Here is a 48421-nt window from a genome sequence, read left to right on the forward strand (position 1 = left end):
GCGGTTCTGCTTGCCGATGGTGGCTGCTTGCACCGCTTGCCCTCACCCCCAGCCCCTCTCCCACTTCATGGGAGAGGGGAGCAAAACCAAGAGAAGGGAAACGCATAACCAAGGGATAGCGGTTTCAATCAATCCCGATTGGCGATCTGATTCCCATCCTTCATTAACGCCCCCACCCTCTCAAGCGCCTTCATCGCCTGATCGAAGACCGCTTCCATCGACTGCGCCGCCACATAACGCGATCGCACCCGCTGCATCAGCGGCGTCCCGGCAAACCACGCAAACAGGTCTTCTCGCGAAATCGTCTGCGCTTCGAGCAGCTTGAATTTCACGAGCACGCGGATCGCATGCGTCGCGTTGCGCAGTGGATCGCTGCGCAGATACTCCAGCCGGCTGCGCGCACGAGTCACCGCCTGCGCCACATCATCGAATACCCGACCATGGCCGGGGATCACGATGCGGGCGTCGAGCGTATCGATGCAGTCGAGGATCGCTGCCTGTTCGGCAAAGCCGCTCTCGCCGTCCAACTCCGGGAAGATCACGCCGAAGCCGTTTTCCCACAACGCATCGCCGGAGATCAGGATGCGCGATTGCGGCGCGAACAGCATCACGGCGTGGGGATCGTGCCCCGGTGCGGCGATAACCTGCCAGTCGATGCCACCGAGACACAATGTATCCCCGTCGCGCAGCACATCATCGAACGTGAAGCGCGTGCACTGCTGCCCCGTAGCGACAAAGCTCAATGCATCGTCGTCCCATATCGATACCGCTGGCGCTTCCGCAGCCGGGATCGACGTCACCGGTTGCCAGCGCGCCTGCAGCGCCGCGTTGCCGCCGCAATGATCGGAATGGAGATGGGTGTTGATGACACGGCGCAGTGGTCGTCCATCGAGCGCGTTTTCCACCAACGCCACGGTCTGCGCGGCGTGTGTCACGTACCCCGTATCGACGAGGGTCGTGTCCTGCGTGGCATCGTCGATGAACAGCACGTTGTTCGCCGACAGCCAGCCGCGCTCGAACACGCGCAAGGTGTCGGGCAGCGCGATCATGCTTCGCTGCCTGCCTCGCACAACTGCGTCACGCGCGACGGCAGCAGCGCCCAGATGCGGCGGCGCTCCACGTCATCGGCTTTGGACCAGCCCGCAATTTCCTCGATGGTACGCAGGCAGCCTTCGCAATAGCCGCTCGTGCGATCCATCTTGCAGATGCTGCGGCATGGCGATGGCACGGGCGAGACGATATGCGCCGCCGCCGCGCCGCGCACCAGTTCCGACAGCAACCTGCGCCGTGCGGGTGTCATTGCGGCGCCTGTGCCACGTCCACCACCGGCGCGCCGGTCATGGCTTGCAACTGCTGGGGCGTGAGATTGAACACCGCGTGCGGATGTCCCGCCGCAGCCCAAACGCTCTGGTACTGGAACAGGTCCGCGTCGAGCAGCATCACGGGCGCCACCGCATGGCCGATCGGGCAGACACCGCCAATGGCATAGCCCGTCTTCTCGCGCACGAACTTCGCATCGGCCTTGCCCAGCGGACCTACGCGCGCAGCCACCTTGGCTTCATCCACGCGATTGCTGCCGCTGGCGATCACCAGCACCGGCACATCGTCCTTCACGCGACGGAAGATGATCGACTTCGCAATCTCGGCCACGCTGCAGCCGAGTCCGGCCGCGGCTTCGGCAGAGGTCTTGCCGGTGGCCGGCAGCATCACGACGGGACGGTCATGGCCGATGCCGGCGAGCAGATCGGCCACGCGCTGCGCGGATTCGGGCAGTGCGGGGGAGGGTGCGGGGGATGTCTGGCTCATGTCTTGTCTATCGTTCAAACGCAGGTAGCAGGCGCAGCAGCCGCCCACTTGGTCAGCAGCGCCTTGCCCACGCGCGAGCTGTTGGGGCGGCCAATGGACTGCGAGATAAAGTCGCCGGTGCGCACCACGGCTTCGAGATCGATGCCGGTGTGCAGGCCCATGCCGTGCAGCATGTACAGCACGTCTTCGGTGGCCACATTGCCCGTCGCACCCTTCGCGTACGGACATCCGCCAAGACCCGCCACCGATGCGTGGAAGATGGCGATGCCAACTTCCAGACTTGCCAGGATGTTCGACAGTGCCTGCCCGTACGTATCGTGGAAATGGCCCGACAGACGATCCATGGCGAATTCCGCCGACACCGCGCGCATCACCTCCTGCACCTTGGTCGGCGTGCCTACACCGATGGTGTCGGCGATATCGATCTCGTCGCAACCGAGTTCGCGCATGCGGCGCACCACATCGACCACGGCACTGACCGGCACGTCGCCCTGATACGGGCAGCCGAGCGAACAGGAGATACTGCCGCGCAGCCGCATGCCCGCTTCCTTCGCCGCCGCAGCCACGGGCTCGAAGCGCGCGATCGATTCGGCAATCGAGCAGTTGATGTTCTTCTGCGAAAACGCTTCGCTGGCCGCGCCGAAGATCACCACCTCATCGGCCCCGGCAGCCACCGCGCCTTCGAAGCCCTTCATGTTTGGCGTGAGCACCGAATACAGTGTGCCGGGCCGTCGCGCGATGCGTGCCATGACCTCGGCGCCATCGGCCATCTGCGGCACCCACTTCGGCGAGACGAACGATGCGGCTTCGATGTTGACGAAGCCGGCATCGGTCAATTGATTGATCAGCGCGACCTTGACGTCGGCGGGCACCATCGCCTTCTCGTTCTGCAGGCCATCGCGCGGCCCCACTTCGACGATCTTCACGTATTGGGGGATAGTCATCGTTATCTCCTCGTGCGCGGCATGGTGGCCGCGCCTTCGATCAGGGCTTTCAGTAGCCGCGCTGCAGGTCCACGACACCAGCGATTGGCTCGCCTTCGGACAGCAGCCGGATCTTGTCCGCAATCTGCGCGATGCTGTCTTCGCGCAGCGTCAGCGCGGAGATATGTGGCGTGATCGTGATGCGCGGTTCCTGCCAGAACGGATGCTCCGCCGGCAGCGGTTCGGTGCGGAACACGTCCAGCGTGGCGCCCGCGATCTGGCCATCCTGTACCGCCGCCAGCAGGTCTTCCTCCACCACATGCGGACCACGTGCCACGTTGATCACGTAGGCGCCCCGGGCCAGCTTGTACAGCAGATCCGTGCCGATGATGTCCTCGGTCTCGGGCGTCAGCGGCAGTACGTTGACGAGCACCTTGAGGCCATCGAGAAACGTCTTCTGTCCGTCATCGCCATGGAACGACTGCACGCCTTCCACGGCTTTTTCCGAACGGCTCCAGCCGCGCACGGGGAAGCCGAAGCTGGCGAGCGTACGCGCGATATGCGAGCCAAGCGTGCCGATGCCCATCACGCCAATCGTAAAATCGGCACGACGATGCGGCTTCAGGAATTTCCAGTTGCCAGCCTTGTGCTGTGCATCATAGGCATCGAGCTTGCGGAAGTAGCGCAGCACGGCAGCGGTCACGTACTCGCTCATCTGTGCAGCCATGCCGGCATCGTCGAGACGCACGATGGGCACGCCTGCAGGCAGCGCATCGGGATGCGTATCGCGCAGGCGCAGAATGCCATCGACGCCCGCGCCCAGGTTGAACACGCCCTTGAGGTCCGTTCTGCCGCGCAGCATTTCCAGCGGCGGACGCCACACCACGGCGTAGTCCACGGACTGCCCCTGGCTCTCCTCCCAGGTCAGGCATTGCGCTTCCGGCAACACCTCGGCAAATCCTTCGATCCACGGCGCGTAGCGTCCATCAGGCACGTACAACTGCAACTTCATCTCGACTCCATTGTTGTGTGGGGCTATCCGGCGATTATGCGCTTGTCTTCTGGTTGTTGGCGGGCGGTGGGCGGTTAGCGCACGACAACGCGTGGCTCGCCAAGTGCCCTCGCCCGTTGTTATGCGCTCCCCTCTCCCGCGTAAGTGGGAGAGGGGTGGGGGTGAGGGTGTGCGGTGCAAATGGCGACTTGTTGGTGATTGCACCGCGGGGCCTCACCCCCGGCCCCTCTCCCGCAAGGCGGGAGAGGGGAGCTAAAACAAGACGGGAGAGAGCGATCAGGCGCCAGCCGCTTCCTCAACCGCAAACGCCAGCAACTGCGCGCCTTCCGCAACCTGCTCGCCCACGCCGTACAGCACCTCGCTTACCACCCCGTCCGTCGGCGCCGCGATGGTGTGTTCCATCTTCATGGCTTCCATCACCAGCAGCGGGGTGCCGCGCGTCACCTTGCTGCCGGGCTGCACCATCACGGCGATGACCTTGCCGGGCATCGGCGCGGTCAGCTTGCCGCCCTCGCCTTCTGCCTCGCCGGCATGCAGCAGCGGATCGAGCCAGCCGAGTACAGTATGGCGGCCATCATGGAACACATGGAAGGTATCGCCTTCGCGATGCACCTGCCCGTGCGTGCGGCGCGTGCCAAGGTCAACACGGATGTCGTCGGCCTTGAACGTGTACGCGAACGGAGCAGCCTGATCTGCGTAAATCAGCGTGCTCTTGCGCGTATCGCGCACATCGCCCTTGAGCACGACCTCCAGCTTGTGTCCCGCGGCTTCGAAATACAGCGTGCGCGTATCGCGGCCATTGAGGCGCCAGTTGCCGGCGTGCGTCCACGGCGAATGCCGATCGGCCTCGTCGATGCGCCGCTCTTTCGACTCGCGCTCCAGCAACGCGGCCACAGCCAGCGCAATCGATTCGATGCCTGCCGATTTTTGCGGCGGGAACAGCGTGGCCTGATTGCGTTCGATGAGACCCGTATCGAGATCGGCCGTGCGGAAGGCGTCGGACTTGATCAGTCGCTGCAGGAACGCCACGTTCGTCGACAACCCCACCACGTGATAGTGCGCCAGCGCCTGGCTCATGCGATGCAGTGCTTCATCGCGATCGCGGCCCCAGACGATCAGCTTGGCGATCATCGGATCATAGAACGGGCTGATGGTGTCGCCCTCGCGCACACCGGCATCGATACGCACGCCCGCCGGGCCATGCGCATCGCCGCCGCGCATGAACTGCACCGCAGGCGGCGTGCGCATGAAGCGCAGCGTGCCGGTGGATGGCAGGAAACCCTTCTCCGGATTCTCGGCGTAGATGCGCGCTTCCAGCGCGTGGCCGTCGATGCGCAATTGCTCCTGCGTGAGCGGCAATGCTTCACCGCATGCCACGCGCAGTTGCCACTCCACAAGGTCCTGCCCCGTGATCATTTCGGTGACCGGATGCTCCACCTGCAGGCGCGTGTTCATCTCCATGAAGTAGAACGAACCGTCCTGATTGGCGATGAACTCGACCGTGCCCGCGCCCACATAACCCACGGCGCGCGCCGCGGCTACGGCTGCCTCACCCATTGCGCGGCGACGCTCTTCAGTCATGCCCGGCGCAGGCGCTTCTTCCAATACTTTCTGATGGCGACGCTGCACCGAGCAGTCGCGCTCGAACAGGTAGACGCAGTTGCCGAGCGTATCGGCAAACACCTGGATCTCGATATGGCGCGGACGCGTCAGGTATTTTTCGACGAGCACCTTGTCGTCGCCGAAGCTGGCCAGCGCCTCGCGCTTGACCGATGCCAGCGCAGCCTCGAAGCCCTCGCCCGCATCCACCACGCGCATGCCCTTGCCACCGCCACCGGCGCTGGCCTTGAGCAGCACCGGATAGCCGATGCCGTCGGCCTCGCGCCGCAGCAGCGCGGCGTCCTGATCTTCGCCGTGATAGCCAGGCACCAGCGGCACTGCAGCTTTTTCCATCAACTGCTTGGCCGCGCTCTTGCTGCCCATCGCGTGGATGGCTTCGGCAGGCGGGCCGATGAAGACGAGACCCGCTTCCGCGCAGGCGCGTGCGAAATCCTCGTTCTCCGAAAGAAAGCCGTAGCCCGGGTGGATGGCCTGGGCGCCGGTCTCCTTCGCCATCTCGATGATGTGGTCCGCGCGCAGATAGCTGTCGCGCGCGGCCGGGCCGCCGATATGCACGGCCTCGTCGCAAAACGCGACATGCCGTGCGTCGGCGTCTGCGTCCGAATACACGGCCACCGTGCGAATGCCAAGGCGGCGGCACGTGGCCGCTACCCGGCAGGCAATCTCGCCACGGTTGGCGATCAGGATCTTGTTGAACATGGCTCCTCCCTTGTTGTCTCCGGTCGGCGAGCCAGCGTCCTCAGATCGGCAAACCCTCTCCTGTTATCCCGCGTAACCTTCCGCGCGGATGTCCAGGCGTGCCAGCAGTGCGCGGTCGCGATCTGCCTGCGGGTTGCCGGTCGTCAGCAGCCTTTCGCCGTAGAAAATGGAATTGGCGCCGGCCATGAAGCACAGCGCCTGCAATGCTTCGTCCATGGCCTCGCGGCCAGCGGACAGGCGCACCATTGCGCGCGGCATCGTGATGCGTGCCACCGCAATCGTGCGTACGAACTCGAACGGGTCCAGCGCTTCGGTGCCCGCCAGCGGCGTGCCCTCGACCTGCACCAGGTTGTTGATGGGCACCGACTCCGGATACGGGTCCATGTTCGCCAGTTGCGCGATCAGGCCCGCCCGCGCCGCGCGCGATTCGCCCATGCCCACGATGCCACCGCAGCACACGTTGATGCCTGCCTCGCGCACATGGCCGATCGTGTCGAGACGATCCTGATACGTGCGCGTGGTGATGATCTTGCCGTAGAACTCCGGCGAGGTATCGAGGTTGTGGTTGTAGTAGTCGAGGCCCGCATCCTTCAGGCGCTGTGCCTGTTCGGCCTTCAGCATGCCCAGCGTGACGCAGGTCTCCAGGCCCATGGCCTTCACCTCGCGCACCATGTCGATCACGGGCTCCAGGTGACGCTCCTTCGGGCTGCGCCATGCGGCACCCATGCAGAAGCGCGTGGCACCGTTAGCCTTGGCGGCGCGCGCGGCGTCGAGCACGGCGTCCAGTTCCATCAGCTTCTCGGCCTTCACATCGGTATCGTGGTGCGCGCTCTGCGGGCAGTAGCCGCAATCCTCTTCGCAGCCGCCGGTCTTGATCGACAGCAGCGTGGACAGTTGCACGGTGTTGGCGTCGAAGTTCTCGCGATGCACTTGCTGCGCGCGGAACAACAGGTCGTTGAACGGCAGCGCAAACAGCGCGGCCACATCGTCCACGCGCCACGCATCGGTGTCCTTCGACGCAGCGGCAGCGATGTTGCGTGCCGACTGGCGCAGGGCATCGGCGGAGATGGAAGCGACGGTTTGTTCTTGAGCGATTTGAGTCATGATCGGTATTTCGTATTCTGTTCGTGGGGCGCGTCAGATCTGACGCTGCGCGGATGTGGTGGCGAATGCGGCGGCTTGCGGGCCGTCCAGCAATGGCCTGAGATCGAGATGCTGCGCGGCGACGGCCGGGGCCACCTGCCAGGGCAGTTCGCCAAGCAGCGGCGCGTCCAGCGCATCCTGCAGCGTGACGATGTTCTCGGTGGGTAGCAGCATGTCCGGATCGATGCGGTTGGCGATCCATCCCGCCAGCCGCAGGCCGCGCGAACGGATCGCCTCGGCGGTCAGCATCGCGTGGCTCAGGCAGCCCAGGCGCACGCCCACCACCATGATCACGGGCAGGTCCAGCATCACGGCCAGATCGGCCGTGTTCCAGCGCGCCGCGCCCACATCGAGCGGCACGATAAAGCCGCCAACACCTTCCACTACCACTGCTTCGGCCTGACGACGCAAGCCATCGAATGCCAGGCGGATCGGACCGCGCGTGATGCGTTCCCCTTCGAGCGCGGCAGCCAGGTGCGGCGACGCTGGCGTGCGGAAGAAGAACGGGCACATCTCGTCCTGCGGCACGATCACCGAACCCGCTGCGCGCAACTGGTCCACATCGTCGTTCTGCCACACATCGTCGAGCCACTCGCCACCTGCCGCGATAGGCTTCATGCCGACGGTGCTATAGCCCACGCCATGCAGCGCATGCAGCAACGTGGCCGTAGCGTGTGTCTTCCCCACGCCGGTATCGGTGCCGGTCACAAAACAGGCAAAGCGCTCGGGCCGGTTCTCAATGATTCGGCTCATGCGGCCTCCCTGTGTGGCGCGGATGTGGCATGCGCCGGCACCAGGTGTGCGATCGCATCGACCAGGCGCGCCACATCCTGTTCCGTATGCGAGGCCGACAACGTGATGCGTAGCCGCGCCGTTCCTGCCGGCACCGTCGGCGGACGAATCGCACCGACCCGGAGCCCTTCCGCTTCCAGCGCGGCGGACAGCGCCAGCGCGGCGGCGTTGTCACCGACGATCAACGGCTGGATGGCAGTCTCGCTTTCGCCCAGTGTCCATCCCGCTTGCGCGGCCAGTTCACCCAGACCGTTGCGCAATTGCGCGATCAGATCGGCCAGATGCGCGCGACGGCACTCGCCTTCCTCGCCCGCGATGATGTCGAGGCTGGTCAGCAACGCGTGCGCCACGGCAGGCGGCGCAGCCGTGGTGTAGATGTACGGACGCGCCGTGTTGACCAGATGCTCGATGATCGTCGCGTGCGCGGCCACGAACGCACCGGCCACGCCAGCGGCCTTGCCGAGCGTGCCGATGTAGATCAGCCGCTCCGAGCGCAGGTTCAGATGTTCGAACACGCCCCGGCCATGCGCGCCGAGCACGCCAAAACCGTGCGCATCGTCGACGATGATCCACGCGTCATGCTGTTCGGCCAGCGCCAGCAGTTCGGTGAGCGGTGCGATATCACCATCCATGCTGAACACGCTGTCGGTGACGATCAGCTTGAGCTTGCTCGCGCTGTTCCGCAGCAATGCATCGAGCGCGGCGGTGTCGTCATGCGGATAGCGTTGCACGTCGGCCTTCGCCAGCCGCGCGCCATCGATCAGCGATGCATGGTTCAGCGTCTCGCAGAACAGCGTGGCGCCTGCGGTGCCGAGCGACGTCAGCACGGCCAGGTTCGCCATGTATCCGGTGCAGAAGTACAGCGCCTGCGCCTGCGGGATATGTGGTGCCAGCCAGCGCGCGAGTTCGTGTTCGAGCTGCGCATGGGCCAGCGAATGACCGCTGACCAGATGCGAGGCGCCACTGCCCGCGCCATAGCGATGCGCGCCTTCGGCCAGTGCATGCGCGATGGAAGGATGATTCGCGAGGCCGAGGTAATCGTTGCTGCAGAACGTCAGCAGCGGCTGCGGTTCGGCATCGATGGCACCCACCGACTGATGCGGCGCGCAGGCGGTGTGCGCAATGCGGCGGCGGCGCGTCAGCGCCTGCGCCTCGCGCTCGGCGGCGGCCTGTTGCAGGAGATCAAGCAGCATGGCGAGTCTCCTGTTTTTGCGGACCAAGCACGGATTGCAGCGTCGCCAGCAGTTGTTCGCCGAGCCAGTTCGCCAGCGCGGCGTCGAAGACGTACGGCGGCATCACGTACAGCGTGTTGCCGATCGGACGCGCCAGCACGCCATGTGCACGTGCGGCGATGTGGAAGCGCGCGGCAAAGTCCGCACCGGCTGCATCGGCATCGACATCCGCCGCCCAGATCAGTCCACGCTGGCGTACGCTGCTGACGCGCGCATCGGCGGCAATACCGGCCATCGCATCGGCCAACCACTGTGCGCGGTCGCGGTTGTGTGCGAGCACATTGTCCTGCTCGAACAGGTCGAGCGTGGCGAGCGCGGCGCGGCACGCCAGCGGATTGCCCGTGTACGAGTGCGAATGCAGGAAGCTGCGTGCGATGTCATCGGCCACAAATGCACGCTGGATTTCCGGGCGCGACAGCACGAGCGACAGCGGCAGGTAGCCACCGGTAATGCCTTTCGACAGGCACAGGAAATCGGGCCATGCATGCGCGGGCACGGGCTCGCCATCGCGCGCCTGCTCCCACGCGAAGAAGGTGCCGGTGCGGCCGCAGCCTACCGCGATTTCATCGGCGATCAGGTGGATGCGATAGCGGTCGCACAGTGCACGTGCACCATCCAGATACGACGGGTCGTACATCGCCATGCCCGCCGCGCCCTGCACCAGCGGCTCGACGATCAACGCGGCGATCTGGCCCGCGCGCTCGCGCAGCAGGGTTTCCAGTTCGGCCAGCGCGCGTGCGGCCACATCGGCGGCGGTTTCGTCGCCCGCGGCCTGACGCGCATCGGGCGACATCACCACATGGGCGCGTCGCGTCAGCGGATCGTAGGCATCGCGGAAGATTTCCACGTCGGTGACGGCCAGTGCGCCGACCGTCTCGCCGTGATAGCCATGGCGCAGGCACACGAACTCTCGCTTGGTGGCGAGGCCGGTGTTGCGCCAGTAGTGGAAGCTCATCTTCAGCGCGATCTCGACTGCCGATGCGCCGTCCGAGGCATAGAACGCATTGCCGAGTGCATGGCCGGTGAGCGCGGACAACCGTTCGGCCAGTTCCACCGCCGGCGCATGCGTGCAGCCGGCCAGCATCACATGTTCAAGCGTTTGCAGTTGTGCGGTCAGCGCCGCGTTGATGCGCGGATTGGCATGGCCGAACAGATTGACCCACCAGGAACTGATGGCGTCGAAATAACGATGGCCGTCGGTATCGACCAGCCACGGGCCGTCACCACTGGCGATAGCCAGCGGCGGCTCATTGCTGGCCGCATCGGGCCGCAGGCGCGTACACGGATGCCACACGGCACGCTGACTGCGTGCGGCAAGCGTCTGTGTCTGGGGGACAGGATGTGTCAATGGACCCTCCTTGGAATAACCATGAGCCACGCCACCGGCAGTACGTGCCGGGCAGTCGCGGTCTGGGAAAGGCTCATGGTAGGGAGGGGCATTGGGGGTTGGCAAATATCGCGCGGCGCGTCGTTTATCAGTGGTTTAGGAGAGGAAGCGCGAAGTTGGTGGCGTTCGTGGTTTGCATGTCACTTGGGTGTGGCGTTTGGACGCTAACTTTCGGCATTTATTTGTTGTGCTGTCCCTTGCTCGCTGCTGGTTTGCTCCCCTCTCCCGCGAAGTGGGAGAGGGGCGGGGGAGAGGGCCAGCGGTTCTAAATGCGATATGTCAGCAAGCAGAGCCTCTTGCCCTCTCCCCCAACCCCTCTCCCGCCTTGCGGGAGAGGGAGCAAAAAACCGAGGGGAGATCAATACACACTCAAACCTTCCAGCTCGCCGCCCGTTTCTCCAGAAACGACCGCACCCCTTCCCGTCCTTCGTCCGATGCACGAATCGATGCAATGCGATTCGCCGTATCCGCCAGCAAATCCCCATCGATCTCGCGCCCGGACACTTCCTGCACCAGCCGCTTGCTTTCGCGCACCGCGTTCGGGCTATTGCCGATCAGCGTGGCGGCGATCTCGGCGACTTTCTCGTCCAGCGCCTGCGACGATGCCACCGCGTGAACAAAGCCGAGCCGCAGCGCTTCCGCTGCATCGAAACGTTCCGCCGTGATGAAGTAACGGCGCGATGCCTGTTCGCCCATCGCGCGAATCACGTATGGGCTGATCGTCGCAGGCAACAGGCCGAGTTTCGCTTCGGACAGACAGAAGTGCGCCGACTCCGCCGCCACTGCAATATCGCAGGCGGCCACCAGGCCCATGCCCCCGGCATAGGTGTCGCCCTGCACGCGTGCAATCACGGGCTTGGGGCAGGACCAGATCGTGTGCAGCATCTGCGCCAGCGTGAGTGCGTCGGCGCGGTTCTCGTCGTCCGAGTAACCGGCCATCTTCTTCATCCAGTTCAGGTCGGCGCCCGCACAGAACGCCGGACCATTGCCGGTCAGCACAATGGCGCGCACCTCGGGCGTATCGCCCAGCGCGCGGAAGGCGCCGGTCAGTTCGGCGATGACCGTTTCATTGAACGCGTTGCGCACATCGGGACGGTTCAGCGTGACCGTGGCGAGGTGGCGTTCGGCCGTGACCGTCAGCGTCGTGAATTGCATGTCTCTCTCCGTGTTCGGAATCGTTATGAAGCCTGCTCGACCGTGCCCGTCGTGGCGGAACTCTCGCGCTCGGGCAGGTCGTCGAACGGCAGTCCCAGTTGGCGGAAGAACGCGCCTACCTCGGGCAGCCACAGCGCCAGCCCCTTGCGGCTGCTGAACAGCTTGTGCGAATCGGTTTCAAACTCGCCGACATCGATAAAGCGCGCATCTGCCGCGCGGCCCGTCGCGTAGGACTTGTAGTTGTTGAACATGCGCTCCGGTAGCGGCCACGGCCAGAAGCTGTCGTTGTCGCCATAGATCCAGAGCGAGGGATAGCGCGCCGTGCGGCCATAGTCACCAAAGGCATCGATCAGGCCGTTCTCCCAGCCCGGGCACTTGTCGTTGCGCAGGCCGCCCGCAAAATTCACCACGCCGAGCACACCCGGATAGCCGATGGCCGACAGCGCCATGGTCGACAACCCGCCATACGATTGGCCGACCACGACAATGCGCAGCGGGTCCACGTAGGGGCGCTGCACGAGGTAGTCGAGCGCCGCCACCACATCCTCGGCCTGCTTTATGCCATTGGCATGGAAGTCGCACCCGCCGCCCACATAGACGCCGCCCGATTTCGAGAAGCCCTGGCGCATCGGCAACGCTACCGCGTAACCGCGCCGCAGGAACTCGGCGGTCTGCGCCTCGAAGCGCGCGCGGCCTTGAAACGCGGGCTTGCCCGGCGACTTGCCGTGATTGATCACCACCAGCGGGAACGGTCCCATCCCGGCCGGGCGGAAGATCGTCGTCTCCAGGTTGATCGTCTTGTCCTGCCCCGTCTTCGGCACCATCACCACCTGCTCCACCACATGCGGCGGCAACGTGGATTGCGCGATGCTCACACCGCACCACGCCATGCCCGCCGCAGCGGCCAGCAGGAGCGTGAAAGCGCGGACGGAGGCAACAGCTCGGGACATGACAACAACCAACCTTCAGGAGAAAACGCACTACATGCGGAAGACGCCGAACTTCATCTCGCCGATCGGCGCGTTGAGGCTGGCGGACAAACCAAGGCCGAGTACGGTGCGCGTCTGCGCGGGATCGATGACGCCATCGTCCCAGAGCCGCGCGCTCGCAAAATACGGATGGCCCTGGTGTTCATACTGCTCGCGGATCGGGGACTTGAACGCTTCCTCTTCGTCAGCGCTCCACTTGCCGCCCTTGGCCTCGATACCATCGCGGCGCACCGTCGCGAGCACACTCGCGGCCTGCTCGCCACCCATCACCGAAATCCGCGCGTTCGGCCACATCCACAGGAAACGCGGCGAATACGCGCGGCCACACATGCCGTAATTGCCCGCGCCGAACGAGCCGCCGATGATGACCGTGAACTTCGGCACCTGCGCCGTGGCCACTGCCGTGACCATCTTCGCGCCATTGCGCGCGATGCCTTCGTTCTCGTACTTGCGGCCCACCATGAAGCCCGTGATGTTCTGCAGGAACACCAGCGGAATCTTGCGCTGACAGCACAGTTCGATGAAGTGCGCTCCCTTGAGGGCCGACTCCGAGAACAGGATGCCGTTGTTGGCAATGATGCCCACCGGGTAGCCCCAGATCCGCGCGAAGCCGCAGACCAGCGTGGTGCCGTAGCGCGCCTTGAACTCGTCGAACTCGGAGCCATCGACGATGCGCGCGATGACTTCGCGCACGTCATACGGCTTGCGCGTATCGGTAGGAATCACACCGTACAGTTCCTCCACCGGATACAGCGGCTCCTGCGGTTCGTGCAATCGGATCTGGTCGGGCTTGCGACGGTTCAGGTGCTGCACGATATTGCGCGCGAGCGAGAGCGCGTGATGATCGTTCTGCGCGAAGTAGTCGGCCACGCCTGACAGCCGCGTATGCACGTCCGCGCCGCCGAGATCTTCCGCGCTGACTTCTTCACCGGTAGCCGCCTTCACCAGCGGCGGACCGCCCAAAAAGATCGTGCCCTGGTTCTTGATGATGATCGACTCGTCGCTCATCGCGGGTACATACGCACCGCCCGCCGTGCACGAACCCATCACCACGGCGATCTGCGGAATGCCCTGCGCGGACAGGTTCGCCTGGTTGAAGAAGATGCGGCCAAAGTGATCGCGATCGGGAAACACATCGTCCTGATTGGGCAGGTTCGCACCGCCCGAATCCACGAGGTAGATGCACGGCAGGTTGTTCTGCTCGGCGATCTCCTGCGCGCGGATATGTTTCTTGACCGTCATCGGGTAATACGTGCCACCCTTCACCGTGGCGTCGTTGCAGACGATCACGCACTCCTGCCCGGCCACGCGACCAATACCGGTGATGATGCCCGCGCCGGGCGCGGCATTGTCGTACATGTCGTACGCGGCCAGTTGCGACAGTTCGAGGAACGGCGTGCCCGGATCGAGCAGTTGCTGCACGCGGTCACGCGGCAGCAGCTTGCCGCGCCCGAGGTGCTTGTTGCGCGCGTCCTCGCCGCCGCCTTCGGCCAGCTTGGCGATCTTCTGGCGCAGGTCCGCCACCAGCGCCTGCATCGATTCGGCATTCGCCTTGAACGATTCGGCGCGTGCGTTCAGTTTGGTTTCCAGCGTGGGCATGTCTCTTCCTGTGGATGCTTTTTACGTTGCCTGCTTTTGCCGGGTACTACCTGTACTGCCTTGCTTCAATCCTGCTCTTTCAGCTCGCCGTCGATATAGAGCCAGCGCGCCGGAGTATTCGGCTCGCGCGGCTCGAAGACGAAGCGGCTCAGTTCCTCCATGCGATGCGCGCGCCCGCCCACCTTGTAGCGCGCCACAAACGCCACCGTGGCGTGCGTGTCGTCCTGCTGCACGTGCGATTTCACGGTGAGTCCGAGCCAGCGCGTGCCGTTGTCGAACGACAGGTCCTCGGGGCATGTCGAACCATGCCAGGTCTGCCGCAGCCATCCTGCATCGCCCAGCACATAGGCGCTGTAGCGCGAGCGCATCAGCGCCTCGGCGGTGGCTGGCACGGCCTCGCCACGATGAAACCGTCCGCAGCAACTGGCGTAAGGCCCATTGCCGCAGGGGCACGCTGCGGCTGCTGCATCGGCGGCGCGCTTTTTCGTCATCCGATCAGCTCCGGCAGATCGCGCATATCCGTAAAGATCGTCTTCGCACCCGCCGCGCGCAGTTCATCGGCCGAGTTCAGCGCCGCGTAACCGAACACGGTCATACCGGCCGCGACACCCGCCGTGGTGCCCGTGGGGCTGTCCTCGATCACCGCGCAGCGCGACGGGTCCACGCCCATCGTGCGCGCCGCCAACAAGTACACATCCGGCGCGGGCTTGGTGTGTTCCACCTCGGTCGACGAAAAGATGTGTTCGCGCTCGTCATCGACGAACAGGTCGATCAGTCCCGTATGGTTCAGTTGCAGCTTCACCTTGATGCGGTCCGCGCCCGACGCCACGCAAACCGGCAGCCCGCTTGCCTTGATCCCCTCGATGGCCTGCCGGATATACGGCACCGCCTCGAGTTCTGCCTGGAGCGTGGCGTTGCGGCGCACGAACCAGTCCGACAGAAAGTTCTCGGGCAACGGGCGGCCGAGACGGGCCTCGATGTTGCCGAGTTCGTCCTTGACGGCGCGCCCAAGGAACCATCGCTTCGAGTCTTCGAGCGAGATCTCGATGCCCAGTTCGTTGAGCACGCGATTCAGCAGGCGATGGACGATGGGCTCGCTGTCGACGAGCACGCCGTCGCAGTCGAAGATCACACAATCAAAACGGGCGGACTGGTTTGCTACGGTCATGCGGGTTTCTTTTCCTTCGTCATGTCATTGCCGCCAACGGCGCGGAGTTCGGTAGGCCGTTGGCCTTTCAAATGGGCTTCCACCTGCTGGAAGCGGTCAAAGCCCCAGAACGGTTCGCCGTCGATGATGACGAAAGGCGAGCCGAACACGCCCTTGGCCATCGCTACGTCGATCTCCGACTTGAGCTGGTCCTTGATCTGGTAGCTCGTGGCGCCTTCGTTCATGGCCACGGCATCGATGCCGAGCGCCTCGGCCAGTTTTGCCAGTTCCGCAGGCTCGGCGATATTGATGTCATCGACAAACAGCGCGCGGTACACGGCCTTGGCGAAAGCCGTAGCCACGTCGCCACCGCGATGGTTCTGCAGCCACAGCACGGCACGCGCGGCGTGCTGCGTCGGCAGCGGGAAATGCGTGGGGCGCTTGTATTCGATGTTGTGGAACGCAGCGGTGCGCTCGAAATCGCGCCAGCAGTACTCGCCCTTGAGCGGAATCGACGGCAGCGGCGACGACCCCGTGGTCTTGAACACCACACCCAGCAAGATGGGATGCCACAGCACGCCACGCCCATACTTCTGCGCGATCTCGTCGATGCGTGTGCTCGCGAAATAGCCGTAGGGCGAGGAGAAATCGAAATAGAAATCGATGGGGCTGGTCATCGCAAGGTGGCTCCGGTGAGGATGCGTTTCAGGGGCGTTTCAACTACGTTTCAGGTACGTCTCAACGTTGCAGCTTATCCAAACTTCTACGAGCTATCCAAGCGCGCGGGCGATCAAAATCTTCTGGATATCGCTGGTGCCTTCGTAGATCTGGCACACGCGCACATCACGATAGATCCGCTCCACCGGGAAATCGTTCACATAACCATACCCGCCGAACACCTGGATGGCATCCGAGCACACGCGCTCGGCCATCTCGCTGGCGAACAGTTTTGCCATCGCGGCTTCCTTCAGGCAGGGCCGGCCGGCATCCTTCAATGATGCCGCGTGCCACACCATCTGGCGCGCCACCTCGATCTGCGTCGCCATGTCCGACAGCCGGAACTGCACGGCCTGATGCTGGAACAGCGGCTGGCCGAAGCTCTCGCGTTCCTTCGCATACGCCAGCGCGGCGTCGAACGCGGCGCGCGCCATGCCGATGCTTTGCGAAGCAATGCCGATGCGTCCGCCTTCCAGACCGGACAGCGCCATCTTGTAGCCTGCGCCTTCCTCGCCCAGCAGGCAATCCGCCGGCACGCGGCAATCCTCGAATACGATCTGCGCGGTATCCGAGGAATGCTGGCCGAGCTTGTCTTCCAGACGCGCGACGATGTAGCCCGGCGTCGAAGTCGGCACCAGGAAGGCGCTGATGCCGCGCTTGCCTGCAGCCTTGTCGGTCACCGCCATGACGATCGCCACATCGGCATGCTTGCCGCTGGTGATGAACTGCTTCACGCCGTTGAGCACGTAGTGATCGCCATCGCGCGTGGCCGTGGTGCGCAGCGCCGATGCATCGGAACCCACGTGCGGCTCGGTCAGGCAGAACGCGCCAAGCATCTCGCCGCGCGCCAGCGGCACGAGCCACTTCTGCTTCTGTGCATCGTTGGCAAACGCCATCAGCATGCTGCACACCGGGCAGTTGTTGACGCTGATGACCGTCGATGTGCCGCCATCACCCGCTGCGATCTCTTCGAGGATCAGCGCCAGCGACAGATAGTCGAGCCCCGCGCCGCCCAGTTCCTCGGGTACGGCCACGCCATAGGCACCGAGCCGCGCGAGTTCGCGATGCACGTCCTTGGGGAACGTCTTGTCGCGGTCCCACTGCGCGGCCTGCGGCGCGATCACGTCCTGCGCAAACTGGCGCACGGCGTCGCGGATCATTTCCTGTTCGGGGGTCAGCAGCATGTACGTTGTCTCGCGTGATGCGGCACGGGCGCACCCTTACCAGGGGATCGGCGTGCCGTCGTAGTTGTGGAAACTGCCGTTATCGGTCTGCGTCAGGCCAGCCAGCGTGCGACGAATGCCGGCCACGCTCTGCTGCGGCGTGAGGTCGGCCTGCGGTCCACCCATGTCGGTCTGCACCCAGCCCGGATGCAAGGCCACGCAGATGGCATGGCGCGCGTCTAGCGATACGGACTTGAGCACCGCGTTGACCGCTGCCTTGCTGATGCGGTACATCCACGCGCGGTTGCTCTCCATCCCGCCGATGCTGCCCATCTTCGATGACAGCACGGCCAGCACGCCGCCGCGCCCGTGATTGCCGGTCTCGACGAACGGCAGCAGCAACGGCAATGCCATCATCGGCCCCAGCACGTTGCTGTGCATCACCGCATCGAAATCCTGTTTCGGAATCGGCTGCGCGCCCTCGGTACGCGGCCCGATCACGCCGGCGTTATAGATCGCCACGTCGATCGTCTCGCCATCGAGCTTCCAGCCCAGGCCCGCTACCGCTGCGGCATCGGTCAGGTCCAGCTTGTGCGCCTCGGCGCCAAGCGCCTTGATCGCTTCGATACCTTCATCGCTGCGCGCGGCGGCGATGACGCGCCAGCCATCGGCGCGGTACTGACGGACAAACTCAAGGCCGAGGCCGCGCGAGGCACCGAGAACGAGAGCGGTGGGCATGGGAGAGATTCCTTTTTTGTTATTGGTTATCGATGAAGAACGGTCAGATGATTTCGATGCCGACCGCCGTGGCTTCGCCGCCGCCAATGCAGAGGCTGGCCACGCCGCGCTTGCCGCCGGTCTTGCGCAGCGCGCCGATCAGCGTGGTCATGATGCGCGCGCCCGATGCACCGATCGGATGACCCAGCGCACACGCGCCGCCGTGGATGTTGACCTTGTCGTGCGGAATCTTGAGATCGTGCATCGCAGCCATCGGCACCACGGCAAATGCCTCGTTGATTTCGAACAGGTCCACGCTGTCGCTGGTCCAGTCGAGCTTGCGATACAGCTTGGCGATGGCATCGACGGGCGCGGTCGTGAACCAGCCCGGTGCCTGCGCGTGCGAGGTATGGCCGAGCATGCGCGCCAGCGGCTGCAGGCCCAGCGATGTTGCGGTGGATTCGCGCATCATCACCAGCGCGGCGGCACCGTCATTGATCGACGACGACGATGCCGCAGTGATCGTGCCGTCCTTCGCAAACGCGGCTTTCAGCGACGGGATCTTGTCGACCTTGATGCGGCGCGGACCTTCATCGGTGTCGATCACGGTATCGCCACCCTTGCCCGAGATCGTCATCGGCACGATCTCCCAGCGGAAGTCGCCCTGCTCCGTGGCACGCTGCGCACGTCGCACCGACTCCATCGCGAACGCATCCTGCTGCTCGCGCGTGAACTGATACTTGGCCGCGCATTCCTCGCCGAAGGTGCCCATCGCGCGACCCTTCTCGTATGCATCTTCCAGACCGTCCAGCATCATGTGGTCGTAGATCATGCCGTGGCCGATGCGATAGCCGCCGCGCCCCTTCGGGATCAGGTACGGCGCATTGGTCATGCTCTCCATGCCGCCCGCCACGGCGATATCGAACGAGCCAGCCAGCAGCCCGTCATACACGCTCATCGCCGCGCGCATGCCCGACCCGCACATCTTGTTGACCGTGGTACACGCCACACCGAGCGGCAGCCCCGCACCAAGCGCGGCCTGTCGTGCCGGCGCCTGACCCTGTCCTGCTGGCAGCACGCAGCCGAACACGACTTCCTGCACCTGATCCGGCTGAAGACCGGCCCGCTCCACTGCTGCACGAATCGCCGCCGCGCCAAGCTGCGGCGCCGTCAGGCTACTGAGTTCACTCTGAAACGCGCCCATCGGGGTGCGTGCCGCAGAAACGATGACTACGTGATCTTGCATGTCTGTCTCCTCGTGAAGCGGGGGGTTCTGATGACGGGTTCAGCGGATCGATGCCTGTGGCGGTTCGCCGTATTGCTGGAGTGCGGCAGCGGTCTGCGTCTGCAATTCGTCGTTGTTGCTGGCGGCCATGCCCAGATCGCGCAGCAGGCCGTCGGACACGCCATAGATCCAGCCGTGTACGGTCACTTCCTGACCGCTGGCCCATGCATCCTGCAGCACGGTGGTCTGGCAAACGTTGTTGACCTGTTCGATCACGTTCAGCTCGCACAGACGCGTATGCGCATCGTCTTCACGCAGCACGGTGCCGAGATAGGCGGAATGCTTGTCGGCCACATCGCGCACATGGCGCAACCAGTTGTCGGCCAGGCCCACGCGCTCGCGCTTGAGCGCCACCTTGACGCCACCGCAGCCATAGTGACCCACCACGGTGATGTGGCGCACCTTGAGCACTTGCACAGCAAACTGGATCACCGACAGCGCATTCAGGTCGCTGTGCGCGATCACGTTGGCGATGTTGCGATGGACGAAGACTTCGCCGGGGGCCAGGCCCAGGATCTGGTTGGCGGGCACGCGCGAATCGGAGCAGCCGATCCACAGGTACTCGGGCGCCTGCTGGTTGGCCAGGCGCGTGAAGAATTCGGGGTCTTCCGCGTTGACGCGGTCTACCCATTCGCGATTGTTGCGGAACAGCTGGGCGATGGCTTCACTCATGCTGCCCTCCTTGCGTCGTCGATTGTTGCGCCGCCGTAGCGGTGATGAAAACGGTCATGCTGTGAATAGGCAAAAAAGTCATGGACATGACCGGCCAGAAGCCGGTCTTTGTAGTGCTGCCACATGGCAGCGTCAAAGAAATCGGGATGATGCCGCAGGAACGCGGCGCGCACGCGCGGATCGCCAAGCAGGAACGTGCGGTAGGTCTCCGGAAAGACATCGTGCGGACCTACGGTGTACCACACGTCGCCTGACATTTCCTCCTCTTCGTTGCGCGGCTCGGGCACGCGGCGGAAATTGCAGTCGGTCAGGTACTCGATTTCGTCGTAGTCATAGAACACCACGCGGCCATGGCGCGTGACGCCGAAATTCTTGTAGAGCATGTCGCCCGGGAAGATGTTCGCGGCGATCAGTTCCTTGATGGCATCGCCATACTCACGGATGCCGTGATCCACCTGTTCGTCGCTGCCGTCCTTGAGCCAGATGTTCAGCGGCGTCATGCGACGCTCGATATAGACGTGCCGTACCACGATCTCGTCGGTGCCATCCTTCGCACGCTGATATTCGAGCATCGACGGTGCATGCTGTTCCAGTTCGCGCAACAGCGCGTCATCGAAGCGCGACAGCGGAAATGCCACGTTCGAATATTCAAGCGTATCGGCCATGCGGCCCACGCGGTCGTGCTGCTTCACGAGCTGGTACTTCGACTTCACCCCTTCGCGCGTGGTTTCCTTGGGCGCGGGGAACGTATCGCGGATCACCTTGAACACGTACGGGAACGAGGGCAGCGTGAACACCAGCATCACCAGACCCTTGATGCCGGGCGCGCTGATGAAGCGATCCGACGAGTGCTGCAGGTGATGCAGGAAATCGCGATAGAACAGGTTCTTGCCCTGCTTGTGCAAACCCAGGCTCGAATAGATCTCGGCGCGCGCCTTGCGCGGTAACAGGTCGCGCAGGAACGTGACGTAGGCCGACGGAATCTCCATATCGACCATGAAGTACGCATGCGCGAACGAGAACAGGATCAGCAGTTGCTCGGGCCGCAGCAGGACCGCGTCGAGCACCAGCTTGCCGGACGCGCCATGGATGACCGGGATCACCATCGGCCAGGTCTGGTCGCCGTTGACGATGCGTCCAATGATGAAGGCCGACTTATTGCGGAAGAACAGCGACGACAGCGTATGCACCTGGAAATTCGGCGCCACGGTGAACGCGCCGGCATGTTCGTCGATGGCCTTGAGCACGTAGCCCACATCGCGCCGCAGATCTTCGAATGGCAGGTCGAGCTGGAAGTTATGCACGACCCGTTCGAAGCAGGCCGCCATGCCCTCGCGGCTGCCCGGATAGTAGGCACGGTATGTGGGCCGCATCGGCGACTCTTCGTTCTCGATGTATTCCGTCGAGATGGCCGGGCGCACAAAGATGAAATCGTTGTTGAAGTACGAACGATGCAGGATGCGCGTGCAGACCGAGTTGAAAAACGTCTCGGCCAGTTCGGGCTGGTGGTGGTTGGTCAGCAGGCCGATGTAGTGCAGCTTGATCTGCTGCCAGATGGTGTCGTCGATATGCTCGGCGTCGTATTCGTCCTGCAGCAGCACCTCGCATTCGCGCACGCGTTCGTTGTAGAACGCGATACGGTCGCGCTGCAGTTGCTGCAGCCCGTGCCAGTCAGCCGCCTCGAAGCGCGTCTTCGCCTGAATGCTGACTTCGCGAAACAGCCGGTAATGCTTGTCGAACCCGTCCAGCATGGTCCGCGCCACATCGTAGGCAATCTGCGAGGAAAGCAGCTTGGGGAAGTGGGACATGGACGGGCGGTTCCGAGCAAGAAAGAAAACGCGAAAGGCAGTCGAGATTGTAAGGGCGTTCGGCACTTACCATTGGGTATCCCCGCTGGCGAGAACCGAACGCGCGCCGATTACATCGTTTCCGCGAACAATTCGCGGCCGATCAGCATGCGGCGGATTTCCGAAGTGCCCGCGCCGATCTCGTACAGCTTGGCATCGCGCCACAGCCGGCCCACCGGGTATTCGTTGATATAGCCATTGCCGCCCAGGATCTGCACCGATTCGCCCGCCATCCACGTGGCCTTCTCGGCGGTGTACAGGATCACGGCCGCGCAATCCTTGCGCACCTGGCGCACATGATCGGTGCCCAGCGAATCCAGGTTCTTGCCCACCGTGTACAGATAGCTGCGTGCCGCCTGCAGCGTGGTGTACATATCGGCCACCTTGCCCTGGATGAGCTGGAATTCGCCAATGCTCTGGCCGAACTGCTTGCGGTCGTGGATGTACGGCGTCACCACGTCCATGCACGCCTGCATGATGCCGACCGGGCCCCCGGACAGCACGGCGCGCTCGTAGTCCAGCCCGCTCATCAACACCTTGGCGCCGCTGTTTTCCGCGCCGAGGATGTTTTCCACGGGCACTTGCACGTCCTGGAACACCAGTTCGCCGGTGTGCGAGCCGCGCATGCCGAGCTTGTCCAGCTTCTGCGCGACCGAGAATCCCTTCATGCCCTTCTCGACGATGAAGGCGGTCATGCCGCGCGCGCCCAGGTCCGGCTCGGTCTTGGCGTAGACCACCAGCACGTCGCAGTCAGGACCGTTGGTGATCCACATCTTGGTGCCGTTCAGCACGTAGCGATCGCCCTTGAAGTCCGCGCGCAGCTTCATGCTGACCACATCGGACCCAGCGTTCGGCTCGCTCATCGCCAGCGCGCCGATCCAGTCGCCGGATACCAGCTTCGGCAGGTACTTTGCCTTCTGCGCAGCCGTGCCGTTACGGTGGATCTGGTTCACGCACAGGTTCGAATGTGCGCCATAAGACAGGCCGACTGATGCCGACGCGCGGCTGATCTCTTCCATCGCGATCATGTGCGCGAGGTAGCCCATGTTGGCGCCGCCATATTCCTCGGCCACCGTGATGCCCAGCACGCCGAGATCGCCCATCTTCTTCCAGGCATCCATCGGAAACTGGTCGGTGCGGTCGATCTCGCCGGCACGCGGTGCCAGTTCGGCCTGCGCCCAGTTGCGCACGGATTCGCGCAGCATCTCGATGTCCTCGCCGAGATCGAATCTGAGGCCGGGAAGTTCGGTCATGGTTGTCTCCTGATTTGGCGTTTTGCTTGCGTTGTCTGGCTTTGGCTGTGTCGCTATTTTATTGACGTTTACGTAAACGTCAATTAGGTACGATGCGCAGGTTCGGACTCTTCTCTCACGCTGCCTGGCTGGTGCCTGCCGCGTGATGTGCCGCCAGCAGCGCCTTGCACTGCCGCTCGTGCTGGTCGATCTCGGCAAGCTGCGCCTGCAGGTCTTCCATCTGGCGTTCCAGCGTGCCGCGATGCTGTGACAACAGATGCAGAAATCGTTCGAGTTGCGGCGCCGTATCGCGCGGAGATTCGTAAAGATCCAGAATCTCGCGGATCTCGTTGAGAGTGAGCCCTAACCGCTTGCCGCGCAGCGTCAGCTTGAGGCGGGTCCGCTCGCGGCTGTTGTAGACGCGCTTGCGTCCGCTGGGGCCTTCACGGTCGGGCGACAGCAGACCCTGATCCTCGTAGAAACGGATGGCGCGTGGCGTGACTTCGAACTCGCGCGCGAGGTCCGTGATCGTGTAGGTGGCGGAAGATGGCTGAGCCGACATATGGCGTCCTGCGAAAGTGAACGATCGTTCGTGGATTCGTTGCGCGATCAAGTTTTTCGTCTAAGATGACGAACGTGGGTCGCAGATTGACGTTAACGTTAGCGTCAACTTCCCCGCCTGACAATCGACATTCGAGAGCGCGCCGGCAAAAGCCCCGAGCGCGCCGGTTTTTCCGTGAGACATCCCATGAACGCACTCGAACATCAGCTCCAGTATCCGTTTGGCGAAACCATGCCTGAACCGGGCAAGCGACAGGAGGTGGCGCCCGGCGTCTACTGGCTGCGCATGCCGCTGCCGTTTGCGCTGGACCACATCAACCTGTGGCTGGTCCGTGACCGCATCGAAGGCCGCGACGGCTGGACGATCATCGACTGCGGCATCACCAACGACACCATCAAGGCCCACTGGGAAACGATCTTCGCCAACGAACTCGAAGGGCTGCCCGTCCTGCGCGTGCTGGTGACCCACTGCCATCCCGATCACGTCGGGCTGGCGCACTGGATCTGCGGCCAGTGGGATGTGCGTTTGTGGATGAGCCTGGGCGACTACATGACCGCGCGCGTGATGGCCGGCGGCTCGGGCGTGGGTTCGAATGCGGGCGGCGATTTCGCGGCCAGCCACTTCGCGCGCCATGGCCTGACCGATGAAGACCATCTCGAAAAGCTGCGGGCGCGCAAGGCGTACTACCCGTCGATGGTGCCCGACGTGCCCACGCAATACCGTCGCCTGATGGATGGCGACACGGTGGAAATGGGCGCCGATCCGGCCACGTCGTCGTGGCGCGTGATCACGGGGTACGGTCACGCACCGGAACATGTGGCGCTCTACAACGCCGCCACCAACGTGCTGATTTCCGGCGACATGGTGCTGCCGCGCATCTCGACCAATGTCAGCGTCTTCGACATGGAGCCGGAAGCTAATCCGCTGCAGCTCTACCTGGATTCGCTCGGCAAGTACGACGACCTGCCTGCCGATGTATTGGTATTGCCTTCGCATGGTCGCCCGTTCCGCAACATCCACACGCGCATCCGCCAGTTGCACGAGCACCATGTGGATCGCCTGGCCGAAACGCTCGACGCCTGCGCGGAAAAGCCCTGCCATGCCGTGGATATCGTCAGCGTGATCTTCCGTCGCCAGTTCGACATCCACCAGTTGACGTTCGCGATTGGCGAATCGCTCGCGCACCTGCATGCGCTGTGGCATCGCGGCGAACTGGTGCGCCATACGGGCGAGGACGGCATCATCCGCTTCACGAAAGCCTGATGCTTTCTCTGCTGGCGACGGTCAGATACCGGCCGCCGCCAGTGCCTGCAGATACTTCGCACCGGCCACGGCGCGGCTGCCGTACCACGACAGCATCTCGCCATCCACCAGCAGCACAGGCTTGCCGATCTGGCGCTCCAGCGCATCGGCATGATCCTCGGTGAAGCGGTACGGTTCGGTCGATAGCAGCACGGCGTCCAGCTCACGCACCAGTGCATCGCTCCATTTGAACGTCGGATAGCGCTCGCCTTCCGCATTGGGACGGCTGCAATCGCCATCGACACAGGCCACGAGCGCATCGTCGGGCCACGTCGACCAATTCACGAGCGCGAGCATCTGACTGATATAGGTGGCGCGCGACACCGTCATCCATGGGTCTTGCCAGATGGCGTAGAGCACGCGTCGTGGCGTCCATTTGTGTGCGCGCAGTGCATCGAGTGCTTCGCGCAAATTGAAGGATAGCCGCGCTGCCTCGGCCTGCTTGTCGAAGATGCCGCCGAGCAATGTGTACAGCGCGAAGTTATCGTCGGGACGACACGGATGGGTGACGATCACATGCGGCACGAAGCTGCGGATCTCATCGACGGTCTCCTTTCGGTTCTCGTCGATGTTGACGATGACGTGCGTCGGCGCCAACGCGCGCAAGCGATCCACCTTCACGTCCTTGGTGCCACCCACTTTCTCCACGGCCCGCACCGCAGGCTCGGGGTGGATGCAGAAGCCGGTGCGCGCGACAATGCGATCAGCGAGGCCGAGATCGAACAGCAACTCGGTGATCGATGGCACGAGCGAGGCGATACGCACCTCGCCGGAAGCGGTGTCGTGTTGCTGGCCGATGGCATCGATCCACATCATGTGTCCCGCGCTTCCGCAGACTTGCGCGGCTTGCGCGGCGCGCGGCGGAACAATGCGTCGTAGAGCCAGAACGGCAGCACGTGCAGCACCGTTGCCACCACACCCATCTGCCACGGAATCACCTTGAACCGCGTGCCACCCGCGATCTCGCGCACCGCCTTGCGCGCGAAGTCATCGGCATCCATCAGGAATGGCATGCGATACGGATTGTGCGCGGTCATCGGCGTGCGGATATAACCCGGTGCGATGGTCACCACGCGAATCCGCTCGCGCGATTGTTCCAGCCGCAGGCTCTCCAGCAGCTTGATCACTGCTGACTTCGACGCACTGTAGGCCCCGCCACCCGGCAAGCCGCGCACACCCGCCACGCTGGCAATGCCAACGAGCGTCCCACGCCAGCCATCGGCGCCCGGGGGCTGCTTGCACATTGGCGAGAGAAACGGCTGGAACGTGGTCAGCGTACCGAACCAGTTGGTATCCATGACGGCACGAAACTGCTCCAGATCCTCACGCTCGCTGGCCACGGTGCCAACCGAAATTCCGGCGTTGGCGATCACCACATCGGGACAGCCCACATGGGCGAGAAAATCGGTGGCGGCGGCCAGCATCGCATCGGCATCGCGCACATCGGCGGTGTAGATGCGTACGGCATCGGGATTTGGCAGGGTGTCGGCAAAAGCCCGCAATGCGTCTTCGCGCCGACCAACGAGACCCAATGCCGCGCCTCGCGCCGCATAGGCCCGCGCCAGCGCCTGGCCAATGCCGCTGGACGCACCCGTGAGAAAGATCTTTTGATTTGGCATGGGGTGGAATATAGCTGGTTCAACCGCTTCCCTTGGTTTACTCCCCTCTCCCGCTTGCGGGAGAGGGGCGGGGGAGAGGGCCAGCGATTCAAATTGAGACAAGTCGGCAAGCAGAACTTCCTGCCCTCGCCCCCAGCCCCTCTCCCGCCATGCGGGAGAGGGGCGGGGGAGAGGGCCAGCGATTCAAATTGAGACAAGTCGGCAAGCAGAACTTCCTGCCCTCTCCCCCAGCCCCTCTCCCGCCATGCGGGAGAGGGGAGTAAACAATCAGGGATTCAAGCGCCCATAAAAAAACCCGGCGACACCGCCGGGTTTTTTGTCTTACCTCAAGCGCTCAAACGCTCAAAGCTTCTTTCCACGTACGCCGTCGACCAGGAAGTCCATGGTCTTGATCGCGTTGGGAATCGTGCCGGCGATCGAGGGCGAGGTTTCGTACTTGCCTTGCACCACGACAGTCGGCACGCCATCGATCTTGTACGCATCGGCAATCTTGTTCGCGCGCTGGGCGCTGGTCGTCACCGAGAACGAGTTATAGGTATCGAGCCACTGCTTCTTGTCGATGCCGTTCTGCGCCATGAAGTCGGCGATCTCGTTGGTATCCAGCATGCGCTTGCGTTGCTTGTGGATGGCCTCGAAGACCTTGCCGGTCATGGCGTCGAGCTTGCCGAGCGATTCCAGCGCGTAGTAGATCTTGGTATGCGGCAGCAGGTCGTCACGGAAGGCTACCGGCACGCGCTTGAACACCACGTCCTTGCCCTGCTTCTTGATCCATGCTTCCAGTTCCGGCTCGAAGTCGTAGCAATGCGGGCAGCCGTACCAGAAGAACTCGGTCACTTCGATCTTGCCAGCCGGCACAGCTTGCGGGGCTTTCAGAACGGTGTAGTCCTTGCCTTCGGTCGGCGCGGCCATGGCGGCGGGCGCGGACATCAGCAGGCCGCTCACGGCGGCAACGGTAGCGATCAGTGCGGCAATTTTCTTCATGTTCGAAGGGCCTTACAGGTTGAACGTGCGATGAATGCGTCTGGATGATTGGGGCTAGGACCACGGCCGCGGCGCTTGGTTCACGCCGCCGCCACCCCATCCGGAATTATTGCTTGGTAAAGCGGATGACCGAGGCGTCGAAACCAGCCGACTGCAGGCGGTCCCGCACGCGGTTCATGTCCTCGATCCGGTTGAACGGTCCCACCCGAACGCGGTACATCTTGATCCCGTTGACATCGCGGTCCGTGACCCGCGCCTCGAAGCCCTGCATGGCCAGGTTGGCCTTCTGCCGGTCGGCATCATCCTGCGATCGGAACGCGCCCACCTGCAACAGGTATCCGACCTTGTTGGCATCGGCCTGTGCAATTTCTGCGATCGGATCGGCTACCGGCTTCTCGGCCGGACGCGTCACCGGCTTGTCCGCAGGCTTTTCGGCCGGCTTGTCCGTCGGCTTGATCGGCGTCAGGCCGTTGCCATTTGTCGCACCCGGCTCGGCCGGACGCGTCGTCGCCACGGGCGGCTGGGACGGTGCGGCGGGCGGCTCGGCCTGGCCCACGGGCTTGGCGGGCGTCTTGCTCCACAGCGGACGGTTCGGGTCCGACGGCTCGGCGCTTGGCTGCTGAGGCTGAGTCGGACTCGGCAGCGCGCTGGTCACGTTACCGGGCTCGGTCGCGCGCGGGGTGGCGGGGCCATTGACGCCCTTCTGCTGGAACGGCGCGGGCGACTTGGTGATGTACAACGCGATGACCACGGCAATCGCCAGGCCAACGATCAGGCCGAGCACCAGGCCCAGGAACGTGCCGCCGCGTTGCGTCAGGCGATGGCGGACGGTGCGCGCGGCGCGCTTGGCTTTGTGTTGCATGAAGTCCTCTTCGGTGATGCCGGGGATTATAGAGCCACCTGCACCGGGTTCAGGCTGCCTGTTCCCGATCCATCCGTTGCGGCGCGGACACACCGATCACGGCCAGACCGTTCCTGAGCACCTGACGCGTTGCGGCCAGCAGCGCCAGGCGGGCCCGCTTGACCGTCTCGTCGTCCACGAGCACGCGGTCCGCGTTGTAGAACGCGTGGAAATCCCCAGCCAGATCGCGCAGGTAGAACGCCACGGCATGCGGCGCCAGTTCGCCAGCGGCGGCGGCCAGCATGTCGGGGAACTCCGCCAGACGACGGCCCAGCGCAATGGCCTGCGGGCTGACATCGGCAGCGGTCACGGCCGCCAGGTCCACGCTGGCCAGCTCGGGCAGGCGCGCCTGCCAGTCGGCACCGCCCCATGCCTCGAAGATCGAGCAAATGCGCGCGTGGGCGTACTGCACGTAATACACCGGGTTCTCGTCGTTCTGCTTGAGCGCCAGGTCCACGTCGAACACGAATTCGGTATCGGCCTTGCGCGACAGCAGGAAGAAGCGCACCGCATCGCGGCCCCGCGTGAAGTGCGCAGGCCAGTCGGCCACGGCGCCTTCCAGGCAGCCGCGAATCGTCTCGCTGCCGCCGTTGCTCCATTCGATCAGGTCTCGCACGGTCACGTAGGAACCGGCGCGCTTGGAGATCTTGACCTCCTCGCCGTCCTTCATCACGGTGACCATCTTGTGCAGCACGTAGTCGGGGTAGCCCTGCGGAATGCCGATGTCCAGGCCCTGCAGGCCGGCGCGCACACGGGCAATGGTGCCGTGGTGGTCGCTGCCCTGCACGTTGATGACCTTGGCGAAGCCGCGCTCCCACTTGGTGGTGTGGTACGCCACGTCGGGCACGAAGTACGTGTACGTGCGGTCCGTCTTCTTCATGACGCGATCCTTGTCGTCGCCATCGTCCGTGGTGCGCAGCCACAGCGCGCCTTCGTTCTCGTACGTCTTGCCCTTGGCCACCAGCGACTGCACGGCCGATTCCACGCGGCCATCGCTGTACAGCGACGACTCCAGGTAATAGCGGTCGAACTTCACGCCGAACGCCTGCAGGTCGATGTCCTGCTCGTTGCGCAGATAGGTGACCGCGAACTTGCGGATCGACTCGATATCCTCGATGTTGCCCGATGCCGTGACCGGCTCGCCATCGGAGGCCGCCACGGTCTTGCCAGCCAGGAAGTCGGCAGCGATCTCGGCGATGTAGTCGCCGTTGTAGGCAGACTCGGGCCAGCCTGCGTCACCCGGCTTCATGCCGCGCGCCCGTGCCTGGACGGAGATGGCCAGCGTCTGGATCTGCACGCCGGCGTCGTTGTAGTAGAACTCGCGATGGACCTTCCAGCCCTGCCAGTCCAGCAGGTTGGCCAGCGCGTCGCCCAGCGCGGCCTGTCGGCCGTGGCCAACGTGCAGCGGGCCGGTCGGGTTGGCCGAGACGAACTCCACCAGCACCTGGCCATGCTCGCCGGCGGCCCGGGCACCGTAGCGGTCGCCTTCGGCCAGCACGGCGCGCAGCACCTCGGCGCGGGCGGCCGGGGTCAGGCGCAGGTTGATGAAGCCGGGACCGGCGATTTCCAGCGCGGCCACCAGCACCGAGGCACGCGGATCGGCGTTGACCGCGTCCACCACCTTCTGCGCCAGTTCGCGCGGGTTGGTCTTCAGCGCCTTGGCCACCTGCATGGCGATATTGCACGCCAGGTCGCCGTGGGCGGCTGCCTTGGGGCGCTCGAACGTGACCGCGGGCAGGTTGACGTCGGCCGGGGCCAGCGCACGCACGGCGTCAGTGAACGCGGCGGCGAGTTGTGAGGTCTGAACAGGCAGCATGGATATCTTGGCCTCGAAGGCGGAAGCTGCCGGTTGCGGGCCACGGCCAAGTGAAGGCCGCGCCGCCCAACCGACATTGCAAATCGGGAAACGCGGAATTTTATCAGGTGCTATGCTGACATCATGCGACTGGTCGGGCGCCTGGGGCGCGCGACCCCCCACTCGTGAAAGGAAACATCATGCTGATCACCTTCAAATCCCACGCGGCGCAGGACCTGATCATGATGAAGGACCTTGCCGTCACGCTGCTTGGCATCATCGGCAAGCACCTGGGCGAGCGCGGGGTGATCACGTCCGAGGAGATGCCGGCGGCCATCCGCAAGCTCGAAGCCGCCGTCCTGGACGCGAAGCGGACCCACCCGGCCGATACCACCGTTCACCCCGGCGAACAGGATGACAAGGAAGAGGAACCGCTGCATCTTGGCCAGCGGGCCTACCCATTCCTGGACATGCTGCGCCTCTCGCAGAAGGAAGGCACCGACGTGTTGTGGGGCGTCTGAGCCGCCTTCGCATTCGTTGCTCCCTGCTGCATAACCGTTTCACGGGCGGCCACGCGCCGCCAGCCTTGCTGCATCCGCAGAAAGGCTTCTGAAAGATTTGTCCATCGCCTTCCCCTGCGCACGAAAAAAAACCCGGACACCGTGAGGTGCCCGGGCATCCCGGATCAGGGATTTATCCGGAAAGGGGGTTGCTGCAAGATTGAAGGAAGCAAGACTTCCTTCGAATACGCATGACGTGGCCGTCGGATTGCTCCAGACGCTATTCGTCCGAACGGCGGCCCGCCAACATCAATCCGATACACGCGCCCACCAGGGCGGCAATACCGATGGCCTTCATCGGCGATTCGGCCACGCGCTGGCGGCCGTGATCCACGGCCACGCTGGCCTGGTCTCGCGCCCAGTGCATGCCGTCGAGACTACGTTCGCGCATACGCTCGGCCATCTCGTTGGCGCGCATGCGCAGGCGGCGGCCAGCGGCAAGCCCCTCGGCCGACCCCTCGTGCGCCAGCACGTCGATGGTTTGCTGGAGCTGGGCGATCAGCGCCTTGACTTCATCCGATGCGGGCGTCATGGCGTCGCGGCTATCGCGGGCGGAATGCTTGATCTGGCGAACAGCCGCATCGGCGCTGTCGTGCAGATGGTTGATTTCCTTACGGACCTTCGGATTTTGCGTGAGCATGTATGGACTCCTGTTTTCCGGTTCGGGATCTTTCAGCATGGCGCCCGTCGAGAGACCCGGCGGGCTTAGCCGAGACCTGTCGCGCTTACCGTCGGCGCACCAGGCCCATTACAAACGTCACCAGGGCCACCACCAGGAAGATGAAGAACAGGATCTTGGCAATCTCCACTGCGCCGGCTGCAATGCCACCGAAGCCGAAGATCGCCGCCACCAGGGCGACAATGAAAAAGACGAGTGCGTAATACAGCATGGCCGGTCTCCCGAGGTTAGCGGGCGCCCCGGTATGCCGGTTTGCCCGGCTTGCGCCACGGTGCGCAAGCTCATAGCCTCATGCTAGGGGCCGGCCCTTTGACCGCACACCGAAACCTGACCGATTCAGATGTCAGCCGAGTCCTACATCGCGCCGCGCGCCGCGCCGGATGCGGCGCCGGGCGCGCACCGGTACGATTGACCCCGCTGAAACGATGTGATTCCATGGCCGCCCGTGTGCCCTGCTTTTCGATGGGCGGCGCCTCAACCGGTACTCTCCCGATGGCCAAGCATTCCCTCCTTCTCCGTAATTCCCTGTTGCTGGCCGGGGGCATCGTGCTGACCCTGGCGGTGCTGATCGCATCGGAAACCGGCAACCTGCGGCTGCGCCAGGGCTATACGGAGGCCATCCGCTCGCAGCAGTTGCAAAGTGATCTTGGCGCACTGGCCGCCGAACTCGTCAATGCAGAGGCCGGGCAGCGCGGCTACCTGCTGACCGGCAAGGAGAGCTATCTCGATCCGTACTACAAGGCACTGCCGCACATCACCGACCTGATGGCGCGCATCCGCCAGCATTACGCCGATGACCCCGAGGGGCTGCGGCTGTTTGGCGAGACTTCGCAGTTCGTGACGCGCAAGCTCAACGAGATGGCGCTGACGCTGGTCTACGGCAAGCGCGACGTGGACGTGGCGCTCGACATGATCCGCACCGACTTCGGCAAGCAGACCATGGAAAGCGCGCGGCGCGGACTGGAACAACTGCAGGTGCGCGAGTCCGGCACGGTCACGCACAACCTGGAAGCTGCCGAGCATGACCTGCAGTTGTCGCGTTACGGCATCGGCCTGCTGACCGCCATCAACATCCTGCTGCTCGTCACGGTGGGGCTGGGACACCAGCGCCGCATGACGATGGCCGAGGCGGCCCGCACGCAACTCGAAGAAGAAAGTGCACGGCTCGACCGCAAGGTGCGCGCACGCACGCGGCAACTCTCTGCACTGGCCGCTCACTTGCAACGCGTAACCGAAGACGAGAAGACACGGCTGGCGCGCGAGTTGCACGACGAACTTGGCGCGATCCTCACAGCCATCAAGCTCGACCTGCACTGGGTCAAGATGCGCGTGCAGGCCACCCACCCCGAAGCGCGCGACAAGATCACACGCGTGATGCAGCATGCCGACCAGGCCATCCAGATCAAGCGGCGTCTGATCGAGGATTTGCGGCCCACGGTGTTGCTGAACCTTGGGCTGCGCGAAGCCATCGTCCAGTTGGTGGAAGACGTTGGCGCCCGGAATCAGTGGGAGACCGAACTGGTGCTGCCCGAGTCGCTGCCCCAGTTGCGCGACAACGCCGCTATCGCGATGTACCGCATCGTCCAGGAATCGCTCAACAACGCCAGCAAGTACGCGGAAGCCACGCATGTGTCCGTAATCCTGGCCTGCACCGACCAGCAGATCACGCTGACCATCCGCGACGATGGCCACGGCCTGCCGCCTGACTTCGACGTCACCACCACCGCCGGCCATCACGGTCTGCTCGGCATGGAGCAGCGCGTGCTGGCACTGGGGGGCACGATGCATGTGGATTCCTCGCCGGAACAGGGCGTGACGATTCGGGCAGAGGTGCCGTTGACGACCGCGGTGCTGGCGCCGCCTGAGGAGGCGGCGGAGGTTTGAGGGATTGATGCGGAGAGGGAGAGGTTCTTGTATTTGCTCCCCTCTCCCGCTTGCGGGAGAGGGGCGCAAGACAGTGGGAGATGTGAGCTACCCCGCCGACATCGCATATTCCTCGATCACCCGGAACACCTGCTCCAGCTCCAGCGATTTGTCGAAGAAATAATCCGCACCGGCATCGGCGCACTGGCGCCGGTACATGGATACCTGCGCGTGGTTCGTGTAGACGATGCGGATGCCGGACATGCTGGCTTTCTGCATTTCGCGCAGGACATTGATGCCGTTGCCCTGACGCAGTTGCAGATCGACGATCACCACGTCGTAGTTGCCGCGCGCGGCCAGTCCCACGGCCATGCTCTCCGTATCGGCCCAGTCCACCTCCTTCACAAACGGAAAGGCGGTGAGATATTCCAGCAGCATGCCCCGCAACACCTCCGAGTCCTCGATCAGGAGGACTCGCAGCGAGCGAGGGGAAGAGGCCGTGGCTTGCTCCGGCATGGCTGTTGGAACGGGGCTGGAGGTGGTTATGCGATAGAAGTCCGACGTGAGCTGCGGTGGATACCTATTCGACCAGGCCGTTCTTGATGGCGTAGTAGGTCAGGTCGGCGTTGGTCTTCATACCCATTTTCTCCAGGATGCGCGAGCGGTAGGTGCTCACCGTCTTCACGCTCAGGAACAGTTCGTCGGCGATCACCGAGACAGACTGGCCGCGCGAGAGTTTGCAGAAGATCTGAAACTCGCGCTCGGACAGCGTCTGGTGCACGGGTTGTTCGGTTGGCTTGTCGAGTCCGCCGATCAGCAGGTCTGCCACGACGGGGCTGACATAACGGCGGCCCTGCGCCACGGTGCGGATGGCCTTGACGAGATCGTCCGGCGCGGATTCTTTCGTCAGATAGCCCGACGCGCCCGCACGGATCAGGTTGATCGCGTACTGGTCTTCCGGATAGGTGGACAGGATCAGCACCGGCAGGTTAGGCAGGCGCTGGCGGATCAGCTTGAGTACATCAATGCCGTTGCGATCCGGCATGGAGATATCGAGTACGAGCACGTCGAACTCGCTATCCCGCAACTGCGCCATCACTTCATCGCCGCTCGCGGCTTCGCCCGTCACCTTGATGTCGGGCTCCTCTGAAATGAACTGGCGCAGACCGGCGCGCACGATCTCATGATCGTCGGCGATCAAGACGCGAATCATCGGGTGTCTCCACGGTGAGGGGTACGGCCAGCCTGCCGAAGCACGAACCGGGCCGGTTTCCTGCATTGTAGTGCTGGCGCCGCGCGGAAGATGTCGGTGTCAGGCTGACATGGGCGGGGAGATCCGCGCTGGGGAAATGCTGCACTGCGGCGCACAAAACGACAACGGGCGCCATCACGGCGCCCGTCTTCTCTTCATTATTCCCGACCCCGGCAGATGGCGGTCTGGAGGGTCCCGCCGTCTGCCGGTTGTCAATGGAACAGAGGATTACTGGATCTTGGTGCCGCCATCGGCACCGGCCGAAGCACCCAGCGCGCTGCTTTCGGCGCCGTCCTTCTTCGACTTCGACTTGCTGGCGTGGCTGCCCTTGGTCTTCGTCGTCTTGTCAGCCTTGTGAGCCTTGTCCGCCTTGCCACCCTTGTCGGCATGCGACGCCGCATCGGCTGCGCTCGGGCTGGCCGGCGTTACGGCACCGGTTGCCGCACCGCCAGCATTGACACCGGCGTTCGCGCCAGCGCCCAGGCTGCCCGACGGAGAAGCCGGCGTAGTGGCCGTTATGCCGCCACCGGCTTGCGTACCGGCGGTGACGCCAGTCCCTTGCGCCATCGCCAGCGACGAGGCAGCAGCAATCGACAGGGCAGACAGCGAGATCAGCAGCTTCTTCATGGATGAGACTCCTTGACTGGTATGCACCGCAAGCGAAACATTCGCTGCGGCATTCACGCGGTGTCACGTGAACTGGGTTCCAGTCTAGGGAGCACGACCATGCCGGTCTGTGAGCACTTGTAATGCCCTGTAAGCAGTGGTGAAGACATTGCGGACATGAACGACGATCATCGCGCCGGCATCGCCAGATAACGTCCGCATCGGGAATCCCTTACGCATCAACGTTACCCGCGCGGCGACCACGCAACAAAAAGCCGGGAGGCCGCTGATATGCGGCGTCCCGGCTCTCGCAATGCATTGCAACTGCTTACAGCTGCGACTTCGCCGCTTACAGGTTCGGCGCCAGCGCACGCTCCAGCGTCAGGCGATCCTCGCCACGGCGGGCCACCATATCGTCGAGCTGGTCCTGCCCGATCTTGCCCACGCTGAAGTACGTCGAGTCCGGATGCGACAGGTAGAAACCGCTGACCGATGCCGCCGGCGTCATTGCCAGCCCTTCGGTAATGCCCATGCCGATATCCGCTGCATCGAGATACTCGAACATCGGCGCCTTGACCGTGTGTTCCGGGCAGGCCGGATAGCCCGGCGCCGGACGGATGCCGCGATACGTTTCGTCGATCAACTGCTCGTTGCTCAGCGACTCCGCCGCGTCGTAACCCCACAAGTCCTTGCGCACGCGCTCGTGCAGGCATTCGGCAAACGCCTCGGCCAGACGGTCGGCCAGCGACTTGAGCATGATCGCGCTGTAGTCGTCGTGATCGGCTTCGAACTGCGCTTCCTTCTTGTCCACGCCGATACCGGCCGTCACCGCGAACACGCCGATGTAGTCGGCCACGCCGCTCGACTTCGGCGCAACGAAATCCGCCAGGCAGCGGTTCGGACGCTTCACACCATCCACCACGGGACGCTCGCTCTGCTGGCGCAGGTTGTGCCACGTCATGGCGACCTGCGTGCGCGACTCGTCCGTGTAGATCTCGATATCGTCGTCGTTGACGGTATTCGCCGGCAGCAGCGCGATCACACCATTGGCCGACAGCCAGCGGCCCTGGATCAACCGGGCCAACATGCTCTTGCCATCGGAGAAGACGCGGCGCGCCGATTCGCCAACGATCTCGTCGTTGAGGATGTCGGGGAATTTGCCAGCCAGATCCCAGGTCTGGAAGAACGGGCCCCAGTCGATGTACTTGGCGAGTTCGGACAGATCGTAGTTGCGGAACACGCGGCGGCCGATGAACTTCGGCTTCGGCGGCACATAGGTGCTCCAGTCGATCGGCGTCTTGTTCGCACGCGCCTCGGCCAGCGTCACCATCGGCGTGGCCTTCTTGTTGGCGTGCTGCGTGCGGATGCGGTCGTAATCGGACTTCAACTCGTCCAGGTACTTCGCGGCGCCTTCATCGGAGAGCAGGCTCGACGCCACGCTGACCGAGCGCGAGGCATCGGGCACGTACACCACCGGGCCATCGTAGTTCGGTGCGATCTTGACGGCGGTGTGCACGCGCGACGTGGTGGCGCCACCAATCAGCAGCGGAATCTTCTTGATGCGGAAGTAGTCGTCGCGCTGCATCTCGGACGCCACGTACGCCATTTCTTCCAGCGACGGCGTGATCAGCCCCGACAGGCCCACGATGTCCGCGCCCTCGACCTTGGCACGCGCCAGGATCTCGTTGCACGGGACCATCACGCCCATGTTGACCACTTCATAGTTGTTGCACTGGAGCACCACCGACACGATGTTCTTGCCGATGTCGTGCACGTCGCCCTTCACCGTCGCAATCACGATCTTGCCGCGTGCGCGCACATCGCCACCAGCCTCGGCCAGCAGACGCTTCTCTTCTTCGATGTACGGCAACAGATGCGCCACGGCCTGCTTCATCACGCGCGCGCTCTTGACCACCTGCGGCAGGAACATCTTGCCCGCGCCGAACAGGTCGCCCACCACGTTCATGCCGTCCATCAGCGGGCCTTCGATCACCTCGATCGGACGACCGCCGCGCGCCGCCACTTCCCGGCGCACTTCCTCGGTGTCCTCGACGATGAACGTGGTGATGCCATGCACCAGTGCGTGCGTCAGACGCTGCGACACCGGCACCGGCTGCTCCGGCGTGCCGCGCCAGGCCAGGTTCTCTTCCTTCTTCTGGCCGCCGCCCTTGAACTTGTCGGCAATCTCCAGCAGACGATCGGTGGCGTCATCGCGACGATTCAGCACGACGTCTTCCACGCGCTCGCGCAGCTCCGGATCGAGCTGGTCATACACGCCGAGCTGGCCGGCGTTGACGATGCCCATGTCCATGCCCGCCGCAATGGCGTGATACAGGAACACGGTGTGGATCGCCTCGCGCACCATGTCGTTGCCGCGGAACGAGAACGACACGTTCGACACGCCGCCGCTCACCTTGGCATACGGCAGGTTCTGCTTGATCCAGCGCGTGGCCTCGATGAAGTCCACCGCGTAGTTGTTGTGCTCCTCGATACCGGTCGCCACCGCGAAGATGTTCGGATCGAAGATGATGTCTTCGGGCGGGAAGCCCACTTCGTTTACGAGAAAGTCATAGCTGCGCTTGCAGATCTCGGTCTTGCGCGCGAACGTGTCGGCCTGCCCCTTCTCGTCGAAGGCCATCACCACACTGGCCGCACCATAGCGGCGAATCATCGTGGCGTGGTGGCGGAACTGCTCCTCGCCCTCCTTGAGCGAGATCGAGTTCACCACAGCCTTGCCCTGCACGCACTGCAGGCCCGCTTCGATCACGTCCCACTTCGACGAGTCGATCATGATCGGCACGCGCGCGATGTCCGGCTCCGACGCAATCAGATTCAGGAAGCGCACCATCGCCGCCTTCGAATCGAGCATTGCCTCGTCCATGTTGATGTCGATGATCTGCGCGCCATTCTCGACCTGCTGGCGCGCCACGGCCAGCGCCTCGTCGAACTGGCCGTTCAAAATCATCCGCGCGAATGCCTTGGAACCGGTGACGTTGGTGCGCTCGCCAACGTTGACGAACAGCGTGTCGTCATCGATCGTGAACGGCTCCAGGCCGGACAGGCGCATCGGACGCGGGGGCAGGTGTTGCTGGCTCATGATTCTTTTCTCTATGCTCGGTGCGTGCGATGCGTCAGGCGGCGGTGTCTTCGACGACGTTTTCGGAATAGTTGGCCCATACACGCGGCGCCTTGTTGGCGACCCGCTTGGCGATGGCCGCGATGTGGTCCGGCGTGGTGCCGCAGCAGCCGCCGACCAGATTCACGAGACCCGAGGCCGCGAATTCCTCCACCAGTGCCGAGGTGACCTCCGGGGTTTCGTCGAAGCCGGTATCGCTCATCGGATTCGGCAGGCCCGCGTTCGGATAGCACGACACGGCGGCGTCGCAGATCTTGGCCAGCTCGGCCACGTACGGGCGCATCAGCGTGGCACCCAGCGCGCAGTTCAGGCCGAAGGTGACCGGACGCGCATGGCGCAGGCTGTTCCAGAACGCTTCCACGGTCTGGCCGGACAGGATGCGGCCAGAGGCATCGGTCACAGTGCCCGAGATCATCACGGGTACGCGCTCGCCGGTGTCCTCGAACAGTTGGTCGATGGCAAACAGTGCAGCCTTGGCGTTGAGCGTGTCGAAGATCGTCTCGACCAGGAACACATCGGCGCCGCCTTCGAGCAGGGCCTTGCCTTGCTCGTAGTACGAGTGGCGCAGTTCCTCGAACGAGACATTGCGCGCGCCGGGATCGTTGACGTCCGGGCTGATGCTGGCCGTCTTGGGCGTCGGGCCGAACGCGCCGGCCACGAAGCGCGGCTTCTCGGGCGTGCTGTACTTGTCGCAGGCGATGCGCGCGAGGCGGGCGGCCTCGACGTTCATCTCGTACGCCAGGTCCGCCATTTTGTAGTCTTCCTGCGCCACGCGCGTAGCCCCGAACGTGTTGGTCTCGATCAGGTCGGCACCGGCAGCCAGGTATTGCTCGTGGATTTCGCTGATGACCTCGGGACGCGTCAGCAGCAGCAGTTCGTTGTTGCCCTTGACGTCGATGGGGTGGTCCAGGAAACGCGTGCCGCGATACTCGGCTTCGCCAAGCTTGTAGCGCTGGATCATCGTGCCCATGGCGCCGTCGAGGATCAGGATCCGTTCACGGAGCAGCTTGGGAAGGCTGGCGGCCCGGGTATAGGGGCGGGGGGCAGGTTGGACGGCGCTCATCTGGGGCTTCACTGGAATGTCACCATCGGTCCACGGTATGACGGACCGCCGGCGCAAAATTTGGGCAAGATCGCGATTTTATCAGGTAGATCAAGGTATTGCGGCCGGCAGGAAAGGGGCTTTCCAAGGCTTTTTCGCCGGTTGTCAGGTCCGGCCTGCACGCCTACACTGAGAGACGCTTACGCCACGAACCCCGGTATTCCCGTCAACGCCATGCAACACCTGACCCCCAGCGATGCCCGCACGCTGCTCGATGCCGAGCCCGATGGGCTGTTCATCGACTGTCGCAGCGAGATGGAGTACCTGTTCGTCGGCCATCCGCAAGGTGCGCATAACGTCCCCTGGAATGATGGCCCCGACTGGGAGGTCAATCCGCACTTTGTGCAGGCGGTAAAAAAACTGGCCGGCCATGCCTCGGCGCGTCCGGTGATCCTGATCTGCCGCAGCGGCAACCGCTCGGCAGCGGCGGCGCGGGCGCTGGAAGGCGCCGGATTCACCACGGTCTATAACGTGTTGCACGGCTTCGAAGGGGACCTCGATCCGCACCGGCATCGTAATACCGTCAACGGCTGGCGCCATGACGGCCTGCCGTGGGAACAATACTGAACGCCTTGCCCGAACCAAAAGAAAACGCCCGCTGATGCGGGCGTTATCGTGTCCGGATCGTGCGTTGCCAGTCGGTGACTCAATGCATGACAAGGGGGTTGTTCATGACAATGTCGAACTTGCCGAGGAATTCGTCCACTTCCTCGACCGATGGCTCGCTCTCGATCAGACGCGTCACATCGGCGCGGAAGGTCTCGGCCATATGGCCGCCGAGAAAAATTTCGCGTTTCAGGTTCTTGTCGACGATTTCGTAGCCGCCCGAGGCAAGGGTCGCATGCTCGACATCTGCGCCAAACTCGACAATGCAATAGTTGTCGCTGTTGTAGATCATTTGCATCGCACTACCTCCTGGCGTATGGTTGGCGCCCTGTTCCTGGCCGGAACCGACGCGATTTCCTCTCCAAGCTGAGGGTAGCCGTCCGTAATTCAAGTCGGACGCGCCTCGTGCAGCTGCTTGTCCCTGGTTGTTGCTTGTTGCTTGTTGCCCTTTTGCTGCCCTCTTACATTGGGCATCGGCGCGTGAAGCAAGTTTCTTGAGCACCGGGCACTACTGTGTTGCGAACTACACGGTTGCGTTACGGAATATCACACTGTCCGCCACATGCAGCGTGGCCGAGGAACACGTCGAACACGGCATGGAACCGTTCCGGCTGTTCGATAAACGACAGGTGCGCAGCGTCGGGAAGCACCTCCAGCTTCGCACCAGGAATTTTTTCGGCAATGGATTGGGCCATCGACACCGGCGCACCCTCATCCTTGTCGCCCACAACCACCAGCGTCGGGCAACGAATCCGCCGGATGGCCTCGGCCAGATCGAATGCCAGGATGGCCTGCGCCACCCCCACAAACCCTTGCACCGGCGTGGCGCGAATCATCTGCGCAATCCGTTCGACTGCCTCGGGATGACCGTCGCGATAGGGCTGCGTCATCCAGCGTTCGAGCGTGCCTTCCTGCAAACCCTTCATGCCATGCGCCTCTGCCTGGCCAATCCGGTTGGCCCACATCGGATGCGCTGTCATGGGAGTATGGTCGATCGTGTCCACCAGGGTGAGCGATAACAGCCGCTCGGCGTGGCGAACACCCAACGTCTGCCCCACCATCCCGCCTACCGATACCCCACAGAAATGCGCCTGGCCGATATCGAGCGCATCCATCACTGCAATGACATCATCCGCCAGACGGGTCATCGTGTAGGCGCCCACGGGGGCATCGCTGCCGCCATGACCCCGCATGTCGATGCGCAACACGCGATAGCGCGAGGCCAGATGGCGGGCAGTGTCGTCCCACAGTGTCAGGTTCGCAGCCAGCGCGTGGGCCAGTACGACCCACGGGCCCTCGCGGCCGTCGACCCGAACCTTAAGTCCGACATCTCCCGCCTGGATGCGCTGCGACCCTGTGTCAGACATATGGCAATTCCTGTGTTGTCCAGCGTTGTCACGGCGCTCACTATCACCGCCCCTCACTACTACGATAGACGAGATCAATTTGTGTGCCATCGGGTTCCGTCTGACGCAACCGCGCTGGCATCCAGTCCAATGACGGCGCCAGCCAGATTTCCACGCGACGGCGATCTCCCGGGTGGCGTGGCAGCCGCATGAAGTGGCGCGTGCGCACCATGCCCGTGCCGATATCGATATTCTCCTCACCCACGTACTGAACCTGCATCGGCTCCACTTCCGTGGTGTCCGCCACATTGAACGTCTCCGTGACACCCGGTGTGGCATAGCGCTGCGGGTCGCCGCGCGCCCATCCCACCAGTTGCAGGAACACGCTGAACCGGTCCTGGAAGTTGGTCGGCATCGGCACCTGGCCGCCACGCGTTTCAAACACCACCGTACTTGCGGCGTGATCGAAGCGGGCCACCGCCTGCTTGTTGCGGCGGGCCTCCTGGTATCGCGTGGGCTGCAGGCCGCGTGCGGTCATGTCACCGCTGCTTTCAAACGCGAAGCGGAACCACAGCATGCGCGTTTCCACCGCCAGCCGGTAGTGCCGGCCATCCTGCTCCCATCGGATGGTGCCGTCGGGGTTTTGCACGCCATTGACGAAACTCGCGTAACGCATGGTCACCGAAGGTGGCGGCGCATAGTTCGGCCCAGCCACGGCGGGCGCTTCCGTAGGCGCGCTGGCCTTGGCACCCGCGTTGGCATTGGCGGCATCGCCCGTGCCGCCGGCTCCGGCATTGGCGGTGGTATCACCGCTCGTCGAGGTAGCAAGCGCAGGCGCTGCCGGTTCTGGGGTGGATTCGGTTTCAGGAACGGGCGTTTGAGCAGCCGGTGCCGGACGCACTTTGGGCGGTGGCCGGGGCCGTGGCGGCGCAGGCGGTGCCGGAGGGGGAATCAGGATCGCCTCAAGCGCAGGCGTATCCGGCAGCGGCGGCAGCGTGGTCAACGGTATGTGGTTCAGGCCGAGCAGCACCAGCGCATGCGCGATCGCCACCAGTACGAGCACCACCAGCCAGCGACGGATACGCCGATAGCGGGGCGAACGCGAAGAATGCTTACGAGGGTTGGCCGTCCTGTCCGGCCGGTTGGCTGTCGCCAAGGTAACCGAGCTCCGAAGAGATCTGCCGCGCGATGTCGCGCACACGCCGATCCACCGCACCGCCCCATTCTGCATCGAATACGCTCTGCGCGCCGAGCACGATGAGCGCCATCGACAAATGGCCATTGGCATCGAAGACCGGCGTGGAGATGGCATTGATGCCCGGCAGCACGCCGCCCCGCGTGCGCGCCGCGCCCCGCTGGCGGACATCGGCGCAGATGGCGTCGTATGCGGCGAGCGATGCGGGCATGTCAGGCAGTGCGGCATCGCTGCGCGTCGAGAGTTCGCGCTCGATCAGGGGCAGTGTCTGACGCCGTGACAGATACGCGCCATACAACCGCCCCGTGGCCGAATTCAGCATCGGCATCACATCGCCCAGCCGCAGACTCACGCTGACTGGATGGCTCGATTCCTCCCAATGCACGATGGTGGGACCATGATTGCCCCACACGGCGATGCCGGCGGTCTGGTCGATCTCGTCGCGCAGTTGCGACAGCACCGGCCGCGCGCGGCGCACCGGATCGAGCCGGTTCAGACCCGCCAGCCCGAGTTGCAGCGCGAAGGGTCCGAGGTCATAGCGCTGGCTGACGGCATCCTGCGTCACGGCCCCCAGCCGCTGGAAGCTGACCAGGTATCGATGCGCCTTGGCCGGACTCATGTCGGCGGCGGCGGCCAGGTCGCGCAGCATCATCGCGCGCGGCGAGGCCGCCAGTGCCTGCAGCAGCCGGAAGCCGACTTCGATCGACTGGATGCCAGCACGCTTGTCGTCGTCGCTGGATGAGGTGTCGCCGGGGGTGTCGTGGTCGTCCACAACCGTCATGCGTGCTCGCTAAAGGGAAATTGGAGAAATTGGAAAAGTGCTGCCGGCCATTCTATACAAGCCGGCCCGTCGCGGATTCACGACCCCGGTCCGGTAGACTACCGCCCATCCATTTCGCCCAACGTTCGCAAACGTTCGATTCCGCATGAAACTCGCCACATTGAAGGACGGTTCGCGCGACGGCCAGCTCGTCGTTGTCTCGCGCGACCTGAAGACCGCGCACTACGCCACCGATATCGCCGGCAAGATGCAAACCGCGCTCGACGACTGGCAGTTCTACGCGCCGCAACTGCAGGATCTCTACGATGCACTGAACGCAGGCCGCGCGCGCCATCCGTTCCCGTTCGAGCCCAAGCACTGCATGGCGCCGCTGCCGCGCGCCTATCAATGGGCCGACGGCTCGGCCTACGTGAACCATGTGGAACTGGTGCGCAAGGCACGGGGCGCCGAGATGCCGCCCGAATTCTGGACCGATCCGCTGATGTACCAGGGCGGCTCGGACGACTTCATCGGCCCGCACGACGACATCGTCTGCGCCAATGAAGCGTTCGGCATCGACTTCGAAGCCGAGGTGGCCGTCATCACCGGCGACGTGCGCATGGGCGCCACGCCCGAACAGGCTGGCGAGGCCATCCGCCTTGTCATGCTGGCCAACGATGTATCGCTGCGCAACCTGATTCCCGCCGAACTGGGCAAGGGCTTCGGCTTCTTCCAGAGCAAGCCGGCCACGGCCTTCTCACCCGTGGCCGTCACGCCCGACGAACTGGGCGATGCGTGGCAGGACCGCAAGGTCCATCGCCCGATGACGGTCCACTGGAACAGCAAGAAGGTGGGCACGCCCGACTGCGGCACCGACATGGTGTTCGACTTCGGCCAGTTGATCGCCCATATCTGCAAGACGCGCAACGTGCGCGCGGGCAGCATTGTCGGCTCGGGCACGATCTCGAACGTGGACCGCAAGAAGGGCTACGCCTGCATCGCCGAGAAACGGACCATCGAGACCATCGAGAATGGCAAGCCGGAGACGGAGTTCATGAAGTTTGGCGATTCCGTGCGCATCGAGATGCTCGACACCGATGGCAAGTCGATCTTCGGCGCCATCGACCAGGAAGTGGTGGCCCGGTAAGCGCAGCCATCGCATCGGGACCGGGTGCAAACCCGGCTTGCCCCACCCCGTACCGATCCGCCTATAATTCCCCGACCGCTTGGTCGGGGAATTTTTTTGCCCGGCCGGGCCGTCTCCGACACAAAAGACAGAGAGCCCGCCGACTATGACCTCCGAAGACCAGACACTGTCCCCCCGCCTGTCGCGTTATCAGGCGCTCACGCTGCGCCGCCACGGCCCGGTGCTCGAAGTCATCATGGGCGCGGCGCAGTCGTCCAACCGCAAGCTGGCCACGGCGGATGCCAACATGCACCGCGAACTGGCCGAGATCTGGCGCGACATCTCCGCCGATCCCGATATCCGCGTCACCATCATCCGGGGCGAAGGCAAGGGCTTCTCGGCGGGCGGCGACCTGGCCCTGGTGGAAGACATGGCCAATGATTTCGAGACCCGCACCCGGGTCTGGCACGAGGCGCGCGACCTCGTCTACAACGTCATCAACTGCGACAAGCCCATCGTCTCCGCCATGCACGGCCCGGCCGTGGGCGCGGGTCTCGTGGCCGGGCTGCTGGCCGATATCTCGATTGCGTCGAAGACCGCGCGCATCGTCGATGGACACACGCGGCTGGGCGTGGCAGCGGGCGATCATGCGGCCATCGTGTGGCCGCTGCTGTGCGGAATGGCCAAGGCCAAGTACTATCTGATGCTGTGCGAGTCGGTCAGCGGCGAGGAAGCCGAGCGGATTGGCCTGGTATCGCTGGCAGTGGAAGAGGACGAACTGGTTGCCAAGGCATTCGAGGTGGCCAACCGGCTCGCGGCGGGTTCGCAATCCGCCATCCGCTGGACCAAGTACGCGCTCAACAACTGGCTGCGCATGGCCGGTCCCGCGTTCGATACCTCGCTGGCGCTTGAATTCATGGGCTTCGCTGGCCCCGACGTACACGAAGGCATGGCGAGCCTGCGCGAGAAGCGGCCGCCCCAGTTCCGGTAACCGGCCGTCCCCTCCCTAGTCGGACGGCCCCGACAGATGGAGTGCCGCACCATGTTCGGACAGATCCCCGATTTCTCGAATAGCTTCGACCTGCTGCGCAGGATGTGGTCCAGCGGCAGCGGCATGCCCAGCGGCCTGATGCCTGGCCTGAGCGCAATGACTCCGCCGATGGACCTCGACGAAGTCGACAAGCGCATCCACGACCTCAAGGCCGTGGAAAGCTGGCTCCAGCTCAACACCAACCTGCTGCGTACCACGATCCAGGGCCTCGAAGTCCAGCGCGCCACGCTCGTAGCGCTGCAGACTTTCGGCAACGCCCTGTCTCCCGAGAAGATGCAGAGCGCGATGGAGAACGTGGCCCGCGCGGCCAACGCCCCGAGCGCGCATCCAGCCCATCACGCCAACCCGTTCGAGACGCCGCGCACGGTGTCCGAGGCACAGGCCGATGCCGAGAACGACGTCCCTGACGAGGAAGAAGCCGACTCGCCGCCCGAGTCTGCCGCCGAAACCGGGGACGCCGCCGCTTCCGCCGCTGCGTCCGACAGCGGCAACGCGCAACTGCCGCCCAATGCCGCGCTGTGGTGGGACCTGCTGCAGCGCCAGTTCGCACAGATCGCCAGCAGCGCGGCGGCGGCCAGCGCCGCGCCGTTCGGCGGGGGCATGTCGGGGATGCCCGGAATGCCCGGGATGCCAGGATTTGGCGGCATGGCCGCGGGGGCTGACGGCGCCGAGCCGGCCAGTCAGGCGCCCTCGACAGCCGCGCCAAAACCCACTGCACGGAAAGCCACCGCGAAAAAGCCTGCTGCAAAGAAGCCTGCAGCCAAGGCGCCCAAAAAGGCAGCCGCCCAAAAAACGGCCCCCGACGAGGCCAAGTGATGCATGCCGGGCGTGGCCAACGCCCGGCCTCCCCCCTCGCGGGAAGTGTCGTAGTCGCACCACTTTCGGGCGCCCTGTCAGGCGCACCGATAAAAATCCATCAGCGTTTGCTGAAAGACACTAGAGAAAACATTCGAGAATGATTCCTGTCTGGTAGAATCCGCCAGTGATTTCAAAGGCTTAGGCATGCTCTACCCCGAACTCTTCAAATCGTTGGAAGCGGTCCGCTGGCACATGGACAAGGACATCCCGTGGGATTCCTTCGACGCGAGCCTGCTCACCGACGACCAGGCGAAGACCATCCGCATGAACGCAATCACCGAATGGTCGGCCCTGCCCGCCACGGAAATGTTCCTGCGCGACAACCGCGACGATTCCGATTTTTCGGCGTTCATGAGCATCTGGTTCTTCGAGGAACAGAAGCATTCGCTGGTGCTGATGGAATATCTGCGCCGCTTCCGTCCGGACCTGGTCCCGACCGAGGAAGAACTGCACGCCGTGCGCTTCGAGTTCGATCCGGCCCCGCCGCTGGAAACGCTGATGCTGCATTTCTGCGGCGAGATCCGCCTGAACCACTGGTACCGCCGCGCTGCCGAATGGCACTCGGAACCGGTGATCAAGCATATCTACCGCACGCTGTCGCAGGATGAAGCCCGCCATGGCGGCGCCTACCTGCGCTACATGAAGAAGTACCTGGCCCAGTTCGGCGATACCGCCCGTGCCGCGTTCGCCAAGATCGGTGTCCTGATGGCTTCGGCTCGCCGCACCGAGAAGCCGCTGCACCCGACCAACCTGCACGTGAACAAGGCCCTGTTCCCGAACGACACGGTGCAGTCGCGCCTGCCGGACCCGGACTGGCTCGAGCACTGGCTCGACGAACAGATCCGCTTCGACGAGGTCTGGGAGAAGAAGGTCATCGAACGGATCCTGCACAACATGTCGCTGCTGTTCGAGCGCACGTTCGATTCCGTCCAGGACCTGAACCGCTACCGCAAGGAACTGAACGCCAACCTGCAGGCCGCCCAAGCCTGAGTTGACGCTTCTCCGCCGCGTGACAAGACCCCATCGGATACGATGGGGTTTTTCATTGGCGCGCCGACTTTTCCGACTCGCTCTCTCCCATGAACGCACCCGCCTACGAATCCAAGCTCGTTCCCGCCGACGACATCGCCGCCCTGCAAGCCGCCGTGGCCGCGCTGCCCCGCCCGCTGGTCTTCACCAACGGCGTGTTCGACATCCTCCATCGCGGCCACGCCACCTACCTGGCACAAGCGCGCGAAATGGGCGCCAGCCTGGTGCTGGGCGTGAACAGCGACGCGTCGGTGAAGATGCTCGGCAAGGGCGACGACCGTCCGCTCAACAACGAGGCCGACCGCATGGCACTACTGGCCGCACTGGCCGCCGTGGACCTCGTGGCAATGTTCCGCGAGCAGACGCCGGTGGAGTTGATCCGGCTGGTACGCCCGGATATCTACGTGAAGGGCGGCGATTACGATATCGACACGCTGGAGGAAACGCGGCTGGTGCGGAGTTGGGGCGGCGAGGCGTATGCCATCCCATTCCTGCATGACCGGTCGACTACGAAGTTGTTGACGAAGGTGAGGGCTGGCTGAGTTTGCGGTTCTCCCGCACTGTTCTGGCTCCCCTCTCCCCCGCCCCTCTCCCGCAAGCGGGAGAGGGGAGAAAACCGAGGGTCGGTGCGAATGCTGCTGCCGGTATGCTCCCCTCTCCCACGAAGTGGGAGAGGGGTTGGGGGAGTGGGCCGGAGCGTCTGCTTGCCGACCACCTCGCAATTTCCACTGCTGGCCCTCTCCCCCGCCCCTCTCCCGCAAGCGGGAGAGGGGAGAAAACCGAGGGTCGGTGCGAATGCTGCTGCCGGTATGCTCCCCTCTCCCACGAAGTGGGAGAGGGGTTGGGGGAGAGGGCCGGAGCGTCTGCTTGCCGACCACCTCGCAATTTCCACTGCTGGCCCTCTCCCCCGCCCCTCTCCCGCATGTATAGCCCGGACACATAGGTAACACCTGTT

General features: G+C 64.0%; 48 protein-coding genes. 9 read left to right on the plus strand and 39 right to left on the minus strand.

Annotated elements, in window-relative coordinates; translation table 11 throughout:
* Positions 1 to 128: 128 nt before the first annotated feature.
* The 23 genes from ABDB81_RS20270 to ABDB81_RS20380 form a co-directional block, all read right to left on the minus strand.
* A complete protein-coding gene (locus tag ABDB81_RS20270; protein ID WP_346813197.1) occupies positions 129 to 1049 on the minus strand; it encodes an MBL fold metallo-hydrolase in 921 nt (306 codons plus the stop codon).
* Entirely contained in the window at positions 1046 to 1300 is a 255-nt protein-coding gene (locus tag ABDB81_RS20275; RefSeq protein ID WP_137923582.1) for a DUF1289 domain-containing protein, read from the minus strand. The genes ABDB81_RS20270 and ABDB81_RS20275 overlap by 4 nt, the downstream gene beginning before the upstream one ends.
* On the minus strand, positions 1297 to 1806 hold the full coding sequence (locus ABDB81_RS20280) for a YbaK/EbsC family protein (RefSeq protein WP_137923583.1): 510 nt from the start codon (positions 1804 to 1806) through the stop codon (positions 1297 to 1299). Before ABDB81_RS20280 ends, ABDB81_RS20275 begins: the two co-directional genes overlap by 4 nt.
* Before the next feature lie 14 nt (positions 1807 to 1820).
* Complete coding sequence (locus ABDB81_RS20285; protein ID WP_160471203.1) at positions 1821 to 2750, minus strand: hydroxymethylglutaryl-CoA lyase; 930 nt, start codon at positions 2748 to 2750, stop codon at positions 1821 to 1823.
* Between the two features lie 49 nt (positions 2751 to 2799).
* Entirely contained in the window at positions 2800 to 3741 is a 942-nt protein-coding gene (locus ABDB81_RS20290; RefSeq protein WP_346813203.1) for a glyoxylate/hydroxypyruvate reductase A, read from the minus strand.
* Between the two features lie 276 nt (positions 3742 to 4017).
* On the minus strand, positions 4018 to 6060 hold the full coding sequence (locus tag ABDB81_RS20295; RefSeq protein WP_137923586.1) for an acetyl/propionyl/methylcrotonyl-CoA carboxylase subunit alpha: 2043 nt from the start codon (positions 6058 to 6060) through the stop codon (positions 4018 to 4020).
* Between the two features lie 63 nt (positions 6061 to 6123).
* Positions 6124 to 7164, minus strand: a complete 1041-nt coding sequence (gene bioB, locus ABDB81_RS20300; RefSeq protein ID WP_160471197.1) for a biotin synthase BioB — start codon at positions 7162 to 7164, stop codon at positions 6124 to 6126.
* Between the two features lie 33 nt (positions 7165 to 7197).
* Positions 7198 to 7956: a dethiobiotin synthase gene (gene bioD / locus ABDB81_RS20305; protein WP_160471195.1), complete on the minus strand. Its 759-nt coding sequence runs from the start codon at positions 7954 to 7956 to the stop codon at positions 7198 to 7200.
* Entirely contained in the window at positions 7953 to 9188 is a 1236-nt protein-coding gene (bioF, locus tag ABDB81_RS20310; RefSeq protein WP_346813207.1) for an 8-amino-7-oxononanoate synthase, read from the minus strand. Before bioF ends, bioD begins: the two co-directional genes overlap by 4 nt.
* Entirely contained in the window at positions 9178 to 10575 is a 1398-nt protein-coding gene (gene bioA / locus ABDB81_RS20315) for an adenosylmethionine--8-amino-7-oxononanoate transaminase (protein ID WP_346813208.1), read from the minus strand. Before bioA ends, bioF begins: the two co-directional genes overlap by 11 nt.
* Before the next feature lie 408 nt (positions 10576 to 10983).
* On the minus strand, positions 10984 to 11769 hold the full coding sequence (locus ABDB81_RS20320) for an enoyl-CoA hydratase/isomerase family protein (RefSeq protein ID WP_346813209.1): 786 nt from the start codon (positions 11767 to 11769) through the stop codon (positions 10984 to 10986).
* 23 nt (positions 11770 to 11792) lie between these two features.
* Positions 11793 to 12659 carry a CocE/NonD family hydrolase gene (locus ABDB81_RS20325; protein ID WP_346813273.1) on the minus strand — a complete coding sequence of 289 codons (867 nt, stop codon included), beginning with the start codon at positions 12657 to 12659 and terminating at the stop codon, positions 11793 to 11795.
* A 90-nt stretch (positions 12660 to 12749) separates the two neighbouring features.
* Positions 12750 to 14357, minus strand: coding sequence for a carboxyl transferase domain-containing protein (locus tag ABDB81_RS20330; RefSeq protein WP_346813212.1), 1608 nt, complete (start codon positions 14355 to 14357; stop codon positions 12750 to 12752).
* A gap of 65 nt (positions 14358 to 14422) precedes the next feature.
* A complete protein-coding gene (locus ABDB81_RS20335; RefSeq protein WP_160471189.1) occupies positions 14423 to 14848 on the minus strand; it encodes a YchJ family metal-binding protein in 426 nt (141 codons plus the stop codon).
* Positions 14845 to 15525 carry an HAD family phosphatase gene (locus ABDB81_RS20340; RefSeq protein ID WP_346813214.1) on the minus strand — a complete coding sequence of 227 codons (681 nt, stop codon included), beginning with the start codon at positions 15523 to 15525 and terminating at the stop codon, positions 14845 to 14847. Before ABDB81_RS20340 ends, ABDB81_RS20335 begins: the two co-directional genes overlap by 4 nt.
* Positions 15522 to 16181: a 2-hydroxychromene-2-carboxylate isomerase gene (locus ABDB81_RS20345; RefSeq protein ID WP_346813217.1), complete on the minus strand. Its 660-nt coding sequence runs from the start codon at positions 16179 to 16181 to the stop codon at positions 15522 to 15524. The genes ABDB81_RS20340 and ABDB81_RS20345 overlap by 4 nt, the downstream gene beginning before the upstream one ends.
* A 93-nt stretch (positions 16182 to 16274) precedes the next feature.
* Positions 16275 to 17405, minus strand: a complete 1131-nt coding sequence (locus ABDB81_RS20350; RefSeq protein WP_160471183.1) for an acyl-CoA dehydrogenase family protein — start codon at positions 17403 to 17405, stop codon at positions 16275 to 16277.
* Positions 17406 to 17441: 36 nt separating this feature from the next.
* Positions 17442 to 18122, minus strand: a complete 681-nt coding sequence (locus ABDB81_RS20355) for an SDR family oxidoreductase (RefSeq protein WP_346813219.1) — start codon at positions 18120 to 18122, stop codon at positions 17442 to 17444.
* A 43-nt stretch (positions 18123 to 18165) separates the two neighbouring features.
* Positions 18166 to 19347, minus strand: coding sequence for an acetyl-CoA C-acetyltransferase (locus tag ABDB81_RS20360; RefSeq protein ID WP_137923599.1), 1182 nt, complete (start codon positions 19345 to 19347; stop codon positions 18166 to 18168).
* 39 nt (positions 19348 to 19386) lie between these two features.
* On the minus strand, positions 19387 to 20058 hold the full coding sequence (can, locus tag ABDB81_RS20365; RefSeq protein WP_137923600.1) for a carbonate dehydratase: 672 nt from the start codon (positions 20056 to 20058) through the stop codon (positions 19387 to 19389).
* Positions 20055 to 21866, minus strand: a complete 1812-nt coding sequence (gene aceK, locus ABDB81_RS20370) for a bifunctional isocitrate dehydrogenase kinase/phosphatase (RefSeq protein ID WP_346813222.1) — start codon at positions 21864 to 21866, stop codon at positions 20055 to 20057. Before aceK ends, can begins: the two co-directional genes overlap by 4 nt.
* A gap of 110 nt (positions 21867 to 21976) precedes the next feature.
* Positions 21977 to 23158: an isovaleryl-CoA dehydrogenase gene (locus ABDB81_RS20375; protein ID WP_346813226.1), complete on the minus strand. Its 1182-nt coding sequence runs from the start codon at positions 23156 to 23158 to the stop codon at positions 21977 to 21979.
* Between the two features lie 115 nt (positions 23159 to 23273).
* The gene (locus ABDB81_RS20380; protein ID WP_137923603.1) at positions 23274 to 23699 is read right to left on the minus strand and encodes a MerR family DNA-binding transcriptional regulator; all 426 of its coding nucleotides are present in this window, start codon (positions 23697 to 23699) and stop codon (positions 23274 to 23276) included.
* Between the two features lie 186 nt (positions 23700 to 23885).
* On the opposite strand from ABDB81_RS20380, the gene ABDB81_RS20385 reads away from it, so the two are divergent.
* Positions 23886 to 24962: an MBL fold metallo-hydrolase gene (locus ABDB81_RS20385; RefSeq protein WP_346813230.1), complete on the plus strand. Its 1077-nt coding sequence runs from the start codon at positions 23886 to 23888 to the stop codon at positions 24960 to 24962.
* Between the two features lie 21 nt (positions 24963 to 24983).
* Here ABDB81_RS20385 and ABDB81_RS20390 read toward each other — a convergent pair whose 3' ends face one another.
* The 5 genes from ABDB81_RS20390 to argS form a co-directional block, all read right to left on the minus strand.
* Positions 24984 to 25814: a helical backbone metal receptor gene (locus tag ABDB81_RS20390; RefSeq protein WP_346813276.1), complete on the minus strand. Its 831-nt coding sequence runs from the start codon at positions 25812 to 25814 to the stop codon at positions 24984 to 24986.
* Positions 25814 to 26620, minus strand: a complete 807-nt coding sequence (locus tag ABDB81_RS20395) for an SDR family oxidoreductase (RefSeq protein WP_160471176.1) — start codon at positions 26618 to 26620, stop codon at positions 25814 to 25816. The genes ABDB81_RS20390 and ABDB81_RS20395 overlap by 1 nt, the downstream gene beginning before the upstream one ends.
* Before the next feature lie 342 nt (positions 26621 to 26962).
* On the minus strand, positions 26963 to 27601 hold the full coding sequence (locus ABDB81_RS20400; protein ID WP_137923606.1) for a thiol:disulfide interchange protein DsbA/DsbL: 639 nt from the start codon (positions 27599 to 27601) through the stop codon (positions 26963 to 26965).
* 106 nt (positions 27602 to 27707) lie between these two features.
* Positions 27708 to 28463, minus strand: coding sequence for an SPOR domain-containing protein (locus tag ABDB81_RS20405; RefSeq protein WP_137923607.1), 756 nt, complete (start codon positions 28461 to 28463; stop codon positions 27708 to 27710).
* 49 nt (positions 28464 to 28512) lie between these two features.
* The gene (gene argS, locus ABDB81_RS20410; RefSeq protein WP_346813237.1) at positions 28513 to 30318 is read right to left on the minus strand and encodes an arginine--tRNA ligase; all 1806 of its coding nucleotides are present in this window, start codon (positions 30316 to 30318) and stop codon (positions 28513 to 28515) included.
* Between the two features lie 179 nt (positions 30319 to 30497).
* On the opposite strand from argS, the gene ABDB81_RS20415 reads away from it, so the two are divergent.
* On the plus strand, positions 30498 to 30818 hold the full coding sequence (locus tag ABDB81_RS20415; RefSeq protein ID WP_137923609.1) for a DUF1840 domain-containing protein: 321 nt from the start codon (positions 30498 to 30500) through the stop codon (positions 30816 to 30818).
* 259 nt (positions 30819 to 31077) lie between these two features.
* Here the strand turns inward: ABDB81_RS20415 and ABDB81_RS20420 are convergent, their stop codons facing one another.
* Entirely contained in the window at positions 31078 to 31497 is a 420-nt protein-coding gene (locus ABDB81_RS20420; RefSeq protein ID WP_137923610.1) for a DUF883 family protein, read from the minus strand.
* Positions 31498 to 31582: 85 nt separating this feature from the next.
* Positions 31583 to 31747 (minus strand): DUF1328 domain-containing protein, encoded by a 165-nt coding sequence (locus tag ABDB81_RS20425; RefSeq protein ID WP_084003954.1) that lies wholly within the window; start codon positions 31745 to 31747, stop codon positions 31583 to 31585.
* A 281-nt stretch (positions 31748 to 32028) separates the two neighbouring features.
* Here ABDB81_RS20425 and ABDB81_RS20430 point away from each other — a divergent pair, with 281 nt between their 5' ends.
* A complete protein-coding gene (locus ABDB81_RS20430; protein WP_160471170.1) occupies positions 32029 to 33420 on the plus strand; it encodes a CHASE3 domain-containing protein in 1392 nt (463 codons plus the stop codon).
* Positions 33421 to 33507: 87 nt separating this feature from the next.
* Here the strand turns inward: ABDB81_RS20430 and ABDB81_RS20435 are convergent, their stop codons facing one another.
* The 5 genes from ABDB81_RS20435 to ABDB81_RS20455 form a co-directional block, all read right to left on the minus strand.
* Positions 33508 to 33915: a response regulator gene (locus ABDB81_RS20435; protein ID WP_137923612.1), complete on the minus strand. Its 408-nt coding sequence runs from the start codon at positions 33913 to 33915 to the stop codon at positions 33508 to 33510.
* A 64-nt stretch (positions 33916 to 33979) separates the two neighbouring features.
* Positions 33980 to 34612 carry a response regulator transcription factor gene (locus tag ABDB81_RS20440; RefSeq protein WP_137923613.1) on the minus strand — a complete coding sequence of 211 codons (633 nt, stop codon included), beginning with the start codon at positions 34610 to 34612 and terminating at the stop codon, positions 33980 to 33982.
* A gap of 267 nt (positions 34613 to 34879) precedes the next feature.
* Positions 34880 to 35278, minus strand: a complete 399-nt coding sequence (locus tag ABDB81_RS20445) for a hypothetical protein (RefSeq protein WP_346813247.1) — start codon at positions 35276 to 35278, stop codon at positions 34880 to 34882.
* A gap of 328 nt (positions 35279 to 35606) precedes the next feature.
* Positions 35607 to 38354, minus strand: coding sequence for a methionine synthase (gene metH, locus ABDB81_RS20450; RefSeq protein WP_346813250.1), 2748 nt, complete (start codon positions 38352 to 38354; stop codon positions 35607 to 35609).
* Positions 38355 to 38388: 34 nt separating this feature from the next.
* Positions 38389 to 39456, minus strand: coding sequence for a homocysteine S-methyltransferase family protein (locus tag ABDB81_RS20455; protein ID WP_346813253.1), 1068 nt, complete (start codon positions 39454 to 39456; stop codon positions 38389 to 38391).
* Positions 39457 to 39669: 213 nt separating this feature from the next.
* Here ABDB81_RS20455 and ABDB81_RS20460 point away from each other — a divergent pair, with 213 nt between their 5' ends.
* On the plus strand, positions 39670 to 40062 hold the full coding sequence (locus tag ABDB81_RS20460) for a rhodanese-like domain-containing protein (RefSeq protein WP_137923617.1): 393 nt from the start codon (positions 39670 to 39672) through the stop codon (positions 40060 to 40062).
* 79 nt (positions 40063 to 40141) lie between these two features.
* On the opposite strand, the gene ABDB81_RS20465 is transcribed toward ABDB81_RS20460, so the two are convergent.
* From ABDB81_RS20465 to ABDB81_RS20480, 4 genes are all read right to left on the minus strand, one after another.
* Positions 40142 to 40399: a DUF3567 domain-containing protein gene (locus ABDB81_RS20465; protein WP_137923618.1), complete on the minus strand. Its 258-nt coding sequence runs from the start codon at positions 40397 to 40399 to the stop codon at positions 40142 to 40144.
* A 238-nt stretch (positions 40400 to 40637) separates the two neighbouring features.
* Positions 40638 to 41468, minus strand: a complete 831-nt coding sequence (locus tag ABDB81_RS20470; protein ID WP_346813256.1) for an alpha/beta fold hydrolase — start codon at positions 41466 to 41468, stop codon at positions 40638 to 40640.
* 43 nt (positions 41469 to 41511) lie between these two features.
* Positions 41512 to 42603: a DUF3108 domain-containing protein gene (locus tag ABDB81_RS20475; RefSeq protein WP_346813258.1), complete on the minus strand. Its 1092-nt coding sequence runs from the start codon at positions 42601 to 42603 to the stop codon at positions 41512 to 41514.
* Positions 42560 to 43423 carry an IclR family transcriptional regulator gene (locus tag ABDB81_RS20480; protein ID WP_346813260.1) on the minus strand — a complete coding sequence of 288 codons (864 nt, stop codon included), beginning with the start codon at positions 43421 to 43423 and terminating at the stop codon, positions 42560 to 42562. Before ABDB81_RS20480 ends, ABDB81_RS20475 begins: the two co-directional genes overlap by 44 nt.
* A 145-nt stretch (positions 43424 to 43568) precedes the next feature.
* On the opposite strand from ABDB81_RS20480, the gene ABDB81_RS20485 reads away from it, so the two are divergent.
* From ABDB81_RS20485 to rfaE2, 5 genes are all read left to right on the plus strand, one after another.
* Positions 43569 to 44549 carry a fumarylacetoacetate hydrolase family protein gene (locus ABDB81_RS20485; protein ID WP_346813261.1) on the plus strand — a complete coding sequence of 327 codons (981 nt, stop codon included), beginning with the start codon at positions 43569 to 43571 and terminating at the stop codon, positions 44547 to 44549.
* A gap of 145 nt (positions 44550 to 44694) precedes the next feature.
* Complete coding sequence (locus ABDB81_RS20490; RefSeq protein ID WP_346813264.1) at positions 44695 to 45519, plus strand: enoyl-CoA hydratase/isomerase family protein; 825 nt, start codon at positions 44695 to 44697, stop codon at positions 45517 to 45519.
* A gap of 51 nt (positions 45520 to 45570) precedes the next feature.
* Positions 45571 to 46395, plus strand: a complete 825-nt coding sequence (locus tag ABDB81_RS20495; protein ID WP_346813267.1) for a PhaM family polyhydroxyalkanoate granule multifunctional regulatory protein — start codon at positions 45571 to 45573, stop codon at positions 46393 to 46395.
* Between the two features lie 186 nt (positions 46396 to 46581).
* Positions 46582 to 47427: a ferritin-like domain-containing protein gene (locus ABDB81_RS20500; RefSeq protein WP_137923624.1), complete on the plus strand. Its 846-nt coding sequence runs from the start codon at positions 46582 to 46584 to the stop codon at positions 47425 to 47427.
* Positions 47428 to 47516: 89 nt separating this feature from the next.
* Positions 47517 to 48008 (plus strand): D-glycero-beta-D-manno-heptose 1-phosphate adenylyltransferase, encoded by a 492-nt coding sequence (rfaE2, locus tag ABDB81_RS20505; protein ID WP_346813271.1) that lies wholly within the window; start codon positions 47517 to 47519, stop codon positions 48006 to 48008.
* Positions 48009 to 48421 lie beyond the last annotated feature (413 nt).

This window comes from Cupriavidus sp. DL-D2, from assembly GCF_039710735.1.
In the GTDB taxonomy this organism is placed as follows: Bacteria; Pseudomonadota; Gammaproteobacteria; order Burkholderiales; family Burkholderiaceae; genus Cupriavidus.

Excerpts from the sequence above, each read along its gene's own strand:
- ABDB81_RS20400 (WP_137923606.1), bottom strand. The coding sequence starts at position 27,601 with ATGAAGAAAATTGCCGCACTGATCGCTACCGTTGCCGCCGTGAGCGGC.
- ABDB81_RS20395 (WP_160471176.1), bottom strand. The coding sequence starts at position 26,620 with ATGCCAAATCAAAAGATCTTTCTCACGGGTGCGTCCAGCGGCATTGGC.
- ABDB81_RS20390 (WP_346813276.1), bottom strand. The coding sequence starts at position 25,814 with ATGTGGATCGATGCCATCGGCCAGCAACACGACACCGCTTCCGGCGAG.
- bioB (WP_160471197.1), bottom strand. The coding sequence starts at position 7,164 with ATGACTCAAATCGCTCAAGAACAAACCGTCGCTTCCATCTCCGCCGAT.
- ABDB81_RS20345 (WP_346813217.1), bottom strand. The coding sequence starts at position 16,181 with ATGACCAGCCCCATCGATTTCTATTTCGATTTCTCCTCGCCCTACGGC.
- ABDB81_RS20285 (WP_160471203.1), bottom strand. The coding sequence starts at position 2,750 with ATGACTATCCCCCAATACGTGAAGATCGTCGAAGTGGGGCCGCGCGAT.
- ABDB81_RS20380 (WP_137923603.1), bottom strand. The coding sequence starts at position 23,699 with ATGTCGGCTCAGCCATCTTCCGCCACCTACACGATCACGGACCTCGCG.
- ABDB81_RS20325 (WP_346813273.1), bottom strand. The coding sequence starts at position 12,659 with ATGGCGTGGTGCGGTGTGAGCATCGCGCAATCCACGTTGCCGCCGCAT.
- can (WP_137923600.1), bottom strand. The coding sequence starts at position 20,058 with ATGAGTGAAGCCATCGCCCAGCTGTTCCGCAACAATCGCGAATGGGTA.
- ABDB81_RS20470 (WP_346813256.1), bottom strand. The coding sequence starts at position 41,468 with ATGTCTGACACAGGGTCGCAGCGCATCCAGGCGGGAGATGTCGGACTT.
- ABDB81_RS20445 (WP_346813247.1), bottom strand. The coding sequence starts at position 35,278 with ATGAAGAAGCTGCTGATCTCGCTGTCTGCCCTGTCGATTGCTGCTGCC.
- ABDB81_RS20335 (WP_160471189.1), bottom strand. The coding sequence starts at position 14,848 with ATGACGAAAAAGCGCGCCGCCGATGCAGCAGCCGCAGCGTGCCCCTGC.
- ABDB81_RS20420 (WP_137923610.1), bottom strand. The coding sequence starts at position 31,497 with ATGCTCACGCAAAATCCGAAGGTCCGTAAGGAAATCAACCATCTGCAC.
- ABDB81_RS20295 (WP_137923586.1), bottom strand. The coding sequence starts at position 6,060 with ATGTTCAACAAGATCCTGATCGCCAACCGTGGCGAGATTGCCTGCCGG.
- ABDB81_RS20495 (WP_346813267.1), top strand. The coding sequence starts at position 45,571 with ATGTTCGGACAGATCCCCGATTTCTCGAATAGCTTCGACCTGCTGCGC.
- ABDB81_RS20460 (WP_137923617.1), top strand. The coding sequence starts at position 39,670 with ATGCAACACCTGACCCCCAGCGATGCCCGCACGCTGCTCGATGCCGAG.
- ABDB81_RS20465 (WP_137923618.1), bottom strand. The coding sequence starts at position 40,399 with ATGCAAATGATCTACAACAGCGACAACTATTGCATTGTCGAGTTTGGC.
- ABDB81_RS20330 (WP_346813212.1), bottom strand. The coding sequence starts at position 14,357 with ATGCCCACGCTGGAAACCAAACTGAACGCACGCGCCGAATCGTTCAAG.
- ABDB81_RS20425 (WP_084003954.1), bottom strand. The coding sequence starts at position 31,747 with ATGCTGTATTACGCACTCGTCTTTTTCATTGTCGCCCTGGTGGCGGCG.
- ABDB81_RS20435 (WP_137923612.1), bottom strand. The coding sequence starts at position 33,915 with ATGCCGGAGCAAGCCACGGCCTCTTCCCCTCGCTCGCTGCGAGTCCTC.
- rfaE2 (WP_346813271.1), top strand. The coding sequence starts at position 47,517 with ATGAACGCACCCGCCTACGAATCCAAGCTCGTTCCCGCCGACGACATC.
- ABDB81_RS20455 (WP_346813253.1), bottom strand. The coding sequence starts at position 39,456 with ATGAGCGCCGTCCAACCTGCCCCCCGCCCCTATACCCGGGCCGCCAGC.
- ABDB81_RS20440 (WP_137923613.1), bottom strand. The coding sequence starts at position 34,612 with ATGATTCGCGTCTTGATCGCCGACGATCATGAGATCGTGCGCGCCGGT.
- ABDB81_RS20275 (WP_137923582.1), bottom strand. The coding sequence starts at position 1,300 with ATGACACCCGCACGGCGCAGGTTGCTGTCGGAACTGGTGCGCGGCGCG.
- ABDB81_RS20270 (WP_346813197.1), bottom strand. The coding sequence starts at position 1,049 with ATGATCGCGCTGCCCGACACCTTGCGCGTGTTCGAGCGCGGCTGGCTG.
- ABDB81_RS20340 (WP_346813214.1), bottom strand. The coding sequence starts at position 15,525 with ATGACCGTAGCAAACCAGTCCGCCCGTTTTGATTGTGTGATCTTCGAC.
- ABDB81_RS20355 (WP_346813219.1), bottom strand. The coding sequence starts at position 18,122 with ATGCCCACCGCTCTCGTTCTCGGTGCCTCGCGCGGCCTCGGCCTTGAG.
- bioF (WP_346813207.1), bottom strand. The coding sequence starts at position 9,188 with ATGCTGCTTGATCTCCTGCAACAGGCCGCCGCCGAGCGCGAGGCGCAG.
- aceK (WP_346813222.1), bottom strand. The coding sequence starts at position 21,866 with ATGTCCCACTTCCCCAAGCTGCTTTCCTCGCAGATTGCCTACGATGTG.
- ABDB81_RS20360 (WP_137923599.1), bottom strand. The coding sequence starts at position 19,347 with ATGCAAGATCACGTAGTCATCGTTTCTGCGGCACGCACCCCGATGGGC.
- ABDB81_RS20480 (WP_346813260.1), bottom strand. The coding sequence starts at position 43,423 with ATGACGGTTGTGGACGACCACGACACCCCCGGCGACACCTCATCCAGC.
- ABDB81_RS20320 (WP_346813209.1), bottom strand. The coding sequence starts at position 11,769 with ATGCAATTCACGACGCTGACGGTCACGGCCGAACGCCACCTCGCCACG.
- ABDB81_RS20430 (WP_160471170.1), top strand. The coding sequence starts at position 32,029 with ATGGCCAAGCATTCCCTCCTTCTCCGTAATTCCCTGTTGCTGGCCGGG.
- ABDB81_RS20280 (WP_137923583.1), bottom strand. The coding sequence starts at position 1,806 with ATGAGCCAGACATCCCCCGCACCCTCCCCCGCACTGCCCGAATCCGCG.
- metH (WP_346813250.1), bottom strand. The coding sequence starts at position 38,354 with ATGAGCCAGCAACACCTGCCCCCGCGTCCGATGCGCCTGTCCGGCCTG.
- ABDB81_RS20405 (WP_137923607.1), bottom strand. The coding sequence starts at position 28,463 with ATGCAACACAAAGCCAAGCGCGCCGCGCGCACCGTCCGCCATCGCCTG.
- bioD (WP_160471195.1), bottom strand. The coding sequence starts at position 7,956 with ATGAGCCGAATCATTGAGAACCGGCCCGAGCGCTTTGCCTGTTTTGTG.
- ABDB81_RS20385 (WP_346813230.1), top strand. The coding sequence starts at position 23,886 with ATGAACGCACTCGAACATCAGCTCCAGTATCCGTTTGGCGAAACCATG.
- ABDB81_RS20415 (WP_137923609.1), top strand. The coding sequence starts at position 30,498 with ATGCTGATCACCTTCAAATCCCACGCGGCGCAGGACCTGATCATGATG.
- ABDB81_RS20375 (WP_346813226.1), bottom strand. The coding sequence starts at position 23,158 with ATGACCGAACTTCCCGGCCTCAGATTCGATCTCGGCGAGGACATCGAG.
- ABDB81_RS20290 (WP_346813203.1), bottom strand. The coding sequence starts at position 3,741 with ATGAAGTTGCAGTTGTACGTGCCTGATGGACGCTACGCGCCGTGGATC.
- ABDB81_RS20490 (WP_346813264.1), top strand. The coding sequence starts at position 44,695 with ATGACCTCCGAAGACCAGACACTGTCCCCCCGCCTGTCGCGTTATCAG.
- ABDB81_RS20350 (WP_160471183.1), bottom strand. The coding sequence starts at position 17,405 with ATGCTGCTGACCCCCGAACAGGAAATGATCCGCGACGCCGTGCGCCAG.
- ABDB81_RS20500 (WP_137923624.1), top strand. The coding sequence starts at position 46,582 with ATGCTCTACCCCGAACTCTTCAAATCGTTGGAAGCGGTCCGCTGGCAC.
- argS (WP_346813237.1), bottom strand. The coding sequence starts at position 30,318 with ATGCTGCCTGTTCAGACCTCACAACTCGCCGCCGCGTTCACTGACGCC.
- ABDB81_RS20485 (WP_346813261.1), top strand. The coding sequence starts at position 43,569 with ATGAAACTCGCCACATTGAAGGACGGTTCGCGCGACGGCCAGCTCGTC.